This window comes from Segatella copri (assembly GCF_024330485.1).
In the GTDB taxonomy this organism is placed as follows: domain Bacteria; phylum Bacteroidota; class Bacteroidia; order Bacteroidales; family Bacteroidaceae; genus Prevotella; species Prevotella copri_L.
Map to the genome: position 1 here is coordinate 1 of NZ_JANDWX010000022.1, position 57,671 is coordinate 57,671.

The following is a 57,671-nucleotide window of genomic DNA, read 5'->3' on the forward strand; positions in this document are numbered from 1 at the left end:
TCACCACTACGCAACTGCTGAGCTGCTTTCTTGTAATCAATTTCTAAGTTGTCCATAATATAAAAACTGTGTTAAACTACTTTTATTGTAGCTTGACACAGTTTAATTTACACTCTCAATCTACGTCTCCGTTTATGAATTGCTCAGATTCTTAATGATTTCCAAAGGTAGCTGGGTAGCTTTGGCTATCTGTTCGGCAGAAAGTCCCATCGCCAGCAATCGTTGTGCTGTTTCTGTGTTGGCCTCATGTTTGCCTTCTGCTCTACCTTTCTCCATACCTTTTTCCATACCTTCCGCAAGACCTTCTTGCTTACCTTTTGCCATACCAATTTCCATACCCTCAGCTATACCTTCACGCTTGGCAGTGTCTACGGAATTCTTGATGTCGCGATATGCCATCTTGCTGGCTTCAAAGCTGATATATCTTTCTTCTACCTGCTTCATAATCAACTGTATTAAAAATCCATGCCGCAAAGTTACGGTTTTATTTTCAAACCCGCAAGAGATTTCAGGGAAAAGTTTCAGAAAATGTTTTATGGTTGTACGCAAGCACATGAAGAAGAATACTCAAGTGGTTCAGTCAGCTAACTCAAGTGGTTCAATCAAGCAACTCAAGTAGTTCAGTAAGCGAGATCAGACGTCTCAGTTAGCTGATGCATACGTCTCGATAAGCCTACGGATACGTCTCAATAAGCTTACGGATACGTCTCCGTTAGCTTACGCAGTCATATCCTTAACCCGATGCAGTCATATTCGTAACCCGATGCAGTCATATTCGTAACCCGATGCAGCCATATTTGTAACCCGATGCAGCCGTATTCGTGAATAAGTTTTATGTAATCATCTATCATCCATCACGATTTGGGGTTATCCCTCACGATATTCTCACTACACATTACCAGATACTGCATATCATTGTAGAAACACTTGCGATAGATTGACTTATACTGATATAGATAGACACATTTATGGTTAATAAATAAAATGTGTCTATCTATATCAGTATTTTATATGCTTATAACAAATAATAAGCGGCATTCCTTGGATATGAATGCCGCTTATCATATAATTCAATATTTTTCTGAGTCATCTATGAAAGATTTGTCTTCTCGGTTTTCACAATCTTTCGGCCTTCTCTTATTTCAGATATTCTCCGAAATCTGTCAATCTCATATCTCCCTTCTTCAGGAAGGTATCGTGCATGGCGAGGGCGGCACGCATGCTCTGTGGCTCGTGGCCCTTCTCGGCAAACTTCAAGTATTCGCGGAGCATTGGACGGTAATCTGGATGGGCACAGTTTTCGATAATCTCTTTGGCACGGCGCAATGGGCCTTTGCCACGGAGATCGGCTACTCCCTGTTCGGTAACAATCACATCCACATCGTGCTCGGTGCTGTCCACATGACTGCACATAGGAACAATGGCAGAGATGCAGCCGTTCTTGGTGGTACTCTGCGTGGTGAAGATAGAAATGTAACCATTGCGCTCGTAATCGCAGGAACCGCCGATACCATTCATCAGCTTGCTGCCACAGATATGGCTGGAGTTCTCATTGCCGTAGATATCGCACTCAATGGCGGTGTTCATGGCGATGACACCCAGACGGCGGATGACCTCAGGAGAGTTTGAAATCTCGCTCTGGCGGATGGTGAGATGCTTCTTGAAGTAATCAATATCATCATACACCTCTTTCAATGTATCGTTTGTTACGGTGAGCGAAGAGCAGGAAGCATCCTTGATTCTTCCCTCGCGCATGTATTTCACTACAGCATCCTGAACCACCTCGGTATAAACGCTGAATACCGGCACGTTAGGATTCTGTCCTAATGCCTCAAGAACGGCATTGGAAGTTACGCCCACTCCGCTCTGCAAAGGCAGGAACTGAGGAGGAATATGTCCCTTCTTCAGGTCGCTGACCAGGAAATCAGCCACATTATGTCCCATCTGTTCGGTCACAGGGTCGAGAGGTTTGAAGGCACGTGCCTCCTCCGGAATGTTGCATTCTATCACACCCACTATCTTGCGGGCATCAATCTCCACATACTCTTTACCTATTCTATCACCTACGTTCATGATAGGAATAGGGGTGCGGAACGGGCATTCTGCTATCTCATATACATCGTGAAGATAGCGGGAAGCTGGACTGTGGAAGGTATTCTTCTCGATGAGCACCTTCTTGGCAAGACGGACGATGGTAGGAACGATGCCGCCGGCAGAGGTTAGGAATGCCTTGCAGGTAGTTTCGCCTTCTTCCAAATCAGAAACTTCGATGATGGCAAGGTCTATTTCGCCATAGAAACCACGACGCAGGCGCTCAGCCATGTGGCCGAGGTGCATGTCCTCATAATCAATCTCGCCCAGGTTGGTATGAGTTCTAAAGTCCTTGTTGGTAGAAAATGGCGCACGGAACTTGATGGCATGGGCTGCTGCCATGTCACCTTCGATACTCTGCGAGGTAGAAGCACCCGTGAGGATGCCCACCTGGAAAGGTCTGCCCGCCTCGTGCTCAGCCACGGCTCTCTTGGAGAGTTCGCGGAAGGTTGCCTTAGGCACGCCGTTTGGTGTGAAACCACTCAATCCGATTGTATCTTGATCGTTAATCATCGCTGCCGCTTCGGCAGCACTCAATCTTGTATATGCCATTTTCTTCTAACTTAATACTCATTAGCGGAACTTATAGCCGCCTTCTTGATAATTGATAACTGTTTGCGGCTGCAAAGTTACACATTATTTTCGATATACGCTAATAATTTGATAATTTTATGCAATTAATTGGCAAAAAACTTACAAATAGTGAATAGATATACAAAAATTGCTTACTTTATGCAAAAAGATAGCCGAAAGTTTGGATGACATTGCCCTATAAGCGTGAAACTCTTTACTTTCCCCTTTTGGGGAATTGTATAGCCATTATTAGCTTATATCTGTTTGCGATATAGTCCGTTTGGACTTCAATATTATAGACGAAACAACCGCAACAATTAAAACAAAAACAGCAATTCCGATAAATGATATATGTAAACCATAATGTTTCCCTACGAATCCGATTAGTACTGGACCGAGGAGTATCCCCGAATATCCAAGGGCATTAATGAAACTGATAATGTTGTGTACAGCCATTCCTTTGATATGTGCCGCAAAGGAAACCAATTGAGGAACAACATTGGCGGCACCGCAGCCGACAATCACAAAGCCAGCGACAGCAGCAACGGAACTATCAACTAATACTACAACCATGAAACCGATAGCAATGAGTAATGCTCCTCCGGCCACAACAAACCTTTGTCCCAATCGATTTACGGTTTTGTCTCCACAGAGCCTCATAATGGTCATTGAAACAGCAAATGCTGTATAGAAGAAACCTGCCATGGACATGTCAACGCCACGCTCTTGACTGACAAATATTGCCGACCAGCCCATCACAGCACCCTCCGAGGCATACATGATAAAGCACAACAATCCAACTACGATAACCATAGGAGGAATATACAATTTATTTTTTCTTGGCTTCTCAACAGGTACGTCAGACAACACAAATTCTTCTTTCGGCAACAAATCCCTACATCCGAATACCAGCGCCAGCAATATGAATATTATACAAATAACAACAGCCCATTTAGGCATGAGTCCTAAAGTAAACAGCACGCTCATCGCTCCGGCACCAATCAGTGTACCCAACGAATAGCCACCATGAAAACCAGACATAAAATGCTGTCCCGTCATGCGCTCGACGGTAACACCATTCATGTTTGCCGCAACATCAATGGTGATGGTGCAACCTCCGAAAACCATAAGCATCACGCTTGTCAGCCATATATTTATAAGCAGACTTATGGCTAACAATGCGAAAGCCATCAGCAATCCCGATACATAAACCACCTTCTTTGCGCCAAAATGATTTACAAGAAAGCCGGAAAGCGGAAGTGCACAGATAGAGCCAAAGCCACTGCACAGCATAAGTAACCCAAGAGTACCCTCGTCTATTGCAAACGCTCTCTTGACGTATGGTACAAGCGGTGCCCACGAAGCCTCGAGAACCCCTATTATCATAAAGGCAACACGATTGGCGACAAGCAAATGTTTATGTTGATTATGAAGTATATTCATTTTAATTGATCATTAAGATATATTGCGATGTCATATCAAGCAGGCAATCATTTTTTGCCTGCTTGATATTCCTTGATTCGTAGTTATTTCGGCAATAGCCTGTTTATAATTTAAGTCTTTTTACTCCTGCTACATCCGATTTATTGGTTACTTCAAAGATACTGATGGCATAACCTCCTCCTGAAGCAGCTCTTAATTTTAAAACAGATTTCGAAGTAACTGTTCCTTTATGGATGGTATAAGCCTGTGGATTCGTTTTGTAGTCGGCATCGGGTGCATCGGCATACACGGTGGCTACATAGGTTTTATCAGCATCGAGAAAGTTTAACTTCAATACGGATTGATGCCCTTTTTCTCCACTCGTACATCCAACAAACCAATTGTTTGTGTCCTTAGCTTTACGGGCTACCGTAATGTATTGTCCAGGTTCCGCCTCAAGGTATTTAGAATCATCCCAATCGATTGCCACATCTTTGATGAATTGAAACGCATCCATATAACGCTCATAATGTTCCGGCAAATCTGCCGCCATTTGTAATGGACTGTACATTGTGACATATAAGGCAAGTTGACGTGCCAATGTGGAGTTGACGTGTGAACGATTGGGAGCCCATGTACTGAGGTCCATTACGAAAATACCTGGCGTATAGTCCATCGGGCCTCCCTGAAGACGTGTGAACGGCAAAATGGTTGTATGGAAAGGTTTATTACCTCCAAAGGCTTCATATTCTGTGCCGCGAGCGGATTCATTGCTTATCAAGTTGGGATAAGTGCGACATAATCCGGTCGGACGTACTGCCTCATGCGCATTGACCATGAGATGATGCTTGGCAGCTTGCTTAATGGCATAAAGATAATGGTTTACCATCCATTGGCCATAATGGTATTCGCCAGCAGGTTGTATATATCCAACGTATCCACTCTTCACCGCATTATAACCGTATTTGTTCATAAGACTATACGCCTCTTCCATATGGCGCTCATAGTTGCGCACAGATGAAGATGTTTCGTGATACATCATCAGTTTAACATTCTTATTGTGTGCATACTCATTCAACCCCGGTAGGTCAAAATCCGGATAAGGAGTCATAAAGTCAAAGACATAGTCTTTCATTTTCCCGAACCAATCCTCCCATCCGATGTTCCAGCCTTCTACCAATACTTGATCGAAACCGTGGGTTGCGGCAAAGTCTATATATTTTTTCACATTTTGGGTGTTGGCAGGATGTTGTCCGTTAGGTTTTGCTTTTGAATAGTCCGTCTCACCCAGTTTAACGGAAGGGTAATCCCATGTATAAGCCCAAGGGCGGTTTCCGGCAATCATTTCCCACCATACACCGATATATTTCACTGGTTTGATCCAAGAAGTATCCTCCAATTTGCATGGCTCGTTCAAATTCAGGATAAGCTTTGAAGATAAGATGTCACGAGCATCATCGCTGACCATAATCGTTCGCCAAGGACTATGGCAAGGCGCTTGCAGTCTTCCTTTGTTCCCCTGTGCATCGGGTGTTAACCAGGATTCGAAAACCAAGTTCTTATCATCCAGGTTTAGATGCATGCATGAATAATCGACTAAAGCAGCCTCGTGCAGGTTAATATAAAGCCCATCATCAGTCTTCATTTGTAAAGAGGTCTGTACCCCTGTATCAGAGAATTTTGTTTGTGATAAATTGTCCGTATAGGCCTCTGGCATTAACCTGCGAATTTCTGACAAGCGGCTTTCTGTATAGTCATATTCTTGTGTGTCGTAATCTCCAGGAATCCACCAGGCTGTATGATTACCCGTCATAGCAAATTGGGTATGTTCTTCTTTGACAATGAAATAGATCAATTCCTTTTGGCTTGGGAACTCGTAGCGCAGGCCCAAACCATCGTCGTAAACTCGAAAGCGAATGTTCATATATCGGTCGGTCTTTGGCTGCCGGAGTTCTATCAGCAGTTCGTTGTAGTGATTGCGAATGTTTTTTACTTCTCCCCATACCGGCTGCCATATTTCGTCGAAAGAGGAGGTAGAGGTCTTTACGACCTCAAAACCATCCATAAGATCGGGTTGCCCATTCAGTTCCAATCCTAAACGACTGGGCTTGACAACAGGTTTGTTTTTATAGCCTACATAATAGGTTGGAACACCTCTTTCGGTCAATTCAAAGTTTACGTCTATAATACCTGAAGGAGATAAAATCTTTTGGGCATAAGACGCCGATAACTGTAAAATAATGATGGTAAATAGTATTGCTCTTTTCATAAAAGTAAATAACTGAACTTTCGCATGTGGGGAAGTTAAGTGAAGTTAGGGAAGTTAGAAGGAAGTTAAGGGACAAATGTCCTACATTTTAAGCTAGAAGACTATTGTCTCTTAACTTCCCGAACGACCGTAGGGAGTGATAACTTCTTTAACTTCAATCAATTCCCTCACTTGCGAAACTTGAATAAATAAAATATAGTTCGTTGATTATCATATAGAATTATTTCAGATTCAATGGTGTCATAACGAAAGAACAGTTTCTTGTATGCTGTTCGTATTATTTCGTTGTCTGTTTGAATCCTGTATCTTCCGCTGACCATGATTGCCATTTACACTCGCCGACTTCCATTTCAGAGAACTGTGCGGTGAATGAATGGTCAACCGGGCTTGCCGCATATATTCCGAACGAGATTTCCCCATCACCCTTATCCAAATGGAATGTACGCATCTGGTGGAAAGTGGTACCGTCAGGACTTGTCTCTATATAATAGTCGCTTCCCCGACGGCTAAGGCGATACCACATTTCCTTTATGGAAGATGGAATATCATGCGTAGCCCAGTCGGAATATCCGTTGTTTGTCACCACACTGCCCAATCTCTGGTATTCCTCGTTCTCGTATTCGATTGACGCCTTCATCCAATTGTCACTGTCAAGATAGATTGCGATACCGCACTGGTCGAACAGGGCCGAACTGTTGAACGATGTCTTTACAGTAAAAGAAAAGAACTTGTTGGAGGTTTTCATTTGCAGCACCGGAGCATTGTCGTTGCTGAACCCATAATAGGTGCGCTGCCACAAGTCTGTGTGAGGTTCTGAAACGATTGTAATCAAAGAGTCCGTGATAGTGTATTGTTTGGGCTCACGAATCCAAAACAAGTTTTCAGCCACAAATGGCTTTAAGATTGTATCATTTTTTTCCATATTCGATTTATTTGCTATTGATGATTGTTGTTTTTTCTCATTTTGACATGACAGCAGAGTGCATGCAAGCAGCGACAATGCTATGAAAAATTGATTTCTCTTCATTTGTCGAAATGTTTAATATGTTTGTTAAAATCTGATAATAGTGCTGAGGCATGGTGTTTATTCCCCGTCGAGTTTACCTATGCGAAAATTGGCAACAGCCTCTTGCTTAAGCGACACTTCCGTAAAATAGCAGGTGTGTGCATCGTCTTTAGGACTTTGGGAACTTAGGCCAAGAAGCAGTTTTTTCGGAAAATCATTCTTGTAGAGACGAGCCATGTGCCATATATTCCCATCTTCTGAAAAATAACTGCCAAGAGTAGTGCCATCGGATGATAATCTCATATAAACATACGGACCGATAATCGCCTGATGATTATTGTCATCAGAAGTGCCTATTGTGCGAACTGACACCACGCGGTGAACACCATATTCATCCTGTTCGAAACACAGTTTTTGACAATGAGTGTCATTCTCGTATGCGTATAACACACCTGCCGAATATGTTCCAGTTTTGGTGAAGTTCGGCTGTACTTTAGCCGTAAAAGTGAAAGGCTTAGTGTTGTCAACTTCTGTAAAAATGACTGCAGAGCTATTGACAACGCTTCCATCCGGGGAGCGGAAATAATCAGTTTGGGGACCGGCCACAAACTTGAGAGTGTCGCCAAGAAGTGTGATACCATTCTCTCCGCCGTTTTTAGACTTTGTAAAACGGATTCCTCCTACATTGATATTGCAGGTAGCGAGTTTAACGTTTTCCGTTAAGACTTTCTTGTCAGAACTTCCTTCTTTTTTCTCTGACTCTTTCTGGATGCATCCAGTCATAGCAAGACTTGCTATGATTGCGATAAATACTAATTTTCTCATTGTAACATTGATTTGATGTTTATTATATTGCAACTTTCTTGTGATTTATTTGCGGTTGCAAAATTAGAGAAAATTTACGATATGTGCAATACTGATTTCTAACCAATTTTCGAATCAGGCATGCACATTAAATAAGGTTCATTCTTAATGCAATTTCTACTGCGGCTGCGGTATTGGCCACTTTTAACGATGCTAAAATATCCTGACGATGGCGATTAACCGTATAAATGGATATGTTTAACTTGTCGGCAATTTGTTTGCTTGGTACTCCTTTAGCTATCAATGACAGTATTTCAAGTTGTCGGCGGCTAAGAATTTTACGGTCACTCGCTTCGTATATGTCTCGTCCAACCGTTTCCCCGGTCAATAGATTAACAATTATTCCATCTTGTCGGTTATGGGAAATAGGGTACGGGATGTAAGTGCATAGACCGAGTAAAACACTACCGTTGGCACTACAGCTGAAATATCTCGTTGTATGGAGTATCTTGACTTTTTCATTGTCTCCGGCCCGGTAAAAATTAAGGATACATGAAGCTGAAAAATTTGTCTTTTCTTTTATTGAACGTTCTTTTATAAAGTTGAAGAAACGAAGTTCCAGTACATGACGTTCAATAAGTTCGTCTTCTTTTGCATGACAGAATACGATGTCCTCAAAGGCAGAATTACGATCTACCATATATTCTGGAAGATTCATTATAGTTTGACCGAATCTTCCAGAATAAATATGGCATTCTTTATTTTGAAAATCTGATACAACTGCTATGCCTTCTGTTGCTAATGCATAACCATTTGCACACGCTTTTGCTTGAGCGAGTAATAGTTCCCTGTTATCCGAGGCTTCAAACTCTTGATCTGTCAAAAGCGATTTTAGTTCATTTTCTTGCTTCATTCTGAATTGATATCTATTCGCACCATTACGGAGTAGTGCCATTTAAATTTTGTTGCAAAATTACTAATAATAATTGATTTAGATCACAAGCTTCTCTTAAAATATATTAATTGAACATGAAGTCGAAATAGAGTTGGTTATCATTAAATGTTGCTTAACCCACTTGAACAACTTATGACAAGCTTTATATAAGTTTATATAATACCTTTTTGGCTCTAAATATGTTAAAATTACCACTTAGAGCCACTTTCTTATCAATTCGTTTGGCTTTAAGTGGTATTTTTTGTATATTTGCAGCCAAAATAAGCAGGTTGTTTAACCCATTCACTATATAATATATGACAAAGATAATAGGAAGGAAACGTGAGCTACAACAGCTCGAAGAGGCATACAAAGCAGAGGAATCGCTGTTTGTTGTCGTATATGGTCGCCGTCGCGTAGGCAAGACTTTTCTTGTAAGAGAGGCCTTTGACGACAAGTTGGCATTTTATGCCACAGGTGTCAACCAGGAAAATAAGGATGTACAGCTCATGTATTTCTACCATGCGCTTTGCAAATATTCTGATGCACCCCTTGCTCTGCCAAAGACCTGGCTAGAGGCATTCGATGCGCTCATCAAGATACTGGAAGCATCCAAGGAGCAGAAGAAAGTGGTGTTCCTTGATGAATTATCATGGATGAATGGAGTGGACGGCTCTTTTCTTACCGCCTTGGAATGGTTTTGGAACAGTTGGGCTTCGGCAAGAACGGATATTTTGCTAGTTTGCTGTAGCTCAGCCACTTCGTGGATTATCAACAAGGTTTTCAACAATCATGGTGGATTATATGGTCGAGTGAATCGTCGCATTCATTTGCATCCTTTTACCCTCCGAGAGTGCGAAGAGTTTTATAAGGATAAAAAGATTGCCATGAACCATTACGACCAAGTAATAAGCTACATGGTGTTTGGCGGTGTGCCTTATTATCTCAGCATGCTGGAATCAACCAAGAGCTTGGCGCAGAACATCGATGAGTTATTGTTTCATCCCGATGGTCAACTCCATCGAGAATACGAGAATCTGTATCAAGCCATGTTCCGCAATGCAGACAACCACTTACTGATAGTAAAAGCCATGGCTGCAAAGAGCAAGGGATTGACTCGCAATGAGATACTGGAAGCCACAGGCTTGCCAAATGCGGGGAGTGCGACTAGAGTATTGGATGAACTGGAACAAAGTGACTTCATTCGCCGCTATACCTCGTTCGGACAGAAGAAGCGCGACGAGATGTATCAACTTACTGATGCATACACCTTATTCTATTTTCATTTCCTGCAGGATGGCAAGAACAACGACAAGCAGTTTTGGCAGCATCATCTGGGCACACCAAAGATAAACTCATGGGCAGGTTATGCCTTTGAGCAGGTTTGCCTGGCTCATGTGGAGCAAATCAAGATGGCGATGGGAATCAGTGGCATGGCTGTATCTACTTCGGGATGGTTCAGCAAGGGCAAGGAGCAAAAAGCTCAGATAGACCTGGTGCTGGATAGAGCTGACCATATCGTAAACCTCTGCGAAATCAAGTTCTCTACCCGGCCTTATACAATAGATAAGCAATATGCCGAAACGCTACAAAATCGCCAATGGATCTTTGAACAGGAGACAAAGACTCGCAAGAGTTGCCAGCAGGTTATGCTTACCACTTATGGTTTGGCAAAAAATCAGTATAGCAGTATCATACAGAGAGAATTGACCATGGAAGATCTGTTCCATTGATATTTTCGAGGAATTTAATAACATTTTGCGAATGATTTGTCGGATATATCAGAAAAATGAGTTAACTTTGCAGACAAATATAAATAATATAAAAGAAAGGTTCATACAAGATGGAACAGAAATTACTGATTTACAACACTCTCACTCGTACGAAAGAGAGATTCACTCCGCTCCACGCTCCTAACGTGGGCATGTATGTTTGTGGCCCTACCGTGTATGGCGATCCGCATCTCGGTCATGCACGACCAGCCATCACATTCGATATACTCTTCCGCTATCTCAAGCACCTGGGCTATAAGGTTCGCTACGTTAGAAACATTACCGACGTGGGCCACCTGGAGCACGATGCAGATGAAGGCGATGACAAGATTGAGAAGAAGGCTCGCCTGGAGCAGTTGGAGCCAATGGAAATTGCGCAGTACTACACCAACCGCTACCACGATGCCATGGAGGCGCTGAACGTACTCCCTCCTAGCATTGAGCCTCATGCCACAGGCCATATCATCGAACAGGAGAAACTGGTTCAGGAAATCCTGGACAATGGCTATGCCTACGAGAGTAACGGCTCTATCTACTTCGACATCGAGAAGTATAACAAGGATCATAAGTACGGTATCCTCTCCGGACGTAACCTGGAGAACGTAATCAACGAGAGCCGCGAGCTGGCTGGTATCGGCGAGAAGAAGAACCAGGCTGACTTCGCCCTCTGGAAGAAGGCTTCACCAGAGCATATCATGCGCTGGCCTAGTCCTTGGAGTGATGGATTCCCAGGATGGCACTGCGAGTGTACTGCGATGGGACGCAAGTACTTGGGCAGCCACTTCGATATTCACGGTGGTGGCATGGATTTGATTTTCCCTCACCACGAGTGCGAGATTGCGCAGGCTGTGGCTTCTCAGGGCGACCAGATGGTTCGTTACTGGATGCACAACAATATGATTACCATCAACGGTCAGAAGATGGGTAAGAGTCTTGGCAACTTCATCACCCTGGAGCAGTTCTTCACAGGCAATCACGACAGTTTGGAGCAGGCTTATTCGCCAATGACCATCCGTTTCTTCATCCTCTCCGCTCACTACCGCAGCACTGTAGATTTCTCTAACGATGCATTGAAGGCTAGCCAGAAGGGATTGGAGCGCCTGATGAATGGTTTGAACGACCTGGAGCGTGTGCCTGTGGCTAAGCAGAGCGATGAGCAGGTGAAGAAGTTTGTAAGCGAGTTGCGCCAGCGCTGCTACGATGCGATGAACGATGACTTCCAGACTCAGCTCGTTATCAGCTATCTCTTCGAGGCTTGCCACGTAATCAATACAGCCCTCGACCACAAGGCAAACATCTCTGCTGAAGACCTGAAGGAGCTTTCAGACACCATGCATCTCTTCACTTTCGACCTGCTCGGTCTGAAGAGTGAGAAGGGAGCCAACAATGATGCTCGTGAAGAGGCTTATGGCAAGGTAGTGGATATGGTTCTCAACCTGCGTGCCAAGGCTAAGGCTGATAAGGATTGGGCTACCAGCGACCAGATTCGCGATGCCCTGGCTGAAGCCGGCTTCGAGGTAAAGGACACCAAAGATGGTGTTACCTGGAAACTGAACAAATAATATTTAAAAAGAGGGTGCATCATCAATTTATGACGCACCCTCTCTTTTTATTTTTGTACTGCTGCAGAATCTTTCTTCCTTGCAGCAAGTGAATCTTTCTGTCTGCCAGATATAGAATCCCGCAACATCTTATCTTTCTTACTCTTATATTCCTTATACTCTTTTTCGTAATAATGGGCATAGTTGGCGAAAGGCTCTGTCGTTACCTCATCGCTCGATGCCGTATAGGTATTTCCGTATGGATCGGATGCCTTGATGATGATTCTGGCATTCGGATTCCTAGGAGTATAATAATATAGGTGGTTCATGATGAGATAACCGTTGCCCTTGCTCACGAACCGGTAAGATACACTCTCGCTGTACTTATGATGATAGCCTGCGGCAAAGGCATCCTGACCCTTTCCGCTGAGGCGCCCCATCAGATATTCCTTGCCATCCTCTACGGCTACCACACGCCAATGACTGGTAGCATTGAAGACATTGGCTACCAGGATATTCCTGTTGTTTGCCAACTGCCAATCCCTAGAGTATTTCTCGCCGTTGAAATCGGTCTGCGCACGGAACAAGGTCATCTGCTTGCTCTTATCCCAGAAGGTCCCCTTGTAATAGCAGTTGCTGATGCTGGTACCCACAAAACTGTATACATAATATCCGTTCGGGGTGCCGCAGATGTTGATGTTCGACTGCCATATATTGCCACAGGCGGCAGCATGACAATGCTCCATCACATCCTCGCCCTGATAATTGATCTCGTGGTTGCAGGCAAAATGAGTATGGCCGCAGAAGAGTTCGTAACCGCCCTTAAACTGTTTCAGCAAAGAAAGCAGGAGCGAGAGACGGGAAGAAGAATAGTGTCCCTCCTCATGGGCATTGGTCAGCGGCTTCGCCTTGCTGAAAGGCGCATTGCCGAAGGTGAACGGGATATGATAGCAGAGCACCACCTTCATATCCTTAGGCGTAAGGGCGAGATCCTGCTTCAGCCACTTCACCTGGCGCTCACGTAATTCTCCAGGAGAATAATAAGACATGCCGCGATGGAAGAAGCAGTTGTTGATGCAGACATAATGCACATCGCCACGGTTGAAGGAAAAATCGGTAGGACCGAAATTCTCCTCCCATTTCCTGCGGTAGAGCGCCTTGCCATCCTGGTCGTGATTGCCGATGACGGAGAAGAGACGCATCTCTGAAGAGCCCAATGCCTGGCGTATCTGACGCTCCAGTTTGGCGTTGTAACCGCCATAATACTGTACATCATCGCCCATGCTGAGCCCGTAGACCGGTGTTCCGGCAGGCAGCGAACTGATGGTCTGCCTGATGTCCGCCATCGTCTGGGTAGTGAATCTTTCTACATCGCTCTTCTTGATGGGATTATCATCCGGAGAAGTATAGTAAGGGCTGTAGGCATTGGTAACCTGCGGGTCGCCGATGACAATCATCTTATAGTGAATCTCCTTGCCGCCCGGCAGTCGGGTGAGGGTGAAGTTATAGGTTTTCTTCCCCTTGGAAACCTTCTGGTAGAAGAAAGCCGTGCGATCGGTCTTAGAATGGGTAGGAACCTCGCAATCGGCTGGAACAGAATAGTATATGAATTTTGCCAGGCTGTCTCGCTTCATCTTATATCTGCCCTGTGCATCGGTTTTCACACAGTTGAATCCATCGCTCACGATGACGCCAGCCACTCCCTTTCCTTCCTTATCTCTTAAAGTTCCGGAGATATTGAAATCCATCTTCTTCACAGGTTTCTTCTTCAGCGTATCAGCAGGCTGTGGCTTGAGCCGGAGAACCGGTGGAGTTTTCACCAGGTTCTGTATCTGTTTCTTGGGGTAGAGCAGGTGCAAGGTGATGCCTATTGCTACGAGAGCGCAGCAAGCAACCGACAGAACCCCTATGTATAATTGTTTCTTTTTCATGAGTACAAAAGTACGGCTTTATTATGGTAATGCAGCATATATTCATTTAAAAAACTCTAAATATTACCTTAGGGTAACTTACCTTAGGGTAATATTTCGTAACTTTGTACCAAATACTTGGAATATGGCAAACGATAATAAAGGTCTTACACCGATGATGAGACAGTTTTTCGAGATGAAATCGAAACATCCCGAAGCGCTGCTGCTCTTCCGTTGCGGTGACTTCTACGAAACTTACTGCGAAGATGCGGTGGAGGCATCCCGTATACTCGGCATTACGCTGACACGACGTAACAATGGCGGTTCTACGGGCACGACTGAGATGGCAGGATTCCCTCATCATGCTCTGGATACCTATCTGCCTAAACTCATCAGGGCGGGTAAGCGCGTAGCGGTATGCGACCAGCTGGAAGACCCGAAGAAGAAACGACTCGAAATAAAAGGTAAGAAGGGACTGAGCCAGATGGACAAGATGGTGAAGCGAGGTATTACCGAACTCGTTACACCGGGTGTGGCGATGGGAGATAACGTACTGAACTACAAGGAGAACAACTTCCTGGCAGCCGTACACTTCGGCAAGACCGCCTGCGGTGTGAGCTTTCTGGATATCTCGACCGGAGAGTTTCTTACCGGCGAGGGAACCTACGACTATGTAGAAAAACTGATGGGCAACTTCATGCCGAAAGAGGTGCTCTACGACCGCGCCCGAAAGAATGACTTCGAGAAATATTTCGGCAGCAAATACTGTACCTTCGAACTGGATGACTGGGTTTTCACCGAACAGACAGCCCTGCAGAAACTCCTGGGACATTTCAAGACAAAATCTCTGAAAGGTTTCGGTGTAGAGCATCTCAAGAATGGCGTGATAGCCAGTGGTGCCATCATGCAGTATCTCGAGATTACCCAGCATACACAGATTAATCATATCACCGCCCTTTCACGTATCGAAGAAGATAAGTTTGTGCGTATGGATAGGTTTACCATCCGCAGTCTGGAACTGGTTGCCCCTATGCAGGAAGACGGTTCTTCGCTCCTGAATGTCATCGACCGTACGGTAACGGCGATGGGCGGACGTATGCTCAGACGCTGGCTGGTCTTCCCGTTGAAGGACGTTAAACCAATCAACGAGCGCCTCGACATCGTAGAATATTTCTTCAAGGAACCGGAATTCCGTCAGCTTCTCGATGACCAGCTGCATCGCATCAGCGACCTGGAGCGTATCATTTCCAAAGTAGCCGTGGGTAGAGTTTCGCCTCGCGAAGTGGTTCAGTTGAAGAATGCACTCGAAGCCATCAAGCCTATCAAGGTGGCATGCCAGCATGCTACGAACGAGGCTCTGAAGCGGGTAGGCGAGCAGCTGAACGTATGCGAGACCCTGAAAGACCGCATCGCCAGGGAAATACAGCCCGATCCGCCACAGCTGGTCAATAAGGGTGACGTGATAGCCGACGGATTCAATGCTGAACTTGACGACCTTCGTGCCATCAGCCGCCACGGCAAGGATTATCTGCTCAAGATACAGGAAAGGGAGATAGAAAAGACAGGAATTTCGAGTCTGAAGGTAGGTTACAATAATGTTTTCGGATACTATCTGGAGGTGAGAAATACCTTTAAGGATAAGGTGCCTGAGGAGTGGATACGCAAGCAGACGCTGGCTCAGGCAGAGCGTTATATCACCCAGGAACTGAAGGAATATGAGGAAAAGATTCTCGGTGCTGATGAGAAGATTCTGGTATTGGAAGCACAGCTCTTTAACGAACTGATAGCTGCCATGCAGGAGTATATTCCACAGATACAGATCAATGCCAACCTCATCGCCCGTATGGACTGTCTTTTGTCATTTGCAAAGACATCTGACGAGAACCGCTACGTGCGCCCTATCGTCGATGATTCTGAGGTGCTCGACATCAAGCAGGGCAGGCATCCGGTGATTGAAACCCAACTGCCGCTGGGCGAACGCTATGTACCTAACGATGTGCTGCTCGATACCGAGAAACAGCAGATCATGATGATTACCGGTCCTAACATGGCTGGTAAATCGGCTCTGCTGCGCCAGACTGCCCTTATCGTGCTGCTGGCACAGGTAGGCTGTTTTGTGCCCGCAGAGAGCGCCCGAGTTGGACTGGTGGATAAAATCTTCACACGTGTAGGTGCAAGCGACAATATATCGCTCGGCGAATCGACCTTCATGGTAGAGATGACCGAGGCAGCAAACATCCTGAACAACGTTTCTCCGCGCTCGCTGGTGCTCTTTGATGAGCTGGGAAGAGGTACTTCTACCTACGATGGTATTTCCATTGCCTGGGCTATCGTGGAATATCTGCATGAACATAAGAAGGCGCAGGCACGTACGCTCTTTGCTACCCACTATCATGAGCTCAACGAGATGGAGAAGAACTTCCCTCGCATCAAGAACTTCAATGTGAGTGTGAGAGAGGTGGACGGAAAGGTAATCTTCCTGCGTAAACTGGAACCGGGAGGCAGTGAGCACTCTTTCGGTATCCATGTGGCAGAGATTGCCGGTATGCCTCGCAGCATCGTGAACCGTGCCAATGTGATTCTCAAACAGTTGGAGGATGACAATGCCGGGGTTGGCGGTGCCGGTAAACCGAACGTACAGCACATCGATGAACCTAAGGATGGTGTGCAGCTCAGTTTCTTCCAGCTCGATGATCCTGTACTGACGCAGATACGTGATGAAATACTCGGGCTGGATGTGAACAATCTCACTCCGGTAGAGGCATTGAACAAGCTCAATGACATCAAGAAGATTCTGCTGGGAAGATAAAAATATAAATCCCTCCCCGTGGCAGCAGATGCTGTTGCACGAGGAGGGATTTTTATAATCTGAAAATAAGTCGTTTAATATTATTTTGCCTCTACGTTCTTTTCTTTCGCTCTCTTTGTGCTGGAAGCGATGCTCCATACACCGGCGATGATGAGCGGAATGCTCAATATCTGTCCCATATCCATAGGCAGACCTGCCTCGAATGCTACCTGAATCTCCTTGGTATATTCGATGAAGAAACGGAAGGTGAAGATGAGAGTAAGGCAAAGACCGAAATAGAAACCGGTGCCTACGCTCTTAGGTCCTCTCTTCTTGTAGATGAAGAGGATGAGGAGGAAGAAGCAGAAGTATGCCAAAGCCTCGTAGAGCTGACCCGGATGGCGTGGATACTGGTCTTCGCGAACGAAGATAAATGCCCAAGGCACATCGGTTACCTTGCCGATAATCTCTGAATTCATCAGATTGCCCAAACGGATAAAGGTGGCTGTAATGCCTGAGCAGATACCCATATTATCGAGCACTACCCAGCCGCTCACCTTCATGTTGCGGCAATAGAGCCAGATGCCGACGAACATGCCGAATACGCCTCCGTGGCTCGCCAGTCCCTCATAACCCGTAAACTTCCAACTGCCGTCTGGCATGTGGTGGATAGGTATCAGCATCTCGATGAAGTGATCCCACTGGGTGAGGAAATATTCCGGCTGATAGAAGATGCAATGTCCCAAACGGCCACCTATCAGTACACCGAAGAAGATGTAGAGAAACAGTGGGGAGAACTTCTCATCTGAGAGCCCCTGCTGCTTGTAAAGCTTGCTCATGAGCAGATAGCCCAGCAGCAGACCAATCATCCAGCAGGTGGAGTAGTAGCGGATGGTCATAGGACCCAGATGAGCCAGAATAGGATCTGGGTCCCATACGATATAGTTAAGCAGATTTGCTATCATAACCGTAGAAGAATAGGATTATACATTGAAGCGGAAGTGCATGATGTCACCATCCTGTACGACGTATTCCTTGCCCTCGATGCCGAGCTTACCAGCTTCGCGTACAGCTGCCTCAGAGCCATACTTGATATAGTCATCATACTTGATAACCTCTGCACGGATGAATCCCTTCTCGAAGTCGGTGTGGATGACGCCGGCACACTGAGGAGCTTTCCAGCCCTTGTGATAGGTCCATGCCTTGACTTCCATCTCACCAGCGGTGATGAATGTTTCGAGGTTCAGCAGGGCATATGCCTTCTTGATGAGTCGGTTTACGCCGCTCTCTTCCAGTCCGAGTTCTTCGAGGAACATCAGTTTGTCCTCGTAGGTTTCGAGCGATGCGATGTCTTCTTCTGTTTTGGCAGCGATGACCATGCACTCAGCACCTTCTTCCTTGGCGATTTCCTCTACCTTCTTGCTATACTCGTTGCCGGTCTTGGCAGAAGCCTCGTCAACATTGGCTACGTAGAGCACAGGCTTGGTAGTGAGGAGGAAGAGGTCGTGAGCCACCTTTTGCTCTTCCTTGGTTTCGAAAGTAACGCCACGAGCATTCTTTCCCTGCTCCAGAACAGCCTTGTAAGCCTCCAGAACGGTAACCATCGTCTTAGCATCCTTGTTGCCTGCTGCAGCAGTCTTCTTCTGCTTGGTGAGCTGAGATTCGATAGTTTCCAGGTCCTTGAGCTGCAACTCTGTATCGATGACGCTCTTATCCTCCAAAGGATCAACCTTAGCGCCACCCTCGCGAACGATGTTGTCATCGTCGAAGCAGCGGATTACGTGGATGATAGCATCGCACTCACGGATATTTCCCAAGAATTTATTACCAAGACCTTCGCCCTTGCTGGCACCCTTTACGAGACCTGCGATATCTACGATTTCGCAAGTAGCTGGGACGATGCGTCCTGGGTGAACAATCTCTGCCAACTTGTTGAGTCGCTCATCTGGTACGGTGATGACGCCCAAGTTTGGTTCGATAGTACAGAAAGGGAAGTTAGCTGCCTGTGCCTTTGCACTAGACAAACAGTTGAACAGTGTAGACTTACCCACGTTTGGGAGGCCTACAATACCACATTTTAATGCCATTTTATCTTTAAACGTTTAAATATTTGGTGCAAAGGTACACATTATAAATGAAAGATACGAAGAAATAGTGGAAAATTATCTAAAAATCATAGATGACGAGTGAAATCCTTACATCTTCTCTAGTTATAGAATTATGATAGATATTATTTCTTTTTGCTATTCTTTTTGGTCAATGTCTTTTCGTCAGATTTTAATCTGCGTTCTACTTTCTTGACGTCTTCACCTGCTGGTAGATCTTCTGGCACAATGCCACGTTGGAGCATCATATTACGAACAGCCTTATTATTATCGACATGCTCTTGACAGATAGATTGCTGACCATGTAAATCCTTTTGCTGAACGTTGACAGAAGTCATTTCTGCAGCAAAATCTTTGGCTTTGATATTGAGTGTAGGGAGGAAATCGGCGAGAGGCCTGCTGTTGGGAGCACCCAATTTACGTTTGAGAAGAGCCGTGTCGAGATTAAACAACGCCTTGTCGCCCAAGGAGCGAATGATGGCAAAGCCTTTGCTGTCCACACCTCTTTCATATAATACACCAGAGAGACGCTTTTCTGTTTCTGCAAGTTTTGCACGTGCTTGTACACGTTCGTATTCCAGCAAACGCTTTTGCACCAATTCTGCTCGGCGAGTTTGTACGGCAAAGTAGTTTTGGGCAAAAGAGATTTGTGGCTTGCGTGGATCGCCATTTTGGGCAATAAGGTAGCAAGCATAACGAGTCAGCATGTAGTCTTTGACTTCACGCTGAGCACCTTTTGCAAGATTTATCATTTTGCTGACGTCAGCAAAATGATATGATACTTCTTGCCCTGCATTGGTACATGATGCTTTTGCCTTTTCGATAATTCCTTCGAAATTACGCCATTGGCTATAACCTAACACTTGTGCAAGTTCTCTTGCACTCCAACATTCTACGCCTTCGTATTCGTTGGCGATAGCTTCGAATTGCTCGAACAATTCTTTGATTTCTTCTTCCTTCATAATCGTTTATTTTTATGATATTTCGGCAAAGTTACGCTTTTTATTTGGTAGCTGCAAGGAAATCTTTAGTTATTTTTCATTTTTTACTTTTGGAAGAATATTGTTTATTTTTTTAGGAAAAACTCTTTGTCTTCTTTAAGCTTGTTATAGATTTCATCGTCAAACTCTCGGATGTCTTCGTCAGTCAATACTCCGTCATAGTATAGGTAACATACGGTGATGTAATATCTACCTCCTGACATCCCATCGTATCGGCGAGCGATATGCTTGTCGAATTGGTATACCTTATCATATAGTTTGAGGTATGCATCGTGTGCATCCTCTGCTGATGCGTTCTTGTTCATGAAATCTTTGGTGGATTGCATGAACTTGGCACACTCTCGCTGCAAGCCCAAATTAATGAGCTTGCGAGCTGTTTTCTTCTGAGACTTCGTTAATTCTATCATGTTCTAAACGTTTCTTTTCTTTTTTAGCCTTATTTCTTATTGATATACATTTCTTGCAGATGTGCAGTCTGTGTCCTTTACCACTGAACGACTCGTTGGATTTATACTCTCCACACATCTTGCAATAATGTCCTTGATGCTTATGTTTCTTTTTACCCATGACTTATTTTGCAAACAACTTGCCGATGAGATTCAAGAGATTAGAGACAGTCTCTTTGCTCTCTATAGGAATCTTGATGGAGGTTTCGCCTGTCTGCTCGTCTTTCTCAACGATGGAATCAACCAGTTGGGCAGTGGCTTCTGGCGACTTCAAGGTCTCTGCTAAGCCTGAGAGGAAAGATATTCCTTGGGCTACCAAATCCTTTGGCTGATTTGAGCGATTAGTGACGGATTCTCTGTTCGAAGATGAATTCGTTTGCTGCTGGATGGAAATCTCTTCTTTTTTTTCCTGGTGGTCTTCTTGGCGCTGTTGCCGTTTTGACCAACTGTCTGCTTATTGTTCTTTGCCATTGTTATGTTGCTTTATTTAAAACGTTTAAATATATTTGATGCAAAGTTACACATTATAAATGAAAGATACGAAGAAATCGTGGGAAATTAACTAAAAATCATAGATGAGGGAAGAATCAACGATGGTAAACCGACAGAAACGCTTGAGGAAGTGCAACGATATAGGTGAAGACGCTGGAATATACGGGAGAGGTGTTTGGAAAATATTACATAAGTCTTTGGGATATATAGGATAAGTTGCTGGAAGAGATAGGATAAGTTGCTGGAAAAGATACCTTCTGCAACCGCACAATAGCTGTTGTGCGGTTGCACATCACCTGTTGTGCGCATGCATAACAGCTGATGTGCGGGCGTAGTTCAGTTGTTGTGCGATGAATTTCTTAGAATTATGGTGATCATTTTGCTCAGCACCCCTATGGGCATGAGTAGTTACTGTGGTAGAAACGAGATGTAAATAAAGTTAAAAAGGTCTCATGTCATATTCCCTACATTGGGAAGACAACATGAGACCTTTTGTTAGTATGATGGTTTTTATCCTTCGATTACCCCCTTCCACAATCCGTGAAGGTTGCAGTATTCTCGAGCCGTAACATCCTTGGCTTCTGCGTTGGTCAGGAAGATAGCTTCAGGCTTTTCGCCTGGCTTCAACTCGTGACGAAGCACATCGGTAGGGGTGAGCAATTCTATCCATTGGATGTAATGCTCTGGAAGCATCGGATGCTCCACACTTCCTACTGTTACGCGATAGCCGCCCTCAATAGGTTCTATCACAGGCACGTGCTTCTCTTTTGCGCCATCACTGGTGTTTTCCTTCATCAGCTTCATCGGCTCGCCACAGCAACTGAGCACGGCTCCTGGGTTTACAACTTCTACTACATTGCCACAAATCTGGCAGCGGTAGATTTCTCTAACTTTTGTCATAATGGTTCCTCCTATTATTTTATGAATGTGTTGCCTGAATATCAGGCATTTCATTCAGATGATTCCTTTGTGAGGATTTCCTTCGGGTGATTCCTCCAAAAGAGCCTTATTCCTCTACAGGGCTGAAATCTTCCTTGCCTACTCCGCAAAGAGGGCAAACCCAATCATCAGGGATGTCTTCGAATGCTGTACCTGGAGCGATGCCGCCCTCTGGATCACCTACTTCTGGATCATAAATCCAACCACACACGTCGCAAACATATTTCTTCATAATGTTCCTTTCTTTCTTAATTTGATTGATTAGTGTTATCTATTCACTTTTAATCAGACAGGTGCGTTTGCATATCTTTCTGATTTACAATGCAAATATACACTTTATTTCTGTAAGAACCAAATAAATTTGAAAATATTATAATTTTATTATCCTTTTTAATCTAAATAAACAAAGATTTCTAGATGTACTTGTGAATAAAGGAGTTATTTGTCTTTTTAGTAGTGTTTTGATAGAAGATTTAATTGTTTCATGTGAAACATCTCGAAAAAGAAAAGCTCGCAAGATGAACGTTTGGTATCTTGCGAGCTTCTTTGTTTTTAAGTTGCCTTGCGGTTTCTGCGGCCGCTTTCTGGTTTTTCTAATGTGCTTCTAGCCAGTTGTTTCCCCATCCGGCATCAGCAACCAGAGGCACACTGAGCTGGTAGGCGTTCTGCATCTCTTCTACCACAATCTTCTCTACCTTTTCTTTCTCTTCCGGATATACGGAGAAATTGAGTTCGTCATGCACCTGGATAATCATCTTGCTCCTGATGCCTTCTGCTCTGAATCGGTTGAAGATGCGGATCATAGCCACTTTGATGATGTCTGCCTCAGAGCCCTGGATAGGGGCATTGATGGCATTGCGCTCGGCAAATCCTCTTACAGTACCATTCTTGCTGTTGATGTCTGGCAGGTAGCGACGGCGGTGGAAGAGGGTTTCGGCATAGCCTTTCTCTCTTGCCATTTCCTTTGCCTTCTCCATGTAAGCCTGAACACCAGGGAAGGTGCGGAAGTAGTCTTCTATGATCTGCTTTGCCTCTCGGTTTTCGATGTTCATGCGTTGGGCAAGACCGAAGGTCGTGATGCCGTAGATGATGCCGAAGTTGGCAGTTTTTGCCTTCTTGCGCTGTGCATCTGTTACTTCTTTGATGTCTTCGTGCCAAATCTTGGCAGCTGTAGCTGCATGAATATCAGAGCCTTCACGGAATGCTTCTACCATGTTTGGATCCTGGCTCAGGTGTGCCATGATGCGAAGTTCTATCTGTGAATAGTCGGCAGAGAAGAACAGGCAGCCTGGTTCTGGGATGAAGCATCTGCGTATCTCCTTGCCATCGTCATCGCGTACAGGAATATTCTGCAGGTTTGGATCACTTGAAGAAAGACGTCCTGTGGCTGTGATGGCTTGGTTGAAAGAGGCATGAATGTGCCCGGTGCGAGAGTTGATAAGCTTTGGAAGGGCATCTATATAGGTTCCCAAAAGTTTCTTTAAACCTCTGTAGTTCAGTATCTCATCGATGATTGGACTCTTGCTGCGCAGCTGCTGAAGAACTTCTTCGCTTGTTACGTACTGGCCCGTCTTCGTCTTCTTAGGCTTCTCCACAATCTTCATCTTTCCGAAGAGTATTTCTCCAACCTGGCGTGGGGAAGCGATATTGAACGATTCGCCTGCCAACTCATAGATATGATGTTCTATCTCATTGAGGCGGTTGGTGAGTTTCTCGGATGTTTCCTTCAGGGTATCGGTGTCGATGCATACTCCCGTCATCTCCATGTGGGCTAAAACAGGTACAAGCGGCATTTCTACATTCCAGAACAGATCTTCACAATCTATCTCTTTGAGTCTTGGTTCGAGCACATTTTTCAATCTCAAGGTGATGTCGGCATCTTCGGCAGCATATTCGTAAATGTCTGATGGGGCGAGATCGCGCATCGACTTCTGGTTCTTTCCCTTCGGACCAATCAGTTCTTCGATGTGGATGGTCTGATAGTTGAGGAATACTTCTGCCAAGTAATCCATGTTGTGGTAGAGTTCTGGCTGGATGAGATAGTGGGCGAGCATCGTATCGAACATCTTGCCCTGAATCTCTATGCCGTAGTTCATCAACACCTCGTAATCGTATTTGATGTTCTGCCCCACTTTCAGGATTTCCGGGTTCTCGTAGAGAGGTTTGAAGATGTTTACGATTTTTAAGGCTTCTTCACGATTTGCCGGAATTGCTACGTAGAAAGCCTCTTTTTCCTTCACGGCAAAGCTCAAACCCACCAATTCTGCATCAATAGCAGCAGTAGATGTGGTCTCTGTGTCTAGACTGAGAATATTGAATGTCAATAAATAGTCACAAAGTTTCTTTGCATCTTCTTCTGTATCAATTAGTTTGTATGAATGAGAGGTCGTTTTAAGGGTCTCAAAACTCGCGTTTTTTGACTCTTCCTTACCATCGGCAGGCTGTGCGCCAAATAAATCGAGCTCTCCTGTAGACTTTGTTTGCACCTTTTTAGGTTTGTTAAGAACTCGGTTGGCAAACGACTTAAACTCCAACTCGGTGAAGATTTCATCCAATTTTGTGTTGTCTGGCTCTACCCGTTTCAAATCTTCCATCTTGATCTCTACCGGAACATCGGTTCGTATGGTTGCCAGGAACTTTGACATCCTGATATCTTCTACAGCACCCTCCACTTTTTCGCGGAGCTTGCCTTTCACTTGAGAAGAGTTCTCGATAAGACCTTCTACACTACCGAACTCGTTGATAAGTTTGATGGCTGTCTTTTCTCCCACGCCCGGACAGCCTGGGAAGTTATCAGCTGAGTCACCCATCAGAGCAAGAAGGTCGATAACCTGGAGTGGGGAAGTGATGCTGTATTTCTCTTCAATTTCCTGTACGCCCAACTTTTCGTATCCACCGCCATGACGAGGACGGAACATGAAAACATTGTTACGAACCAGTTGTGCGTAATCCTTATCGGGTGTGAGCATGTAGGTTTCCATCCCCTTTTCACCTGCCTTCAAGGCAACTGTTCCAATGATATCATCCGCCTCGAAACCATCTACCTGAAGGATAGGGATATGATATGCCTCCAGGATATTTTTGATGATAGGCACAGAGAGTTTGATGTCTTCCGGTGTCTCTTCTCGTTGAGCTTTATATGCCGGGAAAGCCTCATGACGGAAGGTCTTGCCATGGTCGAAAGCTACCGCTATATGGGTAGGTTTCTCCTTGGTAAGTATCTCGTTGAGGGTATTGCAGAACCCCATTACACACGAAGTATTGAGTCCCTTCGAATTGATTCGAGGGGCTTTCATAAAGGCGTAATACGACCTATAAATGAGCGCATACGCGTCTAAAAGGAACAATTTATCCATAATATTCATTTTTGTGGTGTAAAATTACTAAAAAAATGCGATATTTCAAGAAGAATTGATTAATTTTGTAACAAATTTCAGAAATTAAGTAGATTTACTCACATATAATGGACTATTTATCACTTATCAAGCTGCCTATAGAGGCAGAATTAGCAGATTTTATAGATTTGTTCAACAAGTCTCTCATGCATAGCGATGGCCTCCTTTCCCAGGTGCTCGACCACATCCGTCAGCGCGCTGGAAAACGTATGCGCCCTATACTCATCTTGTTGATGGCACGTAATTTTGGAAAGGTTTCCAGTGTTACCCAGCATTCTGCGGTAGGTCTGGAGCTTCTTCATACCGCTTCGCTGGTACATGATGATGTGGTTGATGAGAGTGGGGAGCGCCGCGGACAGGCTAGCGTGAATGCTACTTATAATAATAAGGTGGCTGTGCTTGTGGGCGATTTCATTCTTTCCACTGCCTTGCTTCATGTATCTTATTCGCATTCAGAGGAAATCGTGCGTTATCTTGCTGAGTTGGGACGTATCCTGTCTAATGGTGAGATTCTTCAGCTCAACAGTATCAGTAATGAAGAGATATCGGAAGATATTTATTATCAGGTGATTAAGCAGAAAACGGCTGCTCTCTTTGAGGCTTGCGCCGGTATCGGAGCGATGTCTGCCAATGCTTCAGAACTGCAGATTGAAGAGGCGAAGCGTTTCGGACAGAACCTGGGCATTATCTTCCAGATTCGTGATGATATCTTTGATTATTATGATTCCAAGGAGATAGGTAAACCTACTGGTAATGATATGGTTGAAGGAAAACTGACTTTGCCTGTAATATATGCTTTGAAGTCTACCGGTGATGAGGAGATGATGAAGCTTGCCAGAAAGGTAAAGGCTCATACTGTGACGGCTGATGAAATAGCTCAGTTAGTGGCATTTACAAAGGCAAACGGAGGTATTGAATATGCGGATAAGCGCATGTGGGATTTCCATGCCGAAGCCATGAATTTCCTCGATACTTATGTGGAGGATAAGGATATTTACAATGCCTTGAAGGCTTACCTGGATTTTGTGATTGAAAGAAAAGCTTAATATAAAAAGGGTTGGTTCTCAGCGAGAATCAACCCTTTGTTTTTTGTATTCTATTGATAATCAGTTACTTTTCTTTAGAAGTATTTAATCTCCTTGCCCAGAATTTCGCTCAAGAGGAGGTTAGTCAGGCGTGATGTGCCGAGGCGCAACCACTGGTTGGTCAGCCATTTCTCGCCCAAAACTTCCTTCACGATGGTGTAGTAAACTACGGCATCATGAACGGTATTGATACCACCTGCAGGCTTGAAACCAATCTGAATGCCAGTCTTTTCGTAATATGCCTTGATAGCCTGGCACATAACGTATGCTGCCTCAGGGGTAGCTGAGACCTTCTCCTTGCCTGTTGAGGTCTTGATATAGTCTGAACCTGAGTACATTGCGAGGATAGAAGCCTTCATGATGTTGCTGCAATTGTTCAGATCGCCTGTCTCCAAGATGCACTTCATCTTATGCTCTCCGCATGTCTCCTTGAGTTCCTGAATATCATCGCAGAGACCCTCGTAATCTTCGCTGAAGAACTTGCCAACAGGCATTACGATATCCACCTCTGTAGCACCATCCTTGATAGCCATAGCGGTTTCTGCGATCTTTACCTCGATAAAGGTCTGAGATGATGGGAAATTACCGCTTACTACAGCGATTTCTACGCCGTCAACCTCCAGACTCTGGCTGATAAGGCCGGCAAAGTTAGGGTAGGTACATACGGTTGCTACGTGAGGAAGCTGAGGATAATCCTTGGCAAACTGGTTCACCTTTTCAATCATCTTCAGGATGCTTTCTTCTGTATCTTCTGTATGGAGAGAAGTCAACTCGATGCTACCGAAGAGGAACTTCTTGACCTCCATGGTCTCATTCTCTGCTACCTTTTCATCGAGAATCTTCTTTACTGCAGCAGCTACTTCCTCATCATTGAGGTCGCAGTTGTACTGCTTCAAAACTGATAAATACTTGTCGTCTGACTCTTTATACTGTCCCTGCTGTGCAAGAACCTGTTCTTTAATACTGCTCATACTTAATGTTATTTATATAATTATTAAAGTTAAGTTTTTATATGAATAGCAATTTTAATTCTTGTTTTCTTGTTCTTTATCTTCCTGATGCTCAGATAGTTTTGGGTTGTTTTTATGTCTTTCAGAATCCCTTTTGGTCTTCTTGTCAAAACTCTTCTGGAGTTCTTCTGTCAAGTCAACCCCTGTCTGATTTGCCAGGCAGATAAGCACCCAAAGAACATCGGCCATTTCTTCGCCTAAGTTAGGTTTCTCGCCTTTCTTAAAACTCTGGTCGCCGTATGTTCGGGCAATGACGCGTGCCAGTTCGCCCACTTCTTCTGTGAGGCAAGCCATATTGGTAAGTTCGCTGAAATAGCGTACGCCATATTCTTTAATCCACTGATCTACAGCTTCTTGTGCTTCTTTTATTGTCATCTTCCTAATTCTTTTATGGGGAAAGATGCCTTTCTTTCAGGGTAGGGCATTATTCCTTGTTGTGAGTATCCATCATGATGGTTACCGGTCCATCGTTCAGTAAATCAACCTTCATATCGGCACCAAATTCGCCTGTTCCTACTGGCTTTCCGAGTGCATCGGATAGCTTTTTGCAGAACTCCTCATAGAGTGGAACGCTGATTTCGTGCTTGGCTGCTCTGAGCCAGCTTGGGCGGTTTCCTTTCTTGTAGCTGGCAAATAGGGTGAACTGGCTGATGACCAGAATCTCACCATTTATATCCATGATGGAGCGGTTCATAACATGGTTTTCGTCGTCGAAAACACGGAGTCCTATTACCTTTCTGACCAGCCAGTCTACATCTTCTGAAGTGTCGCTTTCCTCTATTCCCAGAAGGATCAGATAGCCTTGTCTGATGGCAGATTTAACCTCTCCTTCTATGGTAACTGAGGCGTGAGAGACACGCTGTATTACGATTCTCATATTACTATTTTGAACTTTGAATGATGAACATAGAACTTTATGAATAGCATTTATGGAATGCTTTGTTCTGTTCAATCCCTGTTATTGTTTATATATTATATATAGTATAGTTTGAACTGCAAATATACAACTTTTATTTCATATTCTCGCCTTTTTCTGCAAAATATTTTGCAAGAATTTCCGCCTTATGTGGGCCTAATACCTCTGAAAGTTGTTCCAACGATGCTTCTTTCATCTTTTTCACGCTCTTAAACTTGCTCAGAAGGGCTTCTCTAGCTTTCGGACCGATGCCTTTGATATCGTCTAATTCGGAGTGCAGAGCATGCTTGCTGCGTTTGTCGCGATGGAAGGTGATAGCGTATCTGTGCACCTCATCCTGTATCTGTGTCAGCACCTTGAACAGCTCACTTTCGGGTGGTAGGGCGATGGTTTGAGGAGGGAATCCGAAGAGGAGTTCGTTGGTTCTGTGACGGTCGTCTTTTGCAAGTCCTGCGATAGGGATATCCAGGTGTAATTCGTCAACAATAACCTCTCTGACGACGTCCATCTGACCCTTTCCGCCATCGGTAATAATGAGGTCCGGAAGTGCTGATCCTTCCTCTATCATGCGACTGTACCGGCGCCTTACCACCTCTTGCATGGATGCGTAATCATCCGGTCCTTCTACCGTCTTGATGTTGTATTTCCTATAGTCTTTTCTGGATGGTTTCATACCTTTATATACGATACATCCTGCCACGGCATCAGTACCGGATATGTTGGAATTATCGAAACATTCTATCTGGTAAGGCATCTTCGTAAGCTTTAATTTGGCTTGCAATTCCTTCATCAATCGGGTCTGTTTCTGCTCCGGATTGAGTTTTTCAGCCTGCTTCAGACGGTCGAATTTATACTGCTTGCAGTTCATTTCCGACAGTTCCAGAAGATGCTTTTTGTCACCTCTCTGAGGTACGAAAAAGGTTGCATCTTTCAGTTTCCATTCCATCTCGAAAGGCACGATTATCTCCTTCGAAGTGGAGTGGAAACGCTCTCTGATTTCCGGAATGGCAGTAATCAGAAGTTCCTCGTCACTCTCTTCTAACTTGCGCTTGTATTCGTATGTGAAGCTCTGGTTGATGGTGCCGTTTTTTACGTGAATATAGTTGATGAAGGCGTTCTTGTTAGCGTCATCATTCACGATTGTAAAGACATCAACATCCGTAATGGTGTGGCTTACTACCTCGCTTTTTGCCTCAAATTCATCCAGTAATTGGTACTTTTTCTTATATTCTTCTGCTATCTCAAAGCGTAGAAGTTCGGCATTTTTCATCATCAAATCGTAGAGATATTTGCTTACTTCCCGCGTGTTTCCCTTCAGAATTTCACGCGCCTGACGCATGTTTTCCTGATATTCCTCATAGCTCTGCTTGTTGATGCAGGGTGCTCCGCAGTTGTGGATATGATACTCCAGACACGGCTTGTATCTGCCTTCAGCTACGCCTTCCCTGGTGATAGGCATTCTGCAGGTTCGGGGTTTATAGAGCTTCTTGATGACCTCTAAAACAGCATACATGCTGCCGATATGAGGGTAAGGACCGAAGAAGGTTCCCACCTTTTTATTGATATGGCGAGTCTTGAAAATGCGTGGAAAATACTCGTTTGTTACACATATAGAAGGGTATGTCTTACCGTCTTTCAGCAGGACATTGTATCTTGGATTATACTTTTTGATCAGGCTGTTTTCAAGCAAAAGTGCGTCTTCTTCTGTGTTTACGACCGTATAAGATATGTCGTGAATCTTAGAAACAAGCACCTTTGTCTTGTATCTGTCTACCTCTTTATGGAAGTAGGAAGATACTCTTCTCTTCAGATTTTTCGCCTTTCCCACATATATAATCGTATGATTTTCGTCGTAATATTGGTAGCTTCCTGGCTTCTCCGGCATACTTAAAACGATGTTCTTAAGCCTTGCCAAGCGCTCCTCATTCTCTTGTTTCGTCATATTTTTACTTGTTTTTAAAGGGAAAACGAGCGTTACTGTTTCACGTGAAACGGCAACGCTCTAGTGTCTTTTACTGCTTCCATGCTGCATTCTCGCAGTATTTCTTGCAGTATTTTTGCTGCTTATAACTGTAATAAAGTAGTTACTTCAACGTCTGGATCAAAGGACTTTCTGCCTTCGAAATTCTCGTTTACGAGTTCGATAATGAAGTTGGCATATACCTTTTTCGGATGGAATTTCTTTACCAGATCGCATGCTGCTTTCATGGTTCCGCCAGTAGCGAGGAGGTCATCGTGGAGGAGTACGATGTCGTTCTCATTGATGGCATCTTCGTGGATTTCGATGGTGTCGATACCATATTCCTTAGCATAACTTTCCTGTACGGTTTTGCATGGAAGTTTGCCTGGTTTGCGGCATAAAACTACACCGGCTCCGAGACGTATTGCGAGGGCTGAAGACATTACGAAACCGCGTGATTCGATGCCTACAATCTTGGTGATTCCTTTGTCTTTGTAGAGTTCGTACATCTCATCGCTGATCTCTTTTAAAGATGCAGGATTCTTGAAAAGGGTTGATACATCGCGGAAGTTTACACCCTTGATTGGCCAATCTGGAATGCAACGCAGATTGTCTAATAATAGCTGATTGTTCATTACTTTTTTATGCTTTAAATTGATACTTATTTTATTCTTTTTTTTGTGCTTCTTTTAATGGGCTTTTTGCCCGTTTGTTTTTGCGTTTTACTTGATTTTATCAGCTTTTGTTTCACGAATTGCTGAAGTTTTACTTTAACCGCAAAACACTTGATGCAACCTTTCTTAAGCGGTTGAGCATCAAATGTTTTGCTGATAACCTGTTTCACGTGAAACATTTGGGATTCCCTTGTTTTTCGCTGTGAAACGGCTTATCTTCCGAGTAATACAAGCATCACGTTGATATCGCTTGGTGATACGCCCGGAATTCGGCTTGCCTGTGCCAAAGTTTCCGGGTCGATTCGCTCGAGTTTCTGGCGTCCTTCTGTAGAGATTTCGTGGAGCTCGGAATAGTTGAAACGGCCCTTGATTTTGATGTCCTCCAAACGGTGCATCTTGTCGGCAATGAGACGCTCTCGTTCGATGTAACCTTTGTACTTCATCTTGATTTCTGCAGCTTCCGTTATCTCTTCCTTTCGGTTGGCTGGTGTTTCCAGTGCAGCCTTCAGGTCCGGAATAATCTCCGAAAGATTCGTGAGATTCAGGTGCGGACGAGCGATGAGGTCGATGAGCTTGCAGCCGGCGCGAAGTGGAGTAGTACCGAGTGCTTCCAGTTTTGGATTTATCTCATCCTTCTTGATAGGATAGTTGGCGCAGAATTCAATGATTCTTTCGATGGCTTCTTTTTTCTCTATCCACCAGTCGTAACGGTCGCGTTTGGCAATTCCGAGTTCGTATGCTTTTTCTGTGAGTCGGGCATCGGCATCGTCCTGGCGGAGCAGAATGCGGTATTCGGCTCTGGAGGTAAACATGCGGTATGGTTCGTCAACTCCCTTTGTGGTGAGGTCATCGATGAGTACGCCGATATAACTCTCGTCGCGATTCATCTCAAATGTCTTGTCTCCGACACAATGCAGGGCTGCGTTGATTCCTGCCACGGTTCCCTGACCTCCTGCTTCTTCATAACCGGTAGTTCCGTTCACCTGTCCGGCAAAGAAGAGGCCTTTGATGATTTTCGACTCCAGTGAATGTTTGAGTTGGGTAGGGTCGAAGTAATCGTATTCGATGGCGTAACCCGGTCTGTAAATCTTCGCATCTCTCAATGCCGGAATCTCATGAAGAGCGTTCAACTGGATTTCCATCGGCATGCTTGAAGAAAAACCGTTCAGATACATCTCGTTCGTATCTTCGCCTTCCGGCTCCAGAAAGAGCGGATGCTGATCTTTGTCGGGGAAGGTAACGAGCTTGGTTTCGATACTCGGACAGTAACGTGGACCGGTACTCTGAATCTGACCATTATATAAAGGTGAGTCAGCGAGACCGCTTTTTAAAGTTTCGTGTACCTTCTTGTTTGTGTAGCAAGTCCAGCAAGGCAATTGTTTCAGAACCCGGTGTTCGCCCATATAAGAGAACTGGTGAAAATCGCTGTCGCCCGGCTGTTCTTCCATATCTTCGAAATGAACACTTCTCTTGTCTATTCTGACCGGAGTTCCGGTTTTCATTCTGGCTGTAGTGATACCCCATCGGGTGATGCTCTCTGTAAAGTTGTGTACGGCAGGTTCGGCGCATCTTCCGCCTTCTACCATCTTTCTTCCTACATGCATCAGGCCGTTCAGGAATGTTCCAGCGGTGATGATGATGCTCTTGGCGTAGAACTCGGCTCCCCAGATGGTTTTTACGCCGATGGCCTCTCCGTTAGCAACGAGCAGTTCGTCTGCTTGGTCTTGCCAGATGTCGAGGTTGTCGGTATGGTCGAGGATGGTTCTCCATTCCCAGATAAACTTTCCTCTGTCGCATTGGGCACGGGGGCTCCATACGGCAGGACCTTTGCCGATGTTGAGCATTCGGAACTGGATGGCGGTTTTATCCGTTACGATACCCATCTGTCCGCCCAATGCATCGATTTCGCGCACAATCTGTCCCTTGGCAATACCTCCGATGGCGGGGTTGCAACTCATCTGACCAATCTTGTTCATATCCATCGTTATCAAACAGGTTTTGGCACCCATGTTTGCAGAGGCTGCAGCAGCCTCGCATCCGGCATGTCCTCCACCGATAACGAGCACGTCATAATTGAATTTCATACTTCGTTTAATCTATATTTTTTCTAATTTTCGGCAAAAGTAAGAAATAAAATCGAAATTTTAGCAAAAATACTTTGATAAATCATTAAAATATAGTAATTTTGCAGCAGACTTGCGAAAATATACCTAGAAATGAGGATTGCAGAATGCCAAAAAATAGGTATTGCAGGGACGAAAAGTGTGGAATATAAATTAGTTTCAAACAGTTAAATAATTAAATTTCAATCATTTATGTGGTTAATCAATTCATCTATTGGTAGAAAGGTAGTGATGTCAGTAACTGGTATCGCTCTTATTCTATTCTTGACATTCCACGGTTGCATGAATGTTGTTGCTCTCTTCTCAGGAGATGCTTACAACATGATTTGCGAATTGTTGGGTGCTAACTGGTACGCCGTAGTTGCAACTTTAGGTTTGGCAGCTTTGGCAGTTTGTCACATCGTTTACGCTTTCATCCTGACAGCACAGAACCGTCGTGCTCGCGGTAACCAGCGTTACGAGGTAACAGCAAAGCCAGAGAAAGTAGAGTGGGCTAGCCAGAACATGTTGGTGCTCGGTATCATCATCGTTCTCGGTTTGTTGCTTCACCTCTTCAACTTCTGGTACAACATGATGTTTGCTGAGCTTTTGGGTACTAGCTTCGGTCACAGCCCAGCAGACGGCTTCGCATTCATTCAGGACACCTTCGCTAACCCAGTATTTGTAGTCCTCTACATCATCTGGTTGGTAGCTCTTTGGTTCCACCTCACTCACGGTTTCTGGAGTGCTATTCAGACTCTCGGTTGGAGCGGTAAGACTTGGTTCTGCCGTTGGAAGATGATCGGTATGATTTACTCTACCATCCTGCTTCTCCTCTTCATCGTAGTTGTATTGGCATTCGCTTTCGGTTGCGCTCCATCTTTGTGCTGCGCATAATTCGTGTAATCATTTAAGTATTAAAAAAGATTATGGCAAAAACATTAAATTCTAGAATACCTGAAGGACCAGTTGCTGAGAAGTGGACCAACTATAAGGCTCACCAGCGTTTGGTTAACCCAAAGAATAAGTTAAAGCTCGACGTTATCGTTGTAGGTACAGGTTTGGCAGGTGCTTCTGCTGCTGCTTCTCTCGGCGAGATGGGCTTCAACATTTTGAACTTCTGCATCCAGGACTCTCCACGTCGTGCTCACTCTATCGCAGCACAGGGTGGTATCAATGCAGCTAAGAATTATCAGAATGATGGTGACTCTGTTTACCGTCTGTTCTATGATACAGTAAAGGGTGGTGACTACCGTGCTCGTGAGGCTAACGTTTACCGTTTGGCTGAGGTGAGCAACGACATCATCGACCAGTGCGTAGCTCAGGGCGTTCCTTTCGCTCGTGAATACGGTGGTATGCTGGCTAACCGTTCTTTCGGTGGTGCTCAGGTATCTCGTACATTCTATGCTAAGGGTCAGACAGGTCAGCAGCTCCTCCTCGGTGCTTACTCTTCTTTGAGCCGCATGGTTGAGGCAGGTAAGGTTAAGCTCTTCACCCGTTACGAGATGGAGGATATTGTGATCGTTGACGGTCACGCTCGTGGTATCATCGCTAAGAATTTGATTACAGGTAAGTTGGAGCGTTTCTCTGCCAACGCCGTAGTTATCGCTACCGGTGGTTATGGTAACGCATACTTCCTTTCTACAAACGCTATGGGTTGTAACTGTACAGCAGCTATCCAGTGCTACCGCAAGGGTGCTGACTTCGCTAACCCATCTTACGTTCAGATTCACCCTACATGTATCCCAGTTCACGGTACAAACCAGAGTAAGTTGACTTTGATGTCAGAGTCACTCCGTAACGATGGTCGTATCTGGGTTCCTAAGAAGATTGAGGATGCTAAGGCATTGCAGGCTGGTACAAAGAAGGGTTCTGATATTCCTGAGGAAGACCGCGACTACTACTTGGAGCGCCGTTACCCAGCATTCGGTAACCTGGTTCCTCGTGACGTGGCTTCTCGTGCAGCTAAGGAGCGTTGCGACAAGGGCTTCGGTGTCAACAACACAGGTCTTGCCGTATTCCTCGACTTCTCTGAGTCTATCAACCGTCTCGGCATCGACGTTATCCTTCAGCGTTATGGCAACCTCTTCGATATGTACGAGGAGATTACCGACGTTAACCCAGGTGAGTTGGCTAACGAGATCAACGGCGTGAAGTACTACAACCCAATGATGATCTTCCCTGCTATCCACTATACAATGGGTGGTATCTGGGTTGACTACGAGTTGATGACCACTATCCCTGGTCTCTTCGCTATTGGTGAGTGTAACTTCTCTGACCACGGTGCTAACCGTCTTGGTGCTTCTGCTTTGATGCAGGGTTTGGCTGACGGTTACTTCGTATTGCCATACACCATCCAGAACTACTTGGCCGATCAGGCATTGTGGCCAAAGCTCTCTACCGATCTCCCAGAGTTCGCAGAGGCAGAGGCAGGTGTTCAGAAGGAAATCGACCGCCTGATGGGTATCCAGGGCAAGCGCTCTGTAGATTCTATCCACAAGGAGTTGGGTCACATCCTTTGGGAGCACGTAGGTATGGGTCGTACCAAGGAAGGTCTTGAGGAAGGCTTGAAGAAGATGAAGGCTCTGCGCGAGGAATTCAACAAGAACCTCTTCATCCCTGGCAAGAAGGAAGGCTTGAACGTAGAGTTGGATAAGGCTATCCACTTGCGTGACTTCATCTTGATGGGCGAGTTGATCGCTTACGATGCATTGCACCGCAACGAGAGCTGTGGTGGTCACTTCCGTGAGGAGTACCAGACAGAGGAAGGCGAGGCAAAGCGTGATGACGAGCACTTCTTCTACGTAGGTTGCTGGGAGTATCAGGGCAACGATACAACTGCTCCAGTGCTCAACAAGGAACCTCTCGAGTATGAGGCAATTAAGGTACAGACAAGAAATTACAAGAATTAAAAAGCGAACAAGACAATGGCAAGAAATATAAGTTTCACAGTTAAGTATTGGAAGCAGGACGGTCCTACAGCACAGGGTCACTTCGATACACACGAGATGAAGAACATCCCAGATGATACCTCATTCCTCGAGATGCTCGACATCTTGAACGAGGAGCTCATCGAGTCAGGTCAGGAGCCTTTCGTCTTCGACCACGACTGCCGCGAGGGTATCTGCGGTATGTGCTCTCTCTATATTAATGGTACACCTCATGGTAAGACTGAGCGTGGTGCTACAACATGTCAGCTCTACATGCGTCGTTTCAACGATGGTGATGTTATCACCGTTGAGCCTTGGCGTTCTGCTGGTTTCCCTATCATCAAGGACTGTATGGTAGACCGTTCAGCATTCGACAAGATCATCCAGGCAGGTGGTTACACCAGCATTCGTACTGGTCAGGCTCAGGATGCCAACGCTATCCTGATTCCTAAGGAGAATGCAGACGAGGCAATGGATTGCGCTACATGTATCGGTTGCGGTGCTTGTGTTGCTGCATGTAAGAATGGTTCTGCTATGCTCTTCGTCAGCTCAAAGGTTAGCCAGCTGGCACTTCTCCCACAGGGTCGTGTAGAGGCTGCTGCCCGTGCTAAGAAGATGATTGCACGCATGGATGAGCTCGGATTCGGTAACTGTACAAACACTCGTGCTTGCGAGGCTGTTTGTCCTAAGAACGAGTCTATCGCTAACATCGCCCGCTTGAACCGTGAGTTCTTGAAGGCTAAGTTGGCTGACTAATCCATCGTTTCTTTTGAGACACCGGAATTTTCTCTCTGCATCTTTACGGATGCGAGAGAATTTTCCCAACAACTCTTCACTCTTCACCTTTTGCGTGTAAGTAGTTGAAGGATAGGAAGTTGGGCGGGTGAAGAGTTTTTTTTACTCTTCACCCGCCCTTCACCTTTTTAGGCTGTTGGCAGCTAAGCGGCTCTGCGTTTATACCTTTCCCAAAATCGTAAAAGGTGAAGAGTGGTGAAGAGTGGGTGAAGAGTGCCGAAAATCTCTTCACCTATGTAATGTGTTGTGCTTCAGTTGTTTATACAGAAAAGGTGAAGAGTGAAGAGCTGATTGCGATATTCCTGCCAACCATGCTTCTTTTGAAATAAGAGAAAGGATGTTTGGCAAACTGTTATACAGGAACAGCCGACTAGCCTCTGTTTCGCTAGTCGGCTGTTTGCCTTTTGCCAGTATGCTGTTTTTCTTCTGCCAGCCTTCTGTTTTTCCTAGTCAGTTGTTTTATCTCCGATAGTTATGTACTGAACTTTCGCAAGTTTTGCCCCATACGCCCTGTAAGGGCAGAAGCTCCTAGCCCAGGGGCATCGCCCTGGGTATAATGGCAATCAGCAAGGCGCCCTGTAAGGGCAAAAGCTTTGTATATTGCCCGGTATTTTAAAGCTTTTGCCCTTTACCTTTCCGCTACGCACCGGTGACCGTTGGTTCAGGGCGTGGGAGTTTACATGCGAAATTTGAGTAAATTATCAGATATTCTGAGAAATATTTTGTAATCTCATCAGAATATCGTAAATTTGCGGTTATTAAGAATAAGTAATGTAATGACGAATCACTCAACAGAAATAATGAACCAAGCAACGCTTGATTTTATCCGCCAGCATCAGGACGATGATGTTCGCCAGTTGGCTTTCCTCGGCAGCAAGTATCCCGAGGTAGATATGCCTTTCGCTCTCGACCAGATTCGCGGGCGAAAGATGGCTCGTGTGAAACTGCCCCGTTGGGCAAACATCGATGGCATTATCTATCCCCCTCATATTTCGATGGAGCAATGTTCGTCAGAGCAAACGGCACTTTATAAGGCTGAACTCGCTGCCCGGCTGCTCGGTTTGTCTCCTTCATCATCCGAAAACGGAGAAGAAAAGGAGATGGAGAGCGAAAACGCCTCAAATCTTCATCTTTCTGAAATTTGCGAATTTGCGGGCAAAGGGGCAGTTGATTCAGAATTCGCCAAAAATGAAGCTACTTGCAAAAAGCAACAGATATTAACAGAATCAAAAGAGAATGTTAATGAAATGAAAGAAAAACCTCATGAAGGAGATTTTTCTGAAGAAACCGGGTTTGTTGACCTGACCGGCGGCTTCGGAGTAGACTTCTCTTACATCGCTTCCCGATTGGGCGTGAAGTCGATGTATGTGGAGCGTCAGGCTCATCTCTGTGAAGCAGCGAAGGAAAACTTTGGGCGGTTGGGCTTGAAGAACGCCATCGTGAAGAATGGAGACGGAATAGAGGTGCTGCATTCTTTTGTTTCAAAGAAGGATGATGCTGCATCAGAATCTTTAGGCATAACTGAAGACCAGTCTCAGTCATTACTTAAGACCAACCTTGGTCTTAAGCTGATCTTCATCGATCCTGCCCGTAGAGACGATGCGGGCAACAAGGTAGTATCCTTGAAGGATTGCACGCCCGATGTCACCGTTTTGCAGGAAGAAATGCTTTCGAAGGCAGATTACGTCATCATCAAACTCTCTCCGATGCTCGATTGGCACCGTGCCATAAGCGAATTAAACTGCGTACAAGAGGTTCATATCATCTCCGTGAACAATGAGTGCAAGGAACTCCTTTTAGTGCTCTCAGCTCGAAATATGGGCGGAAAGGTGGCTTCATCGGCAGATGGAGCAGCTGGAGAAGTAAAACATGCCGGGAGTCTCCGTATTTATTGTGTCAATGATGCCCAGTCCTTCGTCTGCGAAGAGTTGGATATGGAGTCTTCTTCGGTGAAGATAGCCCCATCCACCCTTGAAGAGATGCAGTATCTTTACGAGCCGAATGCCTCTCTGATGAAAGCCGGCTGTTTCGGTGTTCTTTCCAAGCGATATGATGCAAGGATGCTTTCCAAGAACAGTCATCTTTTCGTGAGCCGTGAGCCTATCGCCGTCTTCCCCGGCAGAAGTTTCCGCATCATTGCCATCTCCTCCTTTAATAAAAAGGAGTTGAAGCGTCATCTGTCAGGAATCACCAAGGCGAACATCGCCATCCGCAACTTCCCTCTTTCCGTAGCAGAATTGCGCAAGCGATTGAAGTTGAAGGATGGTGGCGAAACCTATATCTTCGCCACCACATTGAGCGACGAAAGCCATGTGCTGGTAATAACGGAGAAAGCTTAGAAAACCTCGAAAATGTGTAAAATGTAAAGGTCTGAAAAGAAAAATATATCAGCAACAGCTTGATAGAGAAAAAATAGGTGAGGTGTGCTGCCACAGTGGCGTTTTATCTCTTTAATGAAAAAGTTCCAAGTGGGAGAAATGCCACTTGGAACTTGACGTATTATTTTCTTTTTTCCTTGAAGAACTTCTCGAAGAAGTCCATTTGCTTTTGATTTTGAACAGGACCCAAATGCAGTCCTTCCTTCATAATCATCACCGTTGGTTTACCTTCCTGGTAGCTAGTCCAGAAAGGAAGGCTATCCCCATTTGGATTGCCAGTCTTGGTAAAGTTGATCCAGTAGCGTGACATGATTTGTTCCATGTGCTGCTCCGTCTCGGTCATCTTTCCAGAGCCAAACTTATAGCCATAGATGAATGGCATCTCTGCCACATGGCTGGCTCCTCCCTTGCGGCTTTTCACGATGGTGTTCTCAGAGTCTTGGTCAAAGTAATACATATACACCTTGCCCTTGCCGGTCTTGCTCTGCAGGTTAGCCCAGGCATACGTTCCCCATGCAAAGGAGCCATCACGGAAAATGTCGGATTGAGCGAAGTAGGTTTCTTCCTCTGTCTTGGCAGGATAGAGACTGAGAACCTGGTCTGCCCAACTTCCATATATCTCATGGATTCTTTTCTCATAGTCACTTACACTGCCAGGGCGGCTAAACATACTTCCTTCGTCGCTGTTGGTTCCTATGATGACATTTACATCATTGTAGCTTCCCTTTTCATAGAGCTTATACTGGTCATCGGTGATGGAGTAGCCGTCAACGTTCGGCCAAAAAGACTCAAAGGCGGTATTCTTCACGATGTCCATAGCCGGAACTTTTCTTAGCTGCTTCAAGTTCTTAGCCTTGAGTTTCTTTTGAAGGAGAAGTCCACCTGCTTCTGCCGCTTTGGTAGTGAGCATGGCTGTGTTACCATTTCTGCTTTCACCCACAGGCCAGAAGGAGCTACCACTTTCGCTGATGGCTCCTCGGAAGAGTCCCTTGGCAAGGGGAGAGGCGCATAGTATACTTACCGAGATACCACCGGCAGATTCTCCAGCAATGGTAATCTTGTCTGGGTCTCCACCGAAGGCAGCGATATTGTCGTGAATCCATTTTAAGGCCATCACTTGATCAAGGATGCCATAGTTACCAGATATGTTCTTGCCTGATTCCTTACTCAGCTTTGGATGTGCCATGAATCCCAAGGCTCCCAAGCGGTATTCTATGCTGCAATAGATGATGCCTTCCTTGACAAAGCTTTCCTGAGTTCCACTGTAGGAGCCAGTAAGAAAGGCTCCTCCATGAATCATCACAAATACAGGGAGTTTGTCATTCTTACTCTTGGCTGGCGTTTCCACACTGAGGTATAGGCAGTCCTCGCTCATGCCCTGCGCACCACCATTTTGGTTAGGGTCGATGGGCTGTGGTGGACGGTCTCCCCATTTGTCAGCTTTGAATACTCCCTTCCAAGGCTTCTTGCTCACTGGGGCTTTCCATCTGAGGTTGCCCACTGGTGCTTCTGCGTATGGGATTCCCTTGTATAAGGCGAATCCTTCATGTTCCACACCTTCAATTTCCCCTTGCTCCACTGTTGTTCTTAGCAGTTGGGCGTTAGCTGCCGATAGGCAAAAGAGTGTCAGGGCAGCTGTCAGTAGATGTCTTTTCAATCTCATTTCTGGTTATTCCATTAATTCCGTAACACTATTATTAATTAAACGTTTTAAGAACCTGAGCAGTAGAAAGTTACTCCGGATTTTGCTATGTCAGAATTTTCACTTATCTTAGTGTTGCGAAAAGAAAACAAGCAAAACTCTGATATGACATGGCAAAGATACAAATTAAATCTGAGAAACTCACTCCTTTTGGAGGAATATTTTCGGGTCATGGAGCAATTTGACTCCACATTGTCATCTGTAATCGACTCCACCCTCAGAATTTCACTACTCATTTGATGAACCATCTCTCGCTTCATCCGACACTTCGCACTTCTCGCCAGTGTTGGAGAGAATAGATGATCGAGCTTTTTCTTATTGTGATTCCTTGGAGAATGTTAGTTTTCCGCCAGTGCTTAAAACTATCGGTAAAGATATTCCGCCAAAACCATCACTAAATGGGTGATATAGGCTAGTTTGGGAGCTGTAATTAAAAATTAACCCCTAAAAAACTGCAAAAAAAGTAGCAATATTTGGTAATTTGCCAAAATATTGCTACTTTTGCATTTATAATATTGCAAACTAGTTTGAAAATCATGTCATTAATAGAAATTAAAAAGGTCGAAACAAAGAAGGACTTGAAGACGTTCATCGACTTCCACTACGACCTCTACGAAGGCAACGAATATGATGTGCCTAATCTTTTCAGCGACGACATGAATACTCTGAGCAAGGACAAGAACGCAGCGTTCGAGTTCTGCGAGGCAGAGTATTTTCTTGCCTATAAGGACGGCAAGCTGGCAGGTCGCGTCGCTGCCATTATCAATCATAAGGCAAACAACAAATGGGGCAGGAAATCGGTCCGTTTCGGCTGGATTGATTTCATTGACGACCGCGAGGTTTCCAGGGCTCTTCTCGATGCTGTAGAGAAATACGGTAAGGAGAAGGGAATGGAAGATATTGTAGGTCCGTTGGGTTTTACCGATATGGATCCAGAAGGCATGCTTACCTGGGGCTTTGACCAGCTAGGCACCATGCCTACCATTTATAATTATTCATATTATCCGGAGCACATTGAGGCTCTGGAGGGTTTTACCGTAGATAATAAGTATGTAGAGTATAAACTGATGGTGCCAGATACCATCCCAGAGAAATATTCCAAGATAGCGGCGATGATAGAGAAAAGATACAATCTCCATGTCCGCAAACTTACCCGTAAGGATATTTATCAGGGCGGATACGGACAGAAGATTTTCGACCTCATCAATGATACATACAAGCATCTCTATGGTTATTCCGAACTTTCACAGAAGCAGATAGACCAGTACATCAAGATGTATCTGTCTTTGCTCGACCTGAACTTTGTAACAGCCATAGAAGACTGGACTACCGAGGATCATAAGATGATAGGTATCGGTATTACGATGCCTTCCCTTTCCAGAGCTCTGCAGAAGTGTCATAGGGGCAGGCTGCTTCCTTTTGGCTGGTGGCATCTGCTGCGCGCCATCAAGTTCCATAAAACCAAGATTGTCGACCTTCTGCTCATCGGTATCCAGCCAGAATACCGTGCTAAGGGTGCCAATGCGCTGCTCTTTGCCGACCTGATTCCTATCTATCAGAAGTATGGAATCGAGTGGGGAGAAACACAGGTGGAAATGGAAGAAAATGCTGCCGTGCAGGGACAATGGGGCGTCTTGGATCCAATCCTTCACAAGCGCCGCAACTGCTATATTAAGAGTATCAGGTAAATAGTAATTGTTGTGTTGGCAATTATCTGATAAACAGAATATTGCAACATCATTTGCTATGTTATAAGAAAATAAATAAGAATAACTAAGGAGGAATCATGTCTGAAGATAAAAACTTAGGTAACAGCGAATTGAATGCCGCTGATGAGCTTACCAATGCCCCTCAGGAGCAGCAGCCGGTAGAATATACCGACGATAACATCCGCCACTTGAGCGATATGGAGCATGTGCGCACCCGTCCGGGTATGTACATCGGTCGTCTGGGAGATGGAAATCTGCCGGAAGATGGTATTTATGTGCTCTTGAAGGAGGTGGTAGACAACTCTATCGATGAATTCAAGATGGGCGCAGGTGCCCGTCTGGAAATCGATATCGAGGACAATCTGCGTGTCAGCGTGCGCGACTATGGTCGTGGTATTCCTCAGGGAAAGCTCGTTGAGGCTGTAAGTGTGCTGAATACCGGCGGTAAGTACGACAGCAAGGCGTTCAAGAAGAGCGTTGGTCTGAACGGTGTGGGTGTGAAGGCGGTCAATGCCCTCAGTTCCCACTTCGAAGTAAAGTCGTACCGCGACGGAAAGGTGCGCCATCTGAAGTTCGAGAAAGGTATTTTGAAGAGCGACACGACGGAAGATACCGAGGACGAGAATGGTACCTTTATCTTCTTCGAGCCGGATAATACACTCTTCAAGAACTATTCCTTCCACGATGATTTCGTGGAAACGATGCTCCGCAACTATACTTATCTGAACACCGGACTCACCATCATGCACAATGGCCGCCGCATCTTGAGTCGCCATGGTCTGCAGGATTTGCTGAGCGATAATATGACCAACGAAGGTCTCTACGACATCGTCCACATGAAGGGCGAGGACATCGAGATTGCCTTCACCCATACCAACCAGTATGGCGAGGAATACTATTCCTTCGTCAACGGTCAACACACCACCCAGGGAGGTACGCATCAGAGTGCCTTCAAGGAGCATATTGCCAAGACTATCAAGGAGTTCTACGGCAAGTATGAGTATGCAGACATCCGAAACGGACTGGTGGCTGCCATTGCCATCAACGTAGAAGAACCGGTCTTCGAGAGTCAGACCAAGATTAAGCTCGGAAGTACTACGATGACGCCGAATGGTGGCGAAACCATCAATAAGTATGTGGGCGATTTCCTGAAGAAGGAAGTAGACAACTATCTCCATATCCACAAGGATGTAGCTGAGATTCTGGAGAATAAGATCAAGGAGAGCGAACGCGAGCGCAAGGCAATGGCGGGCGTTACCAAACTCGCCCGTGAGCGTGCCAAGAAGGCGAATCTTCACAACCGCAAGCTTCGCGACTGCCGCATCCATTTCAGCGACGCCAAGAACGAGCGCAAGGAGGAGAGTTCTATCTTCATCACCGAGGGCGATTCTGCCAGCGGAAGCATCACCAAGAGCCGCGATGTGAATACCCAGGCGGTGTTCTCGCTGCGTGGTAAACCGCTCAACAGCTTCGGTCTTACCAAGAAGGTGGTTTATGAGAACGAGGAGTTCAATCTGCTTCAGGCGGCTCTCGATATAGAGGACGGCTTGGATTCATTGCGTTACAACAAGGTGATTGTGGCAACCGATGCGGATGTCGACGGAATGCACATCCGCCTGCTCATCATCACCTTCTTCCTTCAGTTCTTCCCAGATCTCATCAAGAAGGGCCATGTCTACGTGCTTCAGACTCCATTGTTCCGAGTGCGCAACAAGCGAACCAAGATCAAGAACAAGCAGGCCGTGGCTGATGCGGATGCGAAACTGGGAAGCAAGGAGAAAAAGAGCGATTTCATCACGCATTACTGTTACAGCGATGAGGAGCGCCAGCAGGCAATTCGCGATTTGGGCCCTGATCCTGAAATCACCCGATTCAAAGGATTGGGAGAGATTTCGCCTGATGAATTCGCCCATTTCATCGGTCCCGACATGCGGTTGGAGCAGGTTACGCTGCATAAAACCGATCAGGTGCAGAAGCTGCTGGAATATTATATGGGTAAGAACACGATGGAGCGCCAGAACTTCATCATCGAAAATCTGGTGATAGAAGAGGATATTCCGGAGGAAGACTCAGCACCGCTGGATTAAATGAAGTGAAGAGTGAAGAACGAAGTTTAAAAAAATGAAGAAATATCTATTCTTAGCACTGGTAGCATTTCTGGCAGTAACTTCTGCCAGTGCCCAGTTGCGTATCAAGATGGGCAAGAACAGCCCGATAGAGAAGTTGGGAAGGGCTGAAATTGCCATTACCAACCTTTATGTGGATAGTGTGGATGAGAATAAGCTCGTAGAGGACGCCATCCGAGGCATGCTCGAAAAGCTCGACCCTCATTCTTCTTACGCTACAGCCAAGGAAACCAAGGCGATGAACGAGCCGCTGAACGGCAGTTTTGATGGCATTGGCGTGCAGTTTAACATGGTAGATGATACGCTCCTCGTTATCCAGCCGGTTACGAACGGACCTTCCGAGAAGGTGGGAATCATTGCCGGCGACCGCATTGTGGCTGTAAACGATACTGCCATTTCGGGCGTGAAGATGAGCAAGGAGGAAATCATGAAGCGCCTTCGTGGTCCTAAGGGAACAACGGTGAATCTTACCATTGTGCGCCGTGGCATCAAGGATAAGCTCATCTTCAAGGTAAAGCGCGATAAAATTCCGGTAACTACGATGGATGCGGCTTATATGATTCGTCCGGGCATCGGATACATCCGATTGGGAAGCTTCGGTCTTACCAGTCATAAAGAGGTAACAATAGCGATGGATTCGCTGAAAAAGAAGGGAATGAAGGACCTTATCTTCGACCTTGAGGATAATGGCGGAGGCTATCTTCAGGCTGCGGCTCAGATTGCCAACGAGTTCCTGCAGAAGGGCGATCTCATCGTTTATACCAGCGGTCGTGCAGCGCCTCGCCAGGAATACAAGGCGCAGGCTAACGGCAGATGGCGCAAGGGCAAGGTGGTGGTGCTCACCAATGAGTTTACCGCTTCTGCCGCCGAGATTGTTTCCGGAGCCATCCAGGATCAGGACCGTGGCGTAGTGGTTGGTCGCAGAACCTTCGGCAAGGGATTGGTGCAGCGTCCGCTGACCTTTGATGATGGCAGCGAGATTCGTCTCACCATCGCCCATTACTATACGCCTAGCGGCAGATGCATCCAGAAGCCTTATAAGAAAGGTGACAGATTGGATTATGCGATGGATCTGGACAAGCGTTACAAGCATGGCGAGTTCACCAACCAGGACAGCATCCATCTTTCAGACAGTCTGAAGTATTATACCTTGCGCAAGCATCGTGTAGTTTATGGTGGTGGTGGAATCATGCCAGATTATTTCGTTCCGCTGGATACAACCAAGTACACCAAGATGCACCGTCAGTTGGCAGCCAAGAGTATCGTCATTAACCACAGTCTGAAGTTCATCGATGCGCATCGTAAGGAGCTGAAGAGCCAGTATAAGGATTTCGATAAGTTCCTCGCCACCTACGAGGTTCCTTCTTCGCTGATAGATGGCATTATCGCCGAGGGCAAGAAGGAGAAGATAGAGCCAAAGGATGAGGCTGAATTAATTCAGACGAAGAAATACCTCGCCCTGCAACTGAAAGCCCTTGTTGCAAGAGATATCTGGGATATGAGCCAATACTTCCAGGTTTGGAACGAGACAAACGAGATAGTTCAGCGAGCCGTGCAGCTGCTGACTACGGGGAAGTAGGGAAGGTTAAGTGAAGAGTGAAGAACGAAGAGTGAAGAACGAAGAGTGAAGAAACAACGTTCGGCGTCCGAAGGGAAAGCCAATTCAAGTGCTTTGCTCGTGTAACAATAGAAAAAACGGCTGTTAACTGTTAACCTGTTAACCCCGTGAGGTAATGATATAAGAAAAGGTCGTGAGGTTCAATCAGAAATCTCACGACCTTTTCTTATCTTTTTCAGAAGTCATTTACTTCTTCTCATGCAGATGGTCCCATTTCAGATAGATTCCGGCAAGGATGGTGCCGGAAATGCTGTGCCAGGCGCAGCTGATGGCGCAAGGCAATACGGCGAGAGGCTGGGCTGCGAAGAAGTTGCCGGCAAGTACCGTAGCAAGACCGGCGTTCTGCATGCCGACCTCAATACTGATGGTACGCTTCTTGGCGGTATTGAATCCCGCACATTTGCCGGCAAGCCAACCGAGAAGATAACCCAGCGTGTTGTGGCAGAAAACCACGGCGAAAGTCCAGAGGAAAAGCGATAAGCCGCGGGCTACGAGGTCATCATGAACCGTAGAAATCACACCGCCTACGATGATTGCCAGACACGTAACGCTGATGCCCGGCATCAGACTCTGGATGGTAGGGAAGCAGTCTTTCTTGCCGTAAATATAGTTGAGGGCGCAGCCGATGGCTACAGGAATAATCGTTACGATGAGGATGTTGATGAACATTCCCACAGCATCTACATGGATAATCTCGCCTGCCGTAATCTTCATCAGCAGTGGAGTCATCACCGGTGCAAGAATGGTAGAGGCGCAGGTCATTCCTACGGAGAAAGCCACGTCGCCATGACACAGATAACTCATGATGTTGCTCGAAACGCCGCCCGGACAGCAACCTACCAGCAGGATTCCGAGTGCCAGGGCTGGGTCAAGATGCCACACATGAACCAGGGTATAAGCCACACCCGGCATGATGATAAACTGGGCACAGGCTCCGATGAAGACATCCAGCGGGCGTTGGGCCAGAATCTTGAAGTCGTTGGTGGTCAAGGTCAGACCCATGGTGAGCATGATGATGCCGAGAATGACGGTTTGAGTAGTTCCGCGCACCCAGTCGAAGGTATGTGGGAAGAAGAATGTGAACACTGCAACACCTATCACGAAGATAGATGTGTAATTGGCCAGCAGCTTGCTGAGCCCTTGAAATAACTTAAGCATAATTCTATTTCTTTTAAAATCCTGATATTTCTCTCTTATTTATTTCTTTCCTCGCTTTCAATATCGAGTGCAAAAGTACGTCTTTTCTTTCGGATAAACAAATTATTCTGCAAGAAAATGATAAGTTATAACATTTTTATAGGGTAGCGCTTGCAAATCTGCACGAATCTTTTGGGATTGTGCAAAATCATGTGCAAAATAATTCGGCTTTTCTTCTTTAATTCCGCAACAAATGTGTAACTTTGCACCCATATTATCGATAATAGTCATAGAATGAACGAAGATTTTGATATAAGACAAGAAATGGTTTCGCCTGCCGAAAAGGAATTCGAGAAGGCGCTGCGCCCGCTGAAGTTTTCTGATTTCAGCGGACAGAATGGCGTGGTAGAAAATCTCGAGGTCTTTGTTGAGGCTGCCAAATATCGTGGCGAACCGCTCGACCATACGCTCCTCCACGGTCCGCCGGGATTGGGTAAGACCACGCTGAGCAACATCATCGCCAACGAACTGGGCGTAGGATTCAAGATTACATCGGGTCCTGTGCTTGATAAGCCGGGCGATTTGGCGGGAATCCTTACTTCGCTGGAGCCCAACGATGTGCTCTTTATCGATGAAATCCACCGTCTTTCGCCTGTCGTAGAGGAGTATCTCTATTCGGCGATGGAGGATTACCGCATCGACATCATGATAGATAAGGGTCCTTCGGCTCGCAGTATCCAGATAGACTTGAATCCGTTTACCCTCGTGGGAGCGACAACGAGAAGCGGTCTGCTTACAGCTCCTCTGCGCGCCCGTTTCGGAATCAATCTGCATCTCGAATATTACGACCCGGCTACGCTTCAGAAGATTATCAAGCGAAGTGCGATGCTCCTGAAGGTGCCGATAGAGGATGAGGCGGCAGTGGAAATCTCCCGTCGTTCGCGCGGAACCCCTCGTATCGCCAACTCTCTGCTCAGAAGAGTGCGTGATTTCGCCCAGGTAAAGGGCAACGGAACCATCACTTACGATATTGCCCAAATGGCTCTCAAGGCGCTCAACATCGACCAGTATGGCTTGGATGAGATTGATAATAAGATTCTCACCACCATCATCGACAAGTTCCGTGGCGGTCCGGTAGGCGTAAGCACCATTGCCACGGCAATAGGCGAGGATGGCGGCACCGTAGAGGAGGTTTATGAGCCGTTCCTCATCATGGAGGGTTTCATCAAGCGCACGCCGCGAGGAAGAATGGCAACGCCGCTTGCCTACGAGCATCTCGGCAGAAATCCGTATACAAGCAATATTATGCAGGGAGACTTGTTTGAGTAATGTTTAATGTTAAATGTTGAATGTTGAATTAGGGCTAGCGCCGTAAAAGGATAAACATTTATGAAGATTGGGATTTTTACGGGTACATTCGACCCATTTACGATAGGACATCAGAACATTGCCGAGCGTGCCTTGCCGATGTTCGACAAGCTCGTGATTGCAGTGGCGGTGAGCAAGCTGAAGCACGCCAGCGAGGAAATCTCGAAGCGTGTGGAGGATATCAAGGCTGTTTTCCCGAAGGAATGTTCGGAACTGGTAGATGCGGAGGATGCATCTAAGGGTTATCGCCTGGAGGTGGTTTCTTACGATGATCTCACCATCGATTTGGCGCATCGCCTGGGAGCCAGGTTTCTGGTTCGTGGCGTCCGTTCTGCCAAGGATTTCGAGTACGAAAGGGAGCAGGCTGACATCAATAAGCAGTTGGGCGGCGTAGAAACCATCCTGCTGTTTTCGGACCCAAGATACAGCAGCATCAGCTCAACGCTGGTCAGGGAGCTGAGATTCTTCGGAAGAGAAGTAGATGAATTTTTACCAAAAATAAAATAAAAATAGGAGGAAGAAGCGTATGATAACATACAATGTAGACGGCGTGAAAATGCCAAAGATTAAGAAGCGTGATACGAGTGCCTGGATTCGCAAAGTGGCTGCCTCTCATGGCCGCAAGGTGGGTGAGATAGGCTATATGTTTGTAGATGACGAGAAGATTCTCGAAGTGAACAACGAATATCTGGGTCATGATTACTATACTGATGTCATCACCTTCGATTATGATGAGGATGATGTGATTAACGGCGACATCGTGATTTCGCTCGATACGGTCCGCACCAATGCCGAGCAGTTTGGCAAGACCTACGATGATGAGCTCCATCGCGTCATCATCCACGGCATCCTGCACCTCTGCGGAATCAACGACAAGGGTCCAGGAGAGCGTGAAATCATGGAGGAGAACGAGAACAAGGCACTCGCTCTGCTCGAAGGTGCTTCGATATTGAAGAAGTAAAGCCCTTCTCTATAATTTGAGGAAGCTAGGTTTCTTCAATTTCAGGTAGAAGTATAGAAAATACAGCTGTTAACTGTTAACCTGTTAACTCTTGGCAGTTAAGATGAACAGTTAACTCCTTAATGTGGTTAATGAAGCGGGCTGAAAGCCCAACAAGCTCTTAGCCCAGGGCAACACCCTGGGTATAAGGAAGATATAAAGGATTCGCCCTGTAAGGGCAAAAGCTTTCATATACGAGGCTTTTGCTCCTACAGGGCGGTTTGCTTTATTCTATCGCCTTTATTCTTTCCCGGCATTCTTTCAATATCTCTTTCAGTTCCTCCACGGTCGTGGCTCTCAGCATGGCGATTCTCGTCTGGCGGAAATCGGGGATGCCCTTGAAGATTGGGGAGGCGGCAAGGTGGCGACGGGTGTGGAGAATGCCTCTGTACTCGTCGATGCGCTCCACGTTGATGCGGAGCTGCTCCTCCAGAAGGTCAATCTTCTCATCCACGGTTAATGGGGCAGCACCCGTATTATCCAGGTAATCACGTATTTCCTTGAAAATCCAAGGGCGGCCGAAGGTGGCGCGGCCAATCATTACCGCATCTACGCCGTATCTCTCGAAGGCAAGCTTGGCTTCTTCCGGGGTCGTAATATCGCCGTTGCCGATGATAGGAATATGGATGCGGGGATTGTTCTTCACCTCTCCTATGAGGCTCCAGTCGGCTTCTCCGGTGTACATCTGGCTACGGGTTCTGCCGTGGATGGTGAGCGCCTGGATTCCGCAATCCTGTAGCTGCTCGGCAAGGTCGGTGATGATGAGGTTCTCGCAATCCCATCCCAATCGGGTTTTTACGGTTACGGGCACGTTGACCGCTTTTACTACTTCTCTTGTAATGTCGAGCATCAATGGGATATTTCGGAGCATTCCGGCTCCGGCACCCTTTCCGGCAACCTTCTTCACCGGGCAGCCGAAGTTAATGTCAATCACATCCGGCTTCGCCTGTTCTACGATTTTTGCAGCTTCCACCATATCCTCGGTGGTGCGACCGTAAATCTGAATGCCCACAGGGCGCTCTTCATCGCTTATCGTAAGTTTGCTGACGGTGCTCTTGATGCTTCTCACCAAGGCTTCCGCCGATACGAACTCAGTATAAACCATGGCGGCTCCGAATCGCTTGCAGAGCATGCGAAAGCCAATATCCGTTACGTCTTCCATCGGAGCGAGGAAGAGGGGCTGAGGCCCAAATTCTATATTACCTATTTTCATGAGTTTCGAGTGAAATCTTCTTATTCCTATGATGTATATCTTCTTTTTTGCGGCTGCAAAGTTACTGCTTTTTTCTGAAAATAAAGAAAATACTACTTCAAAAGATGATACATTCCCCCTGCAAAGGTCTTGATGACTCCCTTCATCTCCAATGTGAAGAGGAGGGAAGTGAGGCGAGAAATGTCGATATTCGTCTTTACGGAGATGAGATTCACTTGCAGGTCGTTGGTCTTGGAGAGGACTTCTACGACGAGTTGCTCCTCGGGCGATAATTCGGGAAAGAGGCTGCGCTCGATGCCTTGCTGCTTGGCTCGCATCAGGGTGGTGTCATCCTGCCAGCCCATATCCTTCACGAAGTCCTCGGCACTGGTGATGAGCGTGGCGCCGTTGTTGCGTATCAGGTTGTTGCAGCCCTCGCTGTAGTGGTCGCCTATCCTGCCCGGGAAGGTGAAGACGTCTCTGCCGTAGGATTGCGAAATATCGCAGGTGATGAGTCCGCCGCCATGAGCTGCGCTCTCTATCAGAATGCAGGCATCCGACATTCCCGCCACGATGCGGTTGCGGCGCACGAAGTTTATCTTATCAGCGTTTGTACGGGTAAGGAATTCGGTGAGCAGTCCGCCCTGTTCTATCATTCTTGCCGCCGTTTCCCGGTGCTGACGGGGATAGAGGTCATCGAGACCGTGAGCCAGCACGCCTATGGTTTCGTAGCCGCTGGCGAGTGCCTGGCGGTGCGCCACGATGTCCACTCCGTAGGCAAGTCCGCTCATGATGAGCACGTTGGGCGAGAGCTGCTTCAGGTCGGTGATGAAGCGGCGGATGAGGTCTTCGCCGTAAGGCGTGCAGTGGCGGGTTCCCACGATGTTGATGACGCGCTGCTGGTTGAGGTTGGCGTTGCCTTTATAGAAGAGGATGAGGGGTGCGTCATCGCAGTCTTTGAGGCGTTGCGGATAGCGGTCGTCGTTCATCGGAATGGGTTCTATTCCGTAGCGTATGTCGTACTCCAGTTCTTCCTCAGCGCGTTTTCGGGCTTCTTCGCAGTTCTGGATAGCGCTCACGAGTTTATCCGAGGCATCGGGGAGGATGTCTCTGAGGTTGTTCTTATGCTCCAGGATGAGCGTGGCGGAGCCTACCTTTCTGTATAGCTCCAGCATTCCTGCCAGGCTGAAGTAATTGAGCCTTGTCAGGAGGATGGTGTTTAGTATTTCCTGTTGGTCTGCCATAATCTTTGTCTTTTATCTCTTCAGGTATTCGTAACCGATGCGACAGCGAAGGCATTCCTTCCTGTCGCAGTATTCCTTCTTCAGCTGTATGAGCGCCTGGCTATCCCCGGCGTTCTCCACCGGCAGCCCGCATTCTTTCCACATCCTTACTATGTGGTTATTCTCAGCCTTCAGTTCCTCCAGGAAGTCGAAGGCGCGGTCGCAGTATTTCTCCTCGCCCCGGTGCCTGCCGTAGGCAAAGAGGATGGGAACCACGGTGTTGATGATGAGCAGATTGAGCGAGAAAGGGGAGAGGTGCTTCTCGTTACGGATGCTCGTGCTGCCGAAGGTATAATGGGTTTCCCAATACTCCGTTACGCTGGTTGAGAGCACCTGCTTTGCCTCCTTCACCGTGCTTGCCCCGAGCAGCTGGCTGAGCCCCGCACGGCGGTTATAATAGAGATTGGCGAGCTGCGAGATGCGGATGTGAGGGAAGTTCTGCGGGCGCAGGCGCAGGAAGCGCCACTGCTTGTAATCCATCGGCTGCAGTGAGAATTTATGCGAGAGATAGAGATATTCGTTCCTCAATCGGGAGAAATACCCGTCGTTCAGCGCGTCTTTCTGATATCTTTCGGGAATGGTGTTCAGCTCCAGCAGTCCGGCTTGCCCCAGGAAGATGGCTTCTATCTGGAAGAGGTCGTCGCGATGATGGTCTACGGCTCTCAGCGGCAGATGGTAAGCCCACTGCTCGAACGCGTCGCCGTTGATTCCGAACCCGTAGTTGCGCGCCAGGGTCACGAAGTAGGCGTTCTCCCAATCGCCGTTACATTGTTTTACGCGCGCCTCTATTGCATCGGTTTTCTGCGAAAGGCGCTCGGTTTGCAGGGCGCTCATCCAACTGTGCACGGTGAGGCGGGTGAGCGATGGGATAATCTGGTAGCAGGGAGGATACTGGTCGATGCTCAGCAGCTCCTGATAATGTTTCGATACGTTTTCGGGGATGTCGAGCTGCAACTGCACGAGGGGCTCGCCTTTCGAGTTCTTTGCCTCTACATCGATGGTTCCGCAAACGTGCAGGATAACGTTGTCGTAGCGTTCATCCTTGTCATGTCCGTGTACATACCAATCGCTTGCCTTGTCGTGAATCTCCACGTTTCCCACCCATAGGGTTCCGTTGAGTTTGATTTTGGCATTGAAGAAATCGGGCCCTGCATTGCGGTTGTGCAGTCCGGGGTCAATAACTTCCACAGCCTGGTGCCAGGTGGTTGTGAGTGGAGAGAGTGGGAAGAGCTTGTGCTTCCACACATAATGAAGGAGTTGCTCCATGTTGTTTCGGCTTTTATGGTTTATAGGATTGCCTCTTTCGGAACGCAAGTTCTTCGCTCGTGTGCGGAAGGGGTATTGAAAAATCAGCTGTTAACTGTTAACCTGTTAACCCTGAGGAGAGAAGTATTTCTCGAATGCCTTGTCGTAGTCCTCGCTGTTGCCCAGTTTTCCGTTGATGAGGCAGACGAGTTCTACGGTTGCTTTGAGGCAGAGTTTCTCGTCCTTGGCACGGAAGATGTCCTGATGGAAAACATATCTCACGCCCTGCTTCTCCAGCCACAGACGCGAGAAGAATTCATCATCGCATTGCAGCGGAACCTTGTACTGTAGGTTCATTCTCGCCACCACAGCATCCACGCCCTTGTTGTGCATTTCGGCAAAGCTGAGGCCGCATTCCTTCAGAAAGAGATGGCGGGTATGTTCCATGTAGTGCAGATAGTTGGCATTGTTCACGATGCCCTCAATATCGCACTCATAATCTCTTACTTCCATCTTCGTCTCAAAAATATATCTGCTCATAATTTTCTCTTTTTTAGTTACTAAATGAGGCTAAAAGCCTTAAATCACTGCAAAAATAACCAAAATTTTCTATTTATTATTATAATAACAAGGATTTTTCAAGGTTTTTCGAAGAAAAATGTGTATTTTTGCATAAAAAAAGCTGCACTCGGCAATTTGAAAGCAAGCTTTCATTGCGCTCATTTGCATTTTTTTTGCCGAATAGAACAAAAAGTAAGAACAAATAAAAAATAGATAAAGATGAAAATTGCTTTGATCGGCTACGGAAAGATGGGACACATGATCGAGGAGATCGCCCTGCAGCGTGGCCACGAAATCGTTTGTAAGATTGACGTGAATAACCCTCAAGACATCGACAGCCCGGAGTTCTGCTCTGCCGATGTTGCCATCGAGTTTACCAACCCTACTGCCGCCTACGGCAACTATCTGAAGGCTTTCTCTCACAACGTGAAGGTGGTTTCAGGTTCTACAGGTTGGATGAAAGACCATAAGGAAGACGTGGAGAAACTCTGCGCCGACGGTAAGCAGACCCTCTTCTGGGCGTCTAACTTCAGCATCGGTGTGGCCATTTTCTCTGCTGTAAACCGCTATCTGGCTAAAATCATGAACGGTTTCCCACAGTACTCTGTATGCATGCAGGAAACCCACCACGTGCACAAGCTCGATGCGCCATCAGGTACAGCCATCACCCTTGCCGAGGAAATTATCGACAATATCGACAGAAAGAAGGATTGGAAGCGTGGCGTAACTTACTGGACTGAGGATGGTCATCACGATGAGGGCGATGCAAACATCACCGATGAGGATTTGGTCATCAACTGCGTACGCGATGGCGAGGTTCCGGGAATCCACGCCGTGATGTACGACAGCGATGCTGATATGATTACCATCGAGCACAGCGCTCACTCACGCAAGGGTTTCGCCCTGGGAGCCGTTCTCGCAGCTGAGTTCACAGCCAACCATTCCGGCTTGCTCACCACATCAGATTTATTTAAGTTCTAAGCAGAAGTTATGATAGATAAAGAGAAACAAAAACTCAATATGAAGGTACAGTGGGCGAAGTTCGCAGTGGTTCTCGCCCTCTATCTCCTCTTCCTGGTTTGGGTAGAAAGCTGGCTGGGACTCATTGTGGTTCCGTTCATCTTCGACGTTTACATCACCAAGAAGATTCACTGGCAGTGGTGGAAGGATGAAGAAGGTCCTATCCGTTTCATCATGAGCTGGGTAGATGCGCTGGTGTTTGCTCTTGTAGCGGTTTATTTCATCAACCTCTTCTTCTTCCAGAACTACGTCATTCCGTCTTCCTCTCTCGAAAAGAGTCTCCTTACGGGCGATTATCTCTTCGTGAGCAAGGTAAGCTACGGTCCTCGCATTCCTGAAACTCCGCTCACCATGCCGCTCACCCAGCACACCATGCCGCTGGTCAACGTGAAGAGCTACATTGAGTGGCCTCACTGGGATTACCGCCGCGTGAAGGGTTTGGGCAACGTGAAGCTCAACGACATCGTGGTGTTCAACTATCCTGCAGGCGATACGCTCGTCAATGAGGAGCGCTATCAGGCGAATGATTACTACCAGATGGTTTACAGCATCGGCGACCAGCTGATGCAGCAGAACGGACAGGAAAAGGATGTGCGTGCGATGAACCCATTGCAGCAGCGCCACTATTTTGAGCAGGTTTATGCTACAGGCCGCAACTACATCAGCAGCATGCCGGGCGAATATGGCGACATCATCAGCCGTCCTACCGACCGCCGCGAGAACTATGTAAAGCGCTGCGTGGGCTTGCCTGGACAGACCCTGCAGATCAAGAACCGCATCGTTTATCTGAACGGAAAGGCAAACAAGGAGCCTGATAACGTGCAGTATACTTATAAGATGAAGCTCAAGGGCGAGTTCCCAATCGATCTTGCCGATGAGTTGGGAATCACCAACGAAGACCTGCTGATGTATAATCAGAGTGGCGTGATTCCGCTCACCAAGAAGGCTTATCTGGCGCTGAAGGCGAACAGAAACCTCGTAGAGAGCATCTCTATCAATACGGATGCAACCTATGGCGACCTCTATCCGCTCAACGCCTATACCGGCTGGACAAGAGATAATTACGGTCCGGTTTGGATTCCGAAGAAGGGCGAGAGCATCGCTCTGACGCTGAAGAATCTGCCTGTATACGAGCGCTGTATCAAGGTTTACGAGGGCAACGACCTGAAGGTAGACAACGCCGGCCGCATCTTCATCAATGGCAAGCAGGCGAAGAGCTACACCTTCAAGCTCGACTACTACTGGATGATGGGTGACAACCGCCACAACTCAGCCGACAGCCGCTACTGGGGTTTCGTGCCTGAGGACCACATCGTGGGCAAGCCTATCTTCATCTGGTGGAGCCACAGCCCAGATCATCCGGGCTTCTCAGGCATCCGTTGGAACCGCCTCTTCACTTTTGTAGACAATATTAAGTAAAGAAAAAGAAATAAGAATTGAAGACTGCCGTCAAATTCCTAATAGCATTGGTGTTGTCGCTGCTCCTGGCTTGGGCAGTGCGCACCTATGTTTTCACTATCTTCTCGGTGCCTCAGGGCGGGCTTCCGCCCCAGCTGAAGGCAGGCAACCGGGTGATAGTGAACAGGATTGACTGCGAAAATTTCGGGCGTGGCGATGTGGTTGTATTCACCGATACGGTGGTTTACCAGCCCAAGAACCAGCGCCGCAAGCGTGTCTTCGAATCTCATTTCATAGGCAGGATAGAGAAGCTTCCGGGCGATACGCTGCGCATCGACACCGTGCAGTTCGTCATTCCTACCGTATGCTGCAAGCGCTGCGGCTGCAAGGATTGCCGCTTCTATCTCTTGAAGACGCCAACCGGCCAGCAGCTCGTTCATAAGCACCAGATGATAGGCAAAGCCCATAAGCTGTTCTAGCTCCCTCGCGCTGCCGCTCCTCGCTCTCTCGTGCTCCTCGCCGCTGCTTAGAGCCCCGCTGCCCCTCGCTTCAGCTTGCCGCAGCCTGGAGCCCCGCCGGAAGCTTGTCCCCCATCTGCCCCCGTTCCGAGCGATTCCATCGCTCGTCCCCCTCTTCATCATTAACCCTTCATAACAAAGCAGAAATTGAAAGCCCTTCTTTCTTCCACATATTTCGGCCCCATCCAGTGGTACCAGAAGCTGAACCGCTACGATGAATGCCTGATAGAGCGCCACGAGAGCTTTATCAAGCAAACCTATCGTAACCGTATGCTCATCCCTACCACCAACGGCCCCCTCTCGCTCACCATCCCCACCAATCACGACATCTCCCTGTCGATGAAGGACATCCGCATCTCCGACCACGCCAACTGGCGCCACGTCCACTGGAATGCGCTCCTTTCCGCCTATGGCGAGAGCCCTTTCTTCGAGTATTACCAGGACGACATCCGCCCC

47 protein-coding genes and 2 pseudogenes (1 of these 49 running past the window's edge) are annotated in these 57,671 nt (G+C 46.4%); 20 read left to right on the top strand and 29 right to left on the bottom strand.

Annotated elements, in window-relative coordinates; translation table 11 throughout:
* Nucleotides 1–132: 132 nt before the first annotated feature.
* From NNC77_RS16780 to NNC77_RS11625, 7 genes and pseudogenes are all read right to left on the bottom strand, one after another.
* Nucleotides 133–327 (bottom strand): annotated as a pseudogene (locus NNC77_RS16780) (Rpn family recombination-promoting nuclease/putative transposase); the annotation flags it as partial.
* A gap of 810 nt (nucleotides 328–1,137) precedes the next feature.
* Complete coding sequence (locus NNC77_RS11600; protein WP_153138302.1) at nucleotides 1,138–2,643, bottom strand: acetyl-CoA hydrolase/transferase C-terminal domain-containing protein; 1,506 nt, start codon at nucleotides 2,641–2,643, stop codon at nucleotides 1,138–1,140.
* A 270-nt stretch (nucleotides 2,644–2,913) separates the two neighbouring features.
* Nucleotides 2,914–4,107, bottom strand: a complete 1,194-nt coding sequence (locus tag NNC77_RS11605; RefSeq protein ID WP_234564793.1) for an MFS transporter — start codon at nucleotides 4,105–4,107, stop codon at nucleotides 2,914–2,916.
* 103 nt (nucleotides 4,108–4,210) lie between these two features.
* Nucleotides 4,211–6,355, bottom strand: a complete 2,145-nt coding sequence (locus tag NNC77_RS11610; RefSeq protein WP_234564794.1) for a glycoside hydrolase family 97 protein — start codon at nucleotides 6,353–6,355, stop codon at nucleotides 4,211–4,213.
* Between the two features lie 277 nt (nucleotides 6,356–6,632).
* A complete protein-coding gene (locus NNC77_RS11615) occupies nucleotides 6,633–7,277 on the bottom strand; it encodes a DUF1349 domain-containing protein (RefSeq protein ID WP_218416958.1) in 645 nt (214 codons plus the stop codon).
* Nucleotides 7,278–7,439: 162 nt separating this feature from the next.
* On the bottom strand, nucleotides 7,440–8,186 hold the full coding sequence (locus tag NNC77_RS11620; RefSeq protein ID WP_254971666.1) for a DUF1349 domain-containing protein: 747 nt from the start codon (nucleotides 8,184–8,186) through the stop codon (nucleotides 7,440–7,442).
* A 127-nt stretch (nucleotides 8,187–8,313) separates the two neighbouring features.
* Nucleotides 8,314–9,078: a response regulator transcription factor gene (locus tag NNC77_RS11625; RefSeq protein WP_254971664.1), complete on the bottom strand. Its 765-nt coding sequence runs from the start codon at nucleotides 9,076–9,078 to the stop codon at nucleotides 8,314–8,316.
* Nucleotides 9,079–9,416: 338 nt separating this feature from the next.
* On the opposite strand from NNC77_RS11625, the gene NNC77_RS11630 reads away from it, so the two are divergent.
* Complete coding sequence (locus NNC77_RS11630; protein WP_119228660.1) at nucleotides 9,417–10,832, top strand: AAA family ATPase; 1,416 nt, start codon at nucleotides 9,417–9,419, stop codon at nucleotides 10,830–10,832.
* A gap of 110 nt (nucleotides 10,833–10,942) precedes the next feature.
* A complete protein-coding gene (gene cysS / locus NNC77_RS11635) occupies nucleotides 10,943–12,433 on the top strand; it encodes a cysteine--tRNA ligase (protein ID WP_117695079.1) in 1,491 nt (496 codons plus the stop codon).
* A gap of 47 nt (nucleotides 12,434–12,480) precedes the next feature.
* Here cysS and NNC77_RS11640 read toward each other — a convergent pair whose 3' ends face one another.
* Entirely contained in the window at nucleotides 12,481–14,343 is a 1,863-nt protein-coding gene (locus NNC77_RS11640; protein WP_254971663.1) for a calcineurin-like phosphoesterase C-terminal domain-containing protein, read from the bottom strand.
* Between the two features lie 124 nt (nucleotides 14,344–14,467).
* Between NNC77_RS11640 and mutS the strand changes: the two genes are divergently transcribed.
* Nucleotides 14,468–17,131, top strand: coding sequence for a DNA mismatch repair protein MutS (gene mutS / locus NNC77_RS11645; RefSeq protein ID WP_006848893.1), 2,664 nt, complete (start codon nucleotides 14,468–14,470; stop codon nucleotides 17,129–17,131).
* A gap of 80 nt (nucleotides 17,132–17,211) precedes the next feature.
* Here the strand turns inward: mutS and lgt are convergent, their stop codons facing one another.
* The 8 genes from lgt to polA form a co-directional block, all read right to left on the bottom strand.
* Complete coding sequence (lgt, locus tag NNC77_RS11650) at nucleotides 17,212–18,075, bottom strand: prolipoprotein diacylglyceryl transferase (protein ID WP_217744678.1); 864 nt, start codon at nucleotides 18,073–18,075, stop codon at nucleotides 17,212–17,214.
* A gap of 18 nt (nucleotides 18,076–18,093) precedes the next feature.
* Nucleotides 18,094–19,197: a redox-regulated ATPase YchF gene (gene ychF, locus NNC77_RS11655; RefSeq protein WP_022120130.1), complete on the bottom strand. Its 1,104-nt coding sequence runs from the start codon at nucleotides 19,195–19,197 to the stop codon at nucleotides 18,094–18,096.
* Between the two features lie 143 nt (nucleotides 19,198–19,340).
* Nucleotides 19,341–20,177: a DNA damage-inducible protein D gene (gene dinD, locus NNC77_RS11660; RefSeq protein ID WP_217326530.1), complete on the bottom strand. Its 837-nt coding sequence runs from the start codon at nucleotides 20,175–20,177 to the stop codon at nucleotides 19,341–19,343.
* 104 nt (nucleotides 20,178–20,281) lie between these two features.
* Complete coding sequence (locus NNC77_RS11665; RefSeq protein WP_022120128.1) at nucleotides 20,282–20,623, bottom strand: hypothetical protein; 342 nt, start codon at nucleotides 20,621–20,623, stop codon at nucleotides 20,282–20,284.
* Between the two features lie 163 nt (nucleotides 20,624–20,786).
* Nucleotides 20,787–20,981, bottom strand: coding sequence for a hypothetical protein (locus NNC77_RS11670; protein ID WP_181976486.1), 195 nt, complete (start codon nucleotides 20,979–20,981; stop codon nucleotides 20,787–20,789).
* 683 nt (nucleotides 20,982–21,664) lie between these two features.
* Complete coding sequence (locus NNC77_RS11675) at nucleotides 21,665–22,054, bottom strand: desulfoferrodoxin (RefSeq protein WP_022120121.1); 390 nt, start codon at nucleotides 22,052–22,054, stop codon at nucleotides 21,665–21,667.
* 106 nt (nucleotides 22,055–22,160) lie between these two features.
* Nucleotides 22,161–22,325: a rubredoxin gene (gene rd, locus NNC77_RS11680; RefSeq protein WP_022120120.1), complete on the bottom strand. Its 165-nt coding sequence runs from the start codon at nucleotides 22,323–22,325 to the stop codon at nucleotides 22,161–22,163.
* Nucleotides 22,326–22,686: 361 nt separating this feature from the next.
* Nucleotides 22,687–25,449: a DNA polymerase I gene (polA, locus tag NNC77_RS11685; protein WP_254971348.1), complete on the bottom strand. Its 2,763-nt coding sequence runs from the start codon at nucleotides 25,447–25,449 to the stop codon at nucleotides 22,687–22,689.
* A 107-nt stretch (nucleotides 25,450–25,556) separates the two neighbouring features.
* On the opposite strand from polA, the gene NNC77_RS11690 reads away from it, so the two are divergent.
* Entirely contained in the window at nucleotides 25,557–26,534 is a 978-nt protein-coding gene (locus tag NNC77_RS11690) for a polyprenyl synthetase family protein (RefSeq protein WP_117729278.1), read from the top strand.
* A 74-nt stretch (nucleotides 26,535–26,608) separates the two neighbouring features.
* Here the strand turns inward: NNC77_RS11690 and deoC are convergent, their stop codons facing one another.
* The 6 genes from deoC to mnmG form a co-directional block, all read right to left on the bottom strand.
* Complete coding sequence (deoC, locus tag NNC77_RS11695) at nucleotides 26,609–27,544, bottom strand: deoxyribose-phosphate aldolase (protein ID WP_254971347.1); 936 nt, start codon at nucleotides 27,542–27,544, stop codon at nucleotides 26,609–26,611.
* A 54-nt stretch (nucleotides 27,545–27,598) separates the two neighbouring features.
* Nucleotides 27,599–27,958 (bottom strand): nucleotide pyrophosphohydrolase, encoded by a 360-nt coding sequence (locus NNC77_RS11700; RefSeq protein ID WP_117695099.1) that lies wholly within the window; start codon nucleotides 27,956–27,958, stop codon nucleotides 27,599–27,601.
* 49 nt (nucleotides 27,959–28,007) lie between these two features.
* Nucleotides 28,008–28,460 (bottom strand): D-aminoacyl-tRNA deacylase, encoded by a 453-nt coding sequence (dtd, locus tag NNC77_RS11705; RefSeq protein ID WP_117695101.1) that lies wholly within the window; start codon nucleotides 28,458–28,460, stop codon nucleotides 28,008–28,010.
* Between the two features lie 133 nt (nucleotides 28,461–28,593).
* Nucleotides 28,594–30,441 carry an excinuclease ABC subunit UvrC gene (gene uvrC, locus NNC77_RS11710; protein ID WP_254971346.1) on the bottom strand — a complete coding sequence of 616 codons (1,848 nt, stop codon included), beginning with the start codon at nucleotides 30,439–30,441 and terminating at the stop codon, nucleotides 28,594–28,596.
* Between the two features lie 122 nt (nucleotides 30,442–30,563).
* Nucleotides 30,564–31,094, bottom strand: a complete 531-nt coding sequence (locus tag NNC77_RS11715; protein WP_217312919.1) for an adenine phosphoribosyltransferase — start codon at nucleotides 31,092–31,094, stop codon at nucleotides 30,564–30,566.
* A 251-nt stretch (nucleotides 31,095–31,345) separates the two neighbouring features.
* Nucleotides 31,346–33,217, bottom strand: coding sequence for a tRNA uridine-5-carboxymethylaminomethyl(34) synthesis enzyme MnmG (gene mnmG, locus NNC77_RS11720; RefSeq protein ID WP_254971345.1), 1,872 nt, complete (start codon nucleotides 33,215–33,217; stop codon nucleotides 31,346–31,348).
* Between the two features lie 231 nt (nucleotides 33,218–33,448).
* On the opposite strand from mnmG, the gene NNC77_RS11725 reads away from it, so the two are divergent.
* The 5 genes from NNC77_RS11725 to NNC77_RS11745 all read left to right on the top strand — a co-directional run bounded on the left by NNC77_RS11725 (nucleotide 33,449) and on the right by NNC77_RS11745 (nucleotide 39,299).
* The gene (locus tag NNC77_RS11725) at nucleotides 33,449–34,132 is read left to right on the top strand and encodes a succinate dehydrogenase/fumarate reductase cytochrome b subunit (protein WP_153122193.1); all 684 of its coding nucleotides are present in this window, start codon (nucleotides 33,449–33,451) and stop codon (nucleotides 34,130–34,132) included.
* Between the two features lie 32 nt (nucleotides 34,133–34,164).
* A complete protein-coding gene (locus NNC77_RS11730; RefSeq protein ID WP_153073137.1) occupies nucleotides 34,165–36,147 on the top strand; it encodes a fumarate reductase/succinate dehydrogenase flavoprotein subunit in 1,983 nt (660 codons plus the stop codon).
* Between the two features lie 15 nt (nucleotides 36,148–36,162).
* The gene (locus tag NNC77_RS11735) at nucleotides 36,163–36,921 is read left to right on the top strand and encodes a succinate dehydrogenase/fumarate reductase iron-sulfur subunit (RefSeq protein ID WP_022120108.1); all 759 of its coding nucleotides are present in this window, start codon (nucleotides 36,163–36,165) and stop codon (nucleotides 36,919–36,921) included.
* A 224-nt stretch (nucleotides 36,922–37,145) separates the two neighbouring features.
* A complete protein-coding gene (locus NNC77_RS11740; RefSeq protein ID WP_200756603.1) occupies nucleotides 37,146–37,289 on the top strand; it encodes a hypothetical protein in 144 nt (47 codons plus the stop codon).
* A gap of 471 nt (nucleotides 37,290–37,760) precedes the next feature.
* Nucleotides 37,761–39,299 (top strand): THUMP-like domain-containing protein, encoded by a 1,539-nt coding sequence (locus NNC77_RS11745; protein WP_254971343.1) that lies wholly within the window; start codon nucleotides 37,761–37,763, stop codon nucleotides 39,297–39,299.
* A gap of 160 nt (nucleotides 39,300–39,459) precedes the next feature.
* Here the strand turns inward: NNC77_RS11745 and NNC77_RS11750 are convergent, their stop codons facing one another.
* Nucleotides 39,460–40,995, bottom strand: coding sequence for a carboxylesterase/lipase family protein (locus tag NNC77_RS11750; protein ID WP_254971341.1), 1,536 nt, complete (start codon nucleotides 40,993–40,995; stop codon nucleotides 39,460–39,462).
* Nucleotides 40,996–41,150: 155 nt separating this feature from the next.
* Between NNC77_RS11750 and NNC77_RS11755 the strand changes: the two are divergent.
* The 4 genes and pseudogenes from NNC77_RS11755 to NNC77_RS11770 form a co-directional block, all read left to right on the top strand.
* A pseudogene (locus NNC77_RS11755) lies at nucleotides 41,151–41,315 on the top strand (IS1380 family transposase); the annotation flags it as partial.
* A gap of 261 nt (nucleotides 41,316–41,576) precedes the next feature.
* Nucleotides 41,577–42,728 carry an N-acetyltransferase gene (locus NNC77_RS11760; RefSeq protein ID WP_254971340.1) on the top strand — a complete coding sequence of 384 codons (1,152 nt, stop codon included), beginning with the start codon at nucleotides 41,577–41,579 and terminating at the stop codon, nucleotides 42,726–42,728.
* Between the two features lie 218 nt (nucleotides 42,729–42,946).
* Nucleotides 42,947–44,836, top strand: a complete 1,890-nt coding sequence (locus tag NNC77_RS11765; protein WP_233339513.1) for a DNA topoisomerase IV subunit B — start codon at nucleotides 42,947–42,949, stop codon at nucleotides 44,834–44,836.
* Nucleotides 44,837–44,870: 34 nt separating this feature from the next.
* Nucleotides 44,871–46,454, top strand: coding sequence for a S41 family peptidase (locus NNC77_RS11770; protein WP_254971338.1), 1,584 nt, complete (start codon nucleotides 44,871–44,873; stop codon nucleotides 46,452–46,454).
* A gap of 225 nt (nucleotides 46,455–46,679) precedes the next feature.
* Here NNC77_RS11770 and NNC77_RS11775 read toward each other — a convergent pair whose 3' ends face one another.
* Together NNC77_RS11775 and NNC77_RS11780 are read right to left on the bottom strand one after the other, a co-directional pair.
* Entirely contained in the window at nucleotides 46,680–47,651 is a 972-nt protein-coding gene (locus NNC77_RS11775) for a bile acid:sodium symporter family protein (protein ID WP_006848929.1), read from the bottom strand.
* Between the two features lie 102 nt (nucleotides 47,652–47,753).
* Nucleotides 47,754–47,903, bottom strand: coding sequence for a hypothetical protein (locus tag NNC77_RS11780; protein ID WP_234564681.1), 150 nt, complete (start codon nucleotides 47,901–47,903; stop codon nucleotides 47,754–47,756).
* Between the two features lie 21 nt (nucleotides 47,904–47,924).
* Here NNC77_RS11780 and ruvB point away from each other — a divergent pair, with 21 nt between their 5' ends.
* Genes ruvB through ybeY form a run of 3 tightly spaced genes read left to right on the top strand, consistent with a single transcriptional unit; the run spans nucleotide 47,925 to nucleotide 49,959 of the window.
* Complete coding sequence (gene ruvB / locus NNC77_RS11785) at nucleotides 47,925–48,959, top strand: Holliday junction branch migration DNA helicase RuvB (RefSeq protein WP_117587145.1); 1,035 nt, start codon at nucleotides 47,925–47,927, stop codon at nucleotides 48,957–48,959.
* A 60-nt stretch (nucleotides 48,960–49,019) separates the two neighbouring features.
* On the top strand, nucleotides 49,020–49,505 hold the full coding sequence (gene coaD / locus NNC77_RS11790; RefSeq protein WP_006848932.1) for a pantetheine-phosphate adenylyltransferase: 486 nt from the start codon (nucleotides 49,020–49,022) through the stop codon (nucleotides 49,503–49,505).
* A gap of 19 nt (nucleotides 49,506–49,524) precedes the next feature.
* Complete coding sequence (gene ybeY / locus NNC77_RS11795) at nucleotides 49,525–49,959, top strand: rRNA maturation RNase YbeY (RefSeq protein WP_006848933.1); 435 nt, start codon at nucleotides 49,525–49,527, stop codon at nucleotides 49,957–49,959.
* 265 nt (nucleotides 49,960–50,224) lie between these two features.
* Here the strand turns inward: ybeY and dusB are convergent, their stop codons facing one another.
* The 4 genes from dusB to NNC77_RS11815 all read right to left on the bottom strand — a co-directional run bounded on the left by dusB (nucleotide 50,225) and on the right by NNC77_RS11815 (nucleotide 54,258).
* Complete coding sequence (dusB, locus tag NNC77_RS11800) at nucleotides 50,225–51,211, bottom strand: tRNA dihydrouridine synthase DusB (RefSeq protein ID WP_118152516.1); 987 nt, start codon at nucleotides 51,209–51,211, stop codon at nucleotides 50,225–50,227.
* 92 nt (nucleotides 51,212–51,303) lie between these two features.
* Nucleotides 51,304–52,434 (bottom strand): DNA-processing protein DprA, encoded by a 1,131-nt coding sequence (dprA, locus tag NNC77_RS11805; protein WP_118139744.1) that lies wholly within the window; start codon nucleotides 52,432–52,434, stop codon nucleotides 51,304–51,306.
* Nucleotides 52,435–52,446: 12 nt separating this feature from the next.
* Entirely contained in the window at nucleotides 52,447–53,739 is a 1,293-nt protein-coding gene (locus NNC77_RS11810) for a DUF2851 family protein (protein ID WP_118081593.1), read from the bottom strand.
* 105 nt (nucleotides 53,740–53,844) lie between these two features.
* Nucleotides 53,845–54,258, bottom strand: a complete 414-nt coding sequence (locus NNC77_RS11815; protein WP_022122009.1) for an acyl-CoA thioesterase — start codon at nucleotides 54,256–54,258, stop codon at nucleotides 53,845–53,847.
* A 240-nt stretch (nucleotides 54,259–54,498) separates the two neighbouring features.
* On the opposite strand from NNC77_RS11815, the gene dapB reads away from it, so the two are divergent.
* From dapB to NNC77_RS11835, 4 genes are all read left to right on the top strand, one after another.
* Nucleotides 54,499–55,260, top strand: a complete 762-nt coding sequence (gene dapB / locus NNC77_RS11820) for a 4-hydroxy-tetrahydrodipicolinate reductase (RefSeq protein WP_006848940.1) — start codon at nucleotides 54,499–54,501, stop codon at nucleotides 55,258–55,260.
* Between the two features lie 9 nt (nucleotides 55,261–55,269).
* A complete protein-coding gene (gene lepB, locus NNC77_RS11825) occupies nucleotides 55,270–56,718 on the top strand; it encodes a signal peptidase I (RefSeq protein ID WP_254971334.1) in 1,449 nt (482 codons plus the stop codon).
* 17 nt (nucleotides 56,719–56,735) lie between these two features.
* A complete protein-coding gene (locus NNC77_RS11830; RefSeq protein WP_151201770.1) occupies nucleotides 56,736–57,176 on the top strand; it encodes a S26 family signal peptidase in 441 nt (146 codons plus the stop codon).
* A 186-nt stretch (nucleotides 57,177–57,362) separates the two neighbouring features.
* Nucleotides 57,363–57,671, top strand: the start of a protein-coding gene (locus NNC77_RS11835; RefSeq protein ID WP_254364655.1) for a WbqC family protein. It continues 432 nt past the right edge of the window; 309 of the gene's 741 nt are visible here — the first part of the coding sequence; its start codon is at nucleotides 57,363–57,365; the stop codon falls past the right edge of the window.

Bases quoted from the DNA above. Each gene is read 5' to 3' on its own strand.
- NNC77_RS11600 (WP_153138302.1), bottom strand. From the start codon at position 2,643: ATGGCATATACAAGATTGAGTGCTGCCGAAGCGGCAGCGATGATTAAC.
- NNC77_RS11605 (WP_234564793.1), bottom strand. From the start codon at position 4,107: ATGAATATACTTCATAATCAACATAAACATTTGCTTGTCGCCAATCGT.
- NNC77_RS11610 (WP_234564794.1), bottom strand. From the start codon at position 6,355: ATGAAAAGAGCAATACTATTTACCATCATTATTTTACAGTTATCGGCG.
- NNC77_RS11615 (WP_218416958.1), bottom strand. From the start codon at position 7,277: ATGGAAAAAAATGATACAATCTTAAAGCCATTTGTGGCTGAAAACTTG.
- NNC77_RS11620 (WP_254971666.1), bottom strand. From the start codon at position 8,186: ATGAGAAAATTAGTATTTATCGCAATCATAGCAAGTCTTGCTATGACT.
- NNC77_RS11625 (WP_254971664.1), bottom strand. From the start codon at position 9,078: ATGAAGCAAGAAAATGAACTAAAATCGCTTTTGACAGATCAAGAGTTT.
- NNC77_RS11630 (WP_119228660.1), top strand. From the start codon at position 9,417: ATGACAAAGATAATAGGAAGGAAACGTGAGCTACAACAGCTCGAAGAG.
- cysS (WP_117695079.1), top strand. From the start codon at position 10,943: ATGGAACAGAAATTACTGATTTACAACACTCTCACTCGTACGAAAGAG.
- NNC77_RS11640 (WP_254971663.1), bottom strand. From the start codon at position 14,343: ATGAAAAAGAAACAATTATACATAGGGGTTCTGTCGGTTGCTTGCTGC.
- mutS (WP_006848893.1), top strand. From the start codon at position 14,468: ATGGCAAACGATAATAAAGGTCTTACACCGATGATGAGACAGTTTTTC.
- lgt (WP_217744678.1), bottom strand. From the start codon at position 18,075: ATGATAGCAAATCTGCTTAACTATATCGTATGGGACCCAGATCCTATT.
- ychF (WP_022120130.1), bottom strand. From the start codon at position 19,197: ATGGCATTAAAATGTGGTATTGTAGGCCTCCCAAACGTGGGTAAGTCT.
- dinD (WP_217326530.1), bottom strand. From the start codon at position 20,177: ATGAAGGAAGAAGAAATCAAAGAATTGTTCGAGCAATTCGAAGCTATC.
- NNC77_RS11665 (WP_022120128.1), bottom strand. From the start codon at position 20,623: ATGATAGAATTAACGAAGTCTCAGAAGAAAACAGCTCGCAAGCTCATT.
- NNC77_RS11675 (WP_022120121.1), bottom strand. From the start codon at position 22,054: ATGACAAAAGTTAGAGAAATCTACCGCTGCCAGATTTGTGGCAATGTA.
- rd (WP_022120120.1), bottom strand. From the start codon at position 22,325: ATGAAGAAATATGTTTGCGACGTGTGTGGTTGGATTTATGATCCAGAA.
- polA (WP_254971348.1), bottom strand. From the start codon at position 25,449: ATGGATAAATTGTTCCTTTTAGACGCGTATGCGCTCATTTATAGGTCG.
- NNC77_RS11690 (WP_117729278.1), top strand. From the start codon at position 25,557: ATGGACTATTTATCACTTATCAAGCTGCCTATAGAGGCAGAATTAGCA.
- deoC (WP_254971347.1), bottom strand. From the start codon at position 27,544: ATGAGCAGTATTAAAGAACAGGTTCTTGCACAGCAGGGACAGTATAAA.
- NNC77_RS11700 (WP_117695099.1), bottom strand. From the start codon at position 27,958: ATGACAATAAAAGAAGCACAAGAAGCTGTAGATCAGTGGATTAAAGAA.
- dtd (WP_117695101.1), bottom strand. From the start codon at position 28,460: ATGAGAATCGTAATACAGCGTGTCTCTCACGCCTCAGTTACCATAGAA.
- uvrC (WP_254971346.1), bottom strand. From the start codon at position 30,441: ATGACGAAACAAGAGAATGAGGAGCGCTTGGCAAGGCTTAAGAACATC.
- NNC77_RS11715 (WP_217312919.1), bottom strand. From the start codon at position 31,094: ATGAACAATCAGCTATTATTAGACAATCTGCGTTGCATTCCAGATTGG.
- mnmG (WP_254971345.1), bottom strand. From the start codon at position 33,217: ATGAAATTCAATTATGACGTGCTCGTTATCGGTGGAGGACATGCCGGA.
- NNC77_RS11725 (WP_153122193.1), top strand. From the start codon at position 33,449: ATGTGGTTAATCAATTCATCTATTGGTAGAAAGGTAGTGATGTCAGTA.
- NNC77_RS11730 (WP_153073137.1), top strand. From the start codon at position 34,165: ATGGCAAAAACATTAAATTCTAGAATACCTGAAGGACCAGTTGCTGAG.
- NNC77_RS11735 (WP_022120108.1), top strand. From the start codon at position 36,163: ATGGCAAGAAATATAAGTTTCACAGTTAAGTATTGGAAGCAGGACGGT.
- NNC77_RS11745 (WP_254971343.1), top strand. From the start codon at position 37,761: ATGAACCAAGCAACGCTTGATTTTATCCGCCAGCATCAGGACGATGAT.
- NNC77_RS11760 (WP_254971340.1), top strand. From the start codon at position 41,577: ATGTCATTAATAGAAATTAAAAAGGTCGAAACAAAGAAGGACTTGAAG.
- NNC77_RS11765 (WP_233339513.1), top strand. From the start codon at position 42,947: ATGGAGCATGTGCGCACCCGTCCGGGTATGTACATCGGTCGTCTGGGA.
- NNC77_RS11770 (WP_254971338.1), top strand. From the start codon at position 44,871: ATGAAGAAATATCTATTCTTAGCACTGGTAGCATTTCTGGCAGTAACT.
- NNC77_RS11775 (WP_006848929.1), bottom strand. From the start codon at position 47,651: ATGCTTAAGTTATTTCAAGGGCTCAGCAAGCTGCTGGCCAATTACACA.
- NNC77_RS11780 (WP_234564681.1), bottom strand. From the start codon at position 47,903: ATGGGTGCAAAGTTACACATTTGTTGCGGAATTAAAGAAGAAAAGCCG.
- ruvB (WP_117587145.1), top strand. From the start codon at position 47,925: ATGAACGAAGATTTTGATATAAGACAAGAAATGGTTTCGCCTGCCGAA.
- coaD (WP_006848932.1), top strand. From the start codon at position 49,020: ATGAAGATTGGGATTTTTACGGGTACATTCGACCCATTTACGATAGGA.
- ybeY (WP_006848933.1), top strand. From the start codon at position 49,525: ATGATAACATACAATGTAGACGGCGTGAAAATGCCAAAGATTAAGAAG.
- dusB (WP_118152516.1), bottom strand. From the start codon at position 51,211: ATGAAAATAGGTAATATAGAATTTGGGCCTCAGCCCCTCTTCCTCGCT.
- dprA (WP_118139744.1), bottom strand. From the start codon at position 52,434: ATGGCAGACCAACAGGAAATACTAAACACCATCCTCCTGACAAGGCTC.
- NNC77_RS11810 (WP_118081593.1), bottom strand. From the start codon at position 53,739: ATGGAGCAACTCCTTCATTATGTGTGGAAGCACAAGCTCTTCCCACTC.
- NNC77_RS11815 (WP_022122009.1), bottom strand. From the start codon at position 54,258: ATGAGCAGATATATTTTTGAGACGAAGATGGAAGTAAGAGATTATGAG.
- dapB (WP_006848940.1), top strand. From the start codon at position 54,499: ATGAAAATTGCTTTGATCGGCTACGGAAAGATGGGACACATGATCGAG.
- lepB (WP_254971334.1), top strand. From the start codon at position 55,270: ATGATAGATAAAGAGAAACAAAAACTCAATATGAAGGTACAGTGGGCG.